Genomic DNA, 54,867 nt, shown 5'->3' with positions numbered 1-54,867 from the left:
GGTGCTTCAGCGGGCGGCCCTTCGGCTGGCGGCTGCTGCGCAAGGGCCGGGCCATGCCAGACCGCGACGGACAGCAGGGCCAGTGCCGTCAGGCGGGTGCGGGTGCGCGGCCGGGCAAAAGCAGGATGTTCGATGGGCGTTGCTGTGGTGGGCATATGTCGGTCTCCGTGCGATGAGACCGTCCTCGTGATGCCCCTAGCTTCCACCAACCTTTCAGGCGACGGCTTTATATTGTGTGGCGATCTTTCGCGCTTTCCACCGCCATATAGCCAAGCCCCCGCAGGGTGCGGATCGAGACGCGCGCGCCCAGTTCCGCCAGCTTTGCGCGCACCCGGTGCACATGCACCTGAATCGAATTGTCGGTGAAATCCTGCTCCAGCGAATGCAGGCTTTCCCCCAGTTGCGCCTTGGTGATCACCCGGTCCGGCGCGCGCAGGAAGCGCTCCAGCACGATGCTTTCCCCCCGCGACAACCCCGCGCGGCCATCGCCCACCACAATCTCCCGCGCGGCCGCATCATAGATCACATCGCCGAACTGGATCACATTTTCCGCCAGCGGCAGCGGCCGCCGACGCAGCGCCCTGAGGCGCGCCACCAGTTCCTCCATGGCAAAGGGCTTCACCAGATAATCGTCCGCCCCGGCATCAAGGCCGCGCACACGCTCAGCGATGCTGCCCAGAGCGGTGAGCAGAAGCACCGGGGTTGTGATCCCGGCGGCGCGGGCGCGGGCCAGCAGTTCCAGCCCGCTTTGCGTTTCAAACCCGTTGCGCCGCGCCAGCATGATATCGAGGATGGCGACATCGTAATTCGCCACCCGCCAGGCGTGCCGACCATCCTCCGGCGTTTCGAACAGGTCCACCGCGAAGCCCGCGCGGGTCAGAGCCTTATGCGTGGCTTCGCCCAGCCGCGCATTGTCTTCCACGAACAGGATTCTCACGCGTGCGGCCCCGGTTTGTCTGCGGCGGCGAACTCCAGCACGAAGCGCGCGCCCGTGGCCGAAGGCTGAAGGCGCGCATCCCCGCCGTGCAGCTGCATCACGCGGCGGACGATCGAAAGGCCCAGCCCCGCGCCAAAGCCATGCGCATCGGCCTTGCTGAAGCGCTGGAACAGGCGGCCGTGAAATCCGGGCGGCACGCCGGGGCCGTTATCGGACACACTCAGCCGACCTTCCGCATCGATGGACACAATGATCTCGCTGCCCGCCGGGGTATGGCGAACGGCATTCTCCAGCAGGTTGCGCAGCGCCACTTCCACCAGCCCCGGCGCGCCCCGGCACGCCCATTGCGCATGGGCGGTTTCAAAGGCGATGTTGCGCCCACCCGCCACGATGGGGCCGGCCATATCGCTGGCCACGCTTCGCGCCAGTTCGACGAGATCGAAGGGAATCATCTCCAGATCTTCGCCATTGTCCGCCTCGGCCAGCGCCAGAAGCTGTGCGATCAGCCTGCCCAGCCGTTCAAACTCCTCAATGGCACCCTTGCGATCTTCCGGAGCCAGCACGCTTTCCACCTGTGCCCGCAGCGTGGCCAGAGGCGTGCGCAATTCGTGCGCCGCATTCGCGGAAAATTCCCGCTGCGCGCGCCAGCCCGCTTCCAGACGATCCAGCGTCGCATTGAAGGCGATCACCAGCGGCGCGATTTCCCGCGGTGTCGAGCGCAAGGGCAGGCGTTGGGTGATGGTGGCCGGCCCGATGTCGGCGGCCAGCGCCGATATGTGCCTCAGCGGCCGCAAGCCAAGGCGCAGCGCCAACAGAATACCCGCCGTCATCATGGCGACGATCAGCAGGATCAACGGCATGGTTTCACGAGCTTCGCTGATCCAGTGAACCGGATTGCCCCGCTGTTCGGCGGTCGGCTGCACATTGGGCAGGATCACCGGGGCGAACTCAGGCAAACTCTGGAGAATTTGCACGATCACAAAAATGACGGCGACTGTCAGCACGATTGATGGAAACAGGATCGAAGTCAGGGAAAAGCCGCCCTGCTGGCTGTTCCTGTCGCGCGTCCTGCGGCGGGCAAAGATGAACATCCCGAAACGCCTCCTCGCAAGTCTGCTGATGCGGGACATGGGTGAGATCAGGCCGCCCCGCAACACCCCATGCGCGCAAAGCCTTTCACCAAGCTTTCGGTCGCCCCGGCAGCGCGCGCACGACAGCCTGCTCGCACATGCGAGCTCCGGCGAACAGGAAAGATGCAACCGCCGCCAAAGCGGCGTCTCCTCAGAACGCCAGCCGCGCCCGGAAGCTCAGCACCGAGAGCGTATCGACGCCGGGGTTGAGGCTTGGGCTGATGATGAACTGATACACCGGCGTCACCGCAAAGTTCGGGGTGATGGCAAGGCGATAAAACACCTCGCTCGTCAGGTTGGTTTCCGCGAAGCCGCCGGTGCCCAGCCCGCCGCGCAGGAACCACGAAGCCCGCGCCGCGCAACGGCGAAGCGTGGTGCCCCCTGCCCCTTCCTCGATGGTAAAGCCGGAGTTGCCGACCAGAACCGCCGGGAGGTATCCGGCGCTGGCCCATGTCAGACGCTGGCTGCCGCAGGCCCCCTCTCGTATTCGGAACCGGTATGCATGCGCGCATACTTGCCTTTGCCCGGTGGGTTGGGCCCGCCCGATCCGGACGGGCCCACCCGGCATGTCACTTCGTGGTGTAACCGCCGTTCACAAGGATCGTCTGCCCTGTCATCCACCAGCCGTCCGTCACGAGAAAACGGATCCACGGCACGATATCCTCGATATGGGTGAGGCCCGTGGGGGTGAATTTGGAAAGCGAGGCCGCCGTCTTGTGATAGGCGACTGCCTCCGGGCCTTCGGCCGGATAGAAGAAGGGCGTGTCCATCGGCCCCGGTCCGATTGCCGTCACCGAAATGCCGCGCTCACCGAACTCCTTGGAGGCCGCGCGGGTGAAATGCTCCACCGGCGCCTTGGTGCCGGCATAGCTGGCGTAGAAAGGCGTGAACGCCCCCAGCAGCGAGGTGACGATGGTGCAGACGCGGCCATTGTCGTTTAGCGTTTTCCCGGCTTCCTTCAGGAAGAAGAAAGCCGCCTTGGCGTTCACGTCGCTCATCTCGTCATATTCGGCTTCGCTGATCTCGGCGATGGGCTTTTTCAGCACCTTGCCCACCGTGTTGACGGCGATATCGATGCCACCCATGGCTTTCCTGGCGTCGTCGAACAGCTTTTCCATCGCGGCGGCCGTGGTCAGATCGGCCTGAAAGGCAAAGCCCTCAGCCCCGGTGGCCTTGATGGCGGCAACGGTCGCCTCCGCATCCGCTGCGGCAGATGCGCTATTGTAGTGGATCGCCACGGCGCGCGCGCCCCGTGCCGCGAAATCCCGCGCGATCAGCCCGCCCAGATTCTTCGCACCGCCGGCGATCAGAACCGCCTTCCCGTCCATGCTGTGGTTCGTCATGTCAGATCTCCCTTATTGTACGGCAGAATGGAGGATCGCGGGCCAGTTTCAGCCCGGCCGCATTCAACGAGGGCAGCCGCCTCAGAACCTTGTGCTGCGGCGGAAATCCCCAACGCCAGAACGCATGGCAGAACAGCTATCTTTCGCTGCGCCAAAGTCTTCGACAGGATTACCCATCCGCGCCGTTGCTCAATTCTCCGGGCCGGTCATTTCTTGCTGGCCCGGCTCGGGCGGGGAATCATTGCCGCGAAACTCCGTCTGGCCCGGTTCCGGAGCCGAATCCGATCCCAGCAGGCAGCCAGTGCCGTGGCAACCGTCATAACCGCTCCCGCGGGACGGGCGGGCATAATTGCTCGTCTCATGCTTGTAGTCGCTGTGGTTGCTGGTCACCATGCCTTCGATCAGCGCGCCGATGATCGCGCCGCCGATCGCCGCGCCCACGTCATGACCATGGTCATTGTACATGCGGGCGTTGGAATCATAGCCGTCGCCTCGGCCGTAATGGTAACCGGCAACATCCGCGAACACGCCGGAGCAACCCTGCGCCACCCACAGATAGCCGCTGCGCGGGTTATAGCCCCATGTGCGATTCAGGATGCAGGCGCTGCTGGAAATCTGGTTGATCAGTTGCGGTTTCGTCAGGCTTCCCGCGCTGCATTCGGTATATTGGTAGTCGATCGAATGGCATTCCACCGTGGAGGCAGCCTTTGCAGGCGCCGTCATCCAGAATGCGCCGATTGCAAACGCCGCCAGTTTCAAGCCTGTTTTACCCACGAAATGCCTCCGGTTTATGCTTGGCCCCATGGCCGGGTGGTAAACCCGAAACCGGGGGATGGACACGTCGGGCAGAGTGTGCGCGGATGTTCGTGAGCGTTTCCGGAAATTGCGCAGAATAAAGGAAAGCTGCACGGGCCATGCGGCGTCTGCCTGCGCTATGCACGCTGGGGAAATTGTTGGAAACGAGGAGAAATCATATGTTCCGCACTGGCAAGCTGATCCTGCCGCTGCTTCTGGCTTGCACGGCTACGCCGCTGTTCGCGGCGGATTGCACCACGAAGAAGACACAGGCCGAAATGACGGACTGTTTCGGCAGCAATTTCGCAGCCGCCGACAAGGCGCTGAACAGCTATTACCAGCGGCTGATGAAGACGTTGCAACCGGAAGACGCCAAGCTGCTGCAAGAGGCCCAGCGCTCGTGGATCAGCTTCCGCGACAAACATTGCGCCTTCGTGTCGAACCCCGCCTCCGGCGGTTCCATCTACGCCAGCGTCTTCGCCTCCTGCGCCACGAGCGCCACGGTCGCCCGCGTCGTCCAACTGCGCGGCAGGCTGAACTGCCAGGAAGGCGACATGGGCTGCGGAAGCTGAAAAGTTCGTCACGGGTGCGCCGCCGGAGCTGATCCGGCGGCGCCAATGACCTTCCGTCAGAAGGCCAGTTCCGCGTAGACGAACGGTCCGTGATATCGATAGTTCACATCGGCATGCAGGTCGCTTTTGCGCACCCGCACATCGTAATCGACATAGCGATAGCCAAGGCCCGCGCCGATGTTGTGGTGGAGCCGTGCCGAAACCGTCGCCTGCGCATCCACCAGCGTGCCCTTATAGCCCCCCATCTTCATCGAGAGCAGATCCACCCGGCCGTTCAGGCCCCATGTCTTGTCGATATTGTAGTTGCCGAACAGCGAGACATTGGGGAGCGGGATGGTCTTGCTCTGCGCCTCCTCCAGCTGCGCACCGTTCACATCCGCGACGAAGCTGTAGCGGGCCTTTGTGAGGTGCACGCCCGCCGAAAGCCCCAGCTCGCCCTTTTCCGAATGCAGCGGCGACCAGCCGGCAGCGATCCGCCAGACATCGGTGCGGAACGAGGCATCGACTTCGGCGTTCACCGGGAAGACAGTGTCGTCGATGCGGATTTCCTCGTCGAGCATTACACCGCCGGAGCGGCCAAGGCTGAAATAGTCTGCTTCGATACGGAATGCCTTGCCCAGCCGAACGCCGCCTTCGATCTTCGGCTTCCAGGCATGTTTGCGGAACCCGAAATCCTCCTCGAAGTCGATCGATGTGCCGGGAATGCCGAGGTTGGCGTCATCCACCTTCAAAGACGTGTCGACATTGGCGCGGAACAGCCCGGCTTTCAGCCAGGCCTTGTCTTCCGGGCGTTCCGCATGGGCGGGGGCGGCGATGGCCGCCGCCATCAGGATGGCCGGAAGGAAGCGGGATTTTGCAATGCGATCGGGGCCGTTTGGCAGCGATTCCGGCACAATCATTCTCCAGTTCAAAAACCTCTGCCCAGCAGTAGCTTCCCCGTTCCGGCCGTGGAGGAGATTCATGTCTCAGAATTCTGCCAAATTTCAGGATATGATCCCCAACTTGTTAATCCGTCTCCGCGCCATCGTCGGCGATCAGGCCCAGTTGCCTGCGCACCTGCCCCGGCGTCTGATTCAGCATCGCTTTCATCACCGTCGTCATGTGGCTCTGGTTGGCGAAGCCGCATTGCAGCGCGATCTGCTTCAGCGGCAGCCGGGACGTGGCGGCGAGTTCGCGCGCCATCTGCGCGCGCTGCAACATGATATAGCGGTGCGGCGACACCCCGGCCGTCTGCCGGAAAGCGCGCAGGAAATGGCTGTAAGACAGCCCCGCCCGCTGGGAAAGGGTGGCGAGCGCCATGTCGGACGCCAGATTCTCCCGGATAAACTCCGTCATCTCCCGCCATGTGCGGGGGGAAAGTCCGCCCCGGAACGTGTCCATCGCCGCCCGGTTCGCGAGAGAGGAGTGGGTGCGGATGAAATGCAGCATCAGCGCAGTGTTCAGCGATTCGATATAAAGCCTTCCGGCCCCCTGCGGCGCGGCGAGGCAATCGCGCATCAGGCCCGCGATGCGAACAGCCGTCTTGTCCACCAGCCCGGGCGGGATGGGGCGCATCTCCACCCCGTCCAGATCGAACTCCCGCACGGTCAGCTCCGACAGGCGCTGCGGATCGAGCGAGAGCAGGATATTCTCCTTGGGAACGCCCCATCGCCCCTGAAAATGCGCGCCCGCCGGGATGATCTCCACCGTTCCGGCCGGGGCGTCGAAGATCACCGGCCGGTTGCCCGTGAGCCGCACTTCGCGTTGCGGTTGCGGCGTCAGCAGCACCAGCAGGAAATGCGAGCCGACTTCCAGATCGATCTCGTCCGGCCCCCGGCGGGTCAGGGCGACGTCGGCGATCTCGCTGTAGATTTTCGGGCCCCAATCGTCGGGGACAAGATCGATCGCCGGGGGCCTCGCGGTGGCCGGCGTTTCATCGTGCGGGGGCGGTTTCCTCATTCCGGCGCTTCGTTGCTGCTTGCCGGGCCGGGGCGAAAGTTCAGCCGACGCCGAACGTCTCCGGGCGTTTCGTTCAGCAGGGTCTTCATCACCGTCGTCATGTGGCTCTGGTTGGCGAAGCCGCATTGCAGCGCGATCTGCTTCAGCGGAAGCCGGGACGTGGCGGCGAGTTCGCGCGCCAGCTGTGCCCGCTGCAACATGATATAGCGGTGCGGCGACACCCCGGCCGTCTGCCGGAACGCGCGCAGGAAGTGGCTGTAAGACAGCCCCGCCCGCTGGGAGAGACTGGAGAGCGCCATGTCGGACGCCAGATTTTCCCGGATGAACTCGTCCGTCTCCCGCCAGACACGGGGGGGGAGCCCGCCCTTCCACTGGCTCGAAGCCGCCTGCTCGGCCAATGACGAATGGGTCTGCACGGTGTGGCACAGCAGGGCGGTCGCCAGCGATTCCATGTAGAGCCGCCCCGGTGGCCGTGCCTGCATCATCTCGTCGCGCATCAGCCCGGCAATGCGCGCGGCGGTTCGATCGACGGCCCCCGGCACCACCGGGCGCAATTCGATCCGGCTCGCATCGAATTCCCGTTCCGCGAACCGGGTCAGCTGGTCCGGCGCGACAGACAACAGCACGCATTCCACCGGATGCTCCCAGCGGCAGTAATAGCCTGCCCCGGCGGGAATGAGGTCCACGCTTCCCGAAGGCGCATCGAACGTCGTGCTGCGGGCAGAGGCCAGCCGCAGTTCCCGCCCGCGTTGCGGAGACAGGAAGGTGATCAGGAAATGCGCGTCCACCACGGCTTCCGCATCGTCCGGGCCGGGCCTGATCACACCCAGATCGGCAACCCCGGTGGAGATGCCGGTGGTCAGTCTTGGCCCCCAGCTTTGCGGAATCCGATCAAACGAGCGGATGTCCGGCTTGTCTGCGGCGACCAAGGCGCGGTGTCCCTGCGATTTCGGCATGGCGGTTTTCTGTCGAATCCCCTCTAGGCGCGAGCAAGCGGCGCTGGTCCGGGCTGCGCGTCCGTTGCCGCCTTCGCTGCCCTGTCCGGCGCAAGCGAACAGGCGCAAGCCGTTCCGCCCACAGTTTCCTGCGCGGAGGCTCTTTTGTCCAGCCATGCGGCCAGAGGCGGCAATGCCCGCGAGGTGGCCGGGGAGCCGCAGCCAGTCCATCCCCTGTTTGTGCGCAGTTCCAGAAAACGATCATGATTTGGCGCAATTCTGCCGGAACACTACCCATCTGCACCCGAAACGCCGCATATCATCGCCAATTCAGGGTCGGAACCGGGGCGGTTGAGTGCAGCCGTCCCGGTCCTGTTCAGCGCAGCGGAGCAAAGACTTGGGCAGCAAAATTTTTGCAGCCGCAGTGGCGGCATTGGCCATCATCGCGCCGGCCCATGCAGGGAGCGACCTTGGCTTCGATTTGAAGACCGTCCTTTCGAAGCGCGCGGCCGCTGAACTGGGCCGCCGCAAGGAAGGCGTGATCGTCAGCGCCAGCTATTATGGCGATCCGCTGCCGTCTGCGCAGCGCCATGCCAACGAAGTCGGGCAGATCGATCTGGGGCGCGAGACGATGACGCTGCGCGGGCTGGGCGGCCCGATCCATGTGAGCGGGGCGAATGTAGAGACGAAGCGGCTCGGCTGGCTGAAGGGGCCGCCGATGGTGAATGTGAATGTCTTCACCGCTCGACGCAGCAGCCAGAACAACCTGATCAACTGCGATTTCATCGACGGGGAGGTCGCACGCGTGGCAGCGCAGCCGATCACGCTTCATTGCGCGTTGATCGGTGAAGCGCGGGATACCATAGCTTATCCCCGCTGACACACCCGTTGCAGATTTCGGGGCTGCTGCCCCTTCGTGCGAACAGGAGGCAAAGATGAATCGCTGCATTTCCGGACTATTGCTGCTGGCCTGCCTTGCGGTCCCTGCCGCCGCGCAGTCCCCCGAAGAACGCCACCCCTGGGGCCGCTGGAAGAACCCGTTCAACTCCGTGCATATGGAGGTGAGCCCGTGCGGCGAACTGGTGTGCGGCAAGGTCGTCTATGCGAATGACAAGGCCAAGGCCGATGCCGCCAAGGGCGGCAACCCCGATTTCATCGGCGTGAACCTGCTGGAGGATTTCCAGCCCACCGGCCCCGGCAGCTGGGCCGGGAAGGTGTTCGTGCCCGATCTGAACCATCATTTCCGTGGCGAACTCACGCTGGAACCGGATGACAGCCTGCTGGTGAAGGGCTGCCTTGCCACCCATGTCGGCTGCAAACATCAGGTCTGGACACGGGTGCAGACGGATTGAGGGTGCCCGCCGTCTGCGATCAGTGGAAATCCTTGTCGTACACAAACTTCGGCATGTTCCAGCCGAACCGCAGCGCCAGCAGGCGAAGCGCAAGCCCTGCGCCCATCGCCCCGAACATCACCGCATCGTGCGGAAGCCCCAGATGCAGTCCGCCCATATAAAGGATGCCGGTCACCACCGAGACGCTGGCATACAATTCGCTGCGGAACAGCAGCGGGACATCGTTGCACAGGATATCGCGCAGCACCCCGCCGATACAGCCGGTGATCATCCCCGCCACGATCACCACAACGACGGGAAGCTCCATCTCCAGCGCCACGTTGCAGCCAAGGATGGTGAAGACGACAAGGCCAATCGCATCGAGGAACAGGAACAGGCTGCGAAGCTGTTCCATGAAACGGGCCACCGCGATCGCCGACAGCGCCGCCACCACCACCACGAGCAGATATTCCGGGTGCACGATCCAGACCAGCGGATGATGCCCCAGCAGCACGTCGCGAACGGAACCGCCGCCCAGCGCAGTAACGGCGGCCAGCAGGCAGACGCCCACCCAGTCCATGCTGCGGCGGCCCGCGGCCAGCGTTGCCGTCATGGCCTCCGCCGTGATTGCGATCACATACAGGATATGCAGGATAAGGTCGCTCATGGCAGCAGGGGTCTCCGCTTGAGGGTTGCGTGCGAACAGGGGGCACGGGGATGAGGATGTTCATGTTCAGATGGATGGCGCTTGCGGCGATCCTGTTGTCGACCCTGCTGCCGACCGCCGTGATGGCGCAGGCAACGGCTACCGCTCAGCCCGCGCCACGCGTGGTGACGGTGGGGGTTTATCGCAGCCCGCCGTTCGTGATGGAAGCGGACGGCCGCCCAACCGGGATGGCGATCGAGTTGTGGGAACTCGCCGCAGCCGCCCTGGGTTTGCAGAGCCGCTATGTGTGGCTGGAAACCAACACTGCACTCGTCGATGCGCTGGCGGCCGCCAAAATCGACGTCGGCGTCACCAACCTCGCCATCACGCGGGAGCGGGCAGAGAGGATCGACTTCACCCATCCATGGTTCGATTCCGGCCTCAGAGTGATGGTGCATAACAACAGGCGCGCAGGATTCAGCAACCTGATCGACGGACTCAGGGATTCGGGGCATCTGCGTGCCTATGCGGTGATCGCCGGCCTCATCCTGTGCGCGACCGTTTTGCTCACCCTGTTCGACAGGCGTTACGATGCGCATTTCCCGCGAAGCTGGCGCGAAGGGATCGCGGAAAGCTTCTACGCGGTGATGTCGGTCGCCACCTCCGGCACGACGCCATCGCGCAGGAATCTGTTCGGCTGGGTCGGGCGGCTGTGGCAGGGCCTGTGGCTGGCCTGCGGCGTGGCCGTGCTCGCCTATGTCACCTCCTCTGTCACAAGCGTGATGACGACGATGTCTCTCACCCGGCAGATCCACAGCGTCGGGGATCTGTCCGGCCACCGGGTGGGCGTGCGCGCCGGTTCGATCGCGGAGACCTATGCCCGGAACGCCGGGTTCGATGCGCACCCCTTTCCCAATATCGAACAGGCGTCGGTTGCGCTTGCGGAGGGGCAGATCGACGCGATCATCGGCGATGCGCCGGTGCTGGAATATCATGCGCACACCCATCGCGGGCAGCGGTTGAGCGTCGTCGGCCCCATTTTCCAGCCGGACAAATATGCCTTTGCCCTGCAACGCGGCAGCAGCCTGACCCGGCCGCTGACGATCGAACTGATCGGCGCGCATGAAAGCGGCCGTCTTGAGGAGCTTCGCCGGCACTATTTCGGAAACAGCCGATAACGGCATCCGCCCGACCGCTTAACGGCTGATGGCACTGTCGGCAAAACAATGGGCAAGCGCCGTCGGCGCGCCGATGCCGTGTGCCCAGGCGATCAGCTGCGCGCGGTCGTCCGGCGTGGCCCAACCGCCCCATACGCCCTTGTATTGCTGGTGCTTTCCATCCAGGCGGAAGAACATCACGCCGTCATCCGAAACAGGGGTGGAGACATTCACGGCGCTCCACGCACCAGAGCGCATGAAGCGGCGGACCTTCACCTCCTGAGGCCTGACCTTCGCCACCAGTGCATCCGCAACCAATTGCGCATATTCCGATGTCCGCTGCGGTGTCAGCCGCGTGTCCAGCGGGCGACAACTGGCAATGCCTCCGGCAGACAGGGGTTGCGCCAGAAAAGTCGCCAGCACGGCGGCGGCAATGGAAACGGGGGCGGCCATGCGGCTTCAGGGCAGCTTTGCGATAATGAAGCCGACCTCATACTCATGGCCGGGATATTGGGCGAGCACCGCCGCGCGATACTGATCCGCGTCGATCTGCTTCCTATAAAGCTGGTGCGTCAGATCCGTGAACGCCTTGGTCTGCGCCGGCGTATCAAGCGGGATGCGCTTGTAATTCGGGTCTGCGGCGGCGGCCTTGCCCAGCGCGATCAGCCATTCATTATAGGCCAAATTCGCGTCCGACGCCTGCAGCGGAGCGAGGGGGGCCGCCAGCGTGCCCGCCAACACCATCAGGCCCAATGATCCGGCTACGGCCATCCTGCGCATCACATCGTCTCCTTGCCACATTGCCACTCCGCCGAGCCCGCGGCCCCATTTGGAAGCAGTTGTGCAGACTAGCCGGTTCCATCCTGCTGGTGGTGGGCTGAACGGCGTTCAATTCGATCAAATTTCACGAAACAAGCATTGTTTCCGCGCAGCGCGACGGCCCCAGGGTTTCATGACGCACTTGAAGTGGGGGTGGCAAAATGCTACCTCTCAATACAGAGGTGACCCATGGCCCAATCCATCAAGCTTGCCGATGACATCATGACGATCGTGCGGCGTGAATCCGAACTACAAAGCCGCTCGGTTGCAGGACAGGTCGCGCATTGGGTGCGGATCGGTCGCGCCATCGAAAAATCCGGCAATTTCGATCACGCCCGGATCACGGCGGCCCTTTCGGCGGAAATCGAGACCACCCAACTCTCCACCGAGGAAAAGGACGTCTGGCTCGACCGCTTCGTGGAGAAGATGGGGCAACCCGGTCCTGATGAGGAAGCCTGGTTTGCCCGGCGACGGCAGCTTGGCCTCGGCGTCGGCCTCGATAGCGGCGGCAACCTCGTGCGCGAAAAGGCGGCCGGCAAGGCGTGAAGCCGACCATGATTGTCCTTGCCGGGCCGAACGGTGCCGGCAAGTCCACCTTATATGCGACCCGTGTCGCCCCCAGCTTCGCAGGGCCGTTTATCAACGCCGATATCATTCAACGCGACGAACTGCGCGATCCTTCGCCGGCGGCATCCTATGAGGCCGCCCGCATAGCCTCCTCGCGGCGTGCCGAGCGTCTGACGCAAGGGCGGGACTTCGTCACCGAGACGGTCTTCTCGCATCCGTCCAAGCTTGACCTGATCACCGAGGCTCGCACCAAAGGGTTCACCGTCATCGTCATGCACATCGGGGTCGATACGCCCGAACTCTCCGTGGCTCGTGTCGGCGCAAGGGTCGAGGAAGGTGGGCATATCGTGCCGGAGGACAAGATCCGCGCCCGCTATGATCGCGGCGCACCGTTCATCCGCGAGGCTGTTCTGCGGGCTGACCGCGGCATGGTGTTCGACAACAGCAGCCTCAACCAGCCGCCAAACCACTGCCTGACATTCGCAAACGGGCGATTGACCTTTGCCCTGCCCCGCCTGCCAGCGTGGATCAGGGCAATCTATGCAGCAGACCTCATCGTCTAAGCCAAACCGCAGAAAGGTATCAGCAGTCTCTTTGGGGATCGTGCGTTGACCGGCAATCTGAGTATGAAGGGCGTGTCGAGGCGACATCTGATTGTTTCCGTTCGTTTGATTTCTATGCCGCCATGCGAGAAGTGGCCTCTTAGGCAACGGAAACCGTGTAAGGCGACGCAGTTCAGCCCACTGACCTGTCCGCGAGTGCTTTTGAGCCGGACCGACACGCGCGCGACAGTCGCGCCTGAACATCATCACCTCGAGCGACATCGATCGAGAATAGTTCCAGGCGATCCTCGCTGGAGTTGATGGCATAATTGCCGATCATCCCCTCTTCGCATCCGACGCCATGGTGATGCGGATAGACCAAAGTCAGCTTGCTGCATTGATAAAGGCGCCCATAGGTCATCATCTGATAGACGTCAGTCTGCGACACGCCTCGCTTGGGGTCGTCAATCTTCGCCGCGACACGCTTCCATTTTGTGTCAATCACCTGAACGACAGTATCGCCACGCTTGATCAGGATGTCCGGCCTCGTCTGAAACACCTGCCGTCGATCCACCGTCTCGAGACAATAGAGCCGACCACCCTGGCTGATGACACGGAGGTCCGTGCCGGCCAAGGCTCGCTTGAGCGAGCGCGCGATATACTCCTCGAACAACATGTTCATTTCGAACAGCAGAGAGAAGCCTTCGCTGCCACCAGCGGAGGTAGTCTGGAAGCGTTCACCCAGCAGCAGGCGCGCAAGATTTAGCAATTCGCGCCAGCGTCCGTTGGTGCGGTCCAGCACCACATCGCCCCATCGCAAAGCCAGGACCGGCACATCGGCGATGTCGGCGTAGGCAAAGGCCAACTCCCGCAGCCGAGTCCGCCCTCACCGCAACGCTGCAAACCGTGCTGCAGACGATCTGCTGAGCCTGATTGTGAGTGCCTCCGCAGCACTTACATTTCACTTACGCCGGTGTCTCGCGCCTGAGCTATACCTCTAAGTACTTGAAAAGTGGCGCACCCGACACGATTCGAACGTGTGGCCTTTGCCTTCGGAGGGAATATGGCTAGCTCCGCCAATAAGCGCAAGGAGCCGCCGATGTCCGCCTATCTCCCTGTAAACGCTAAACAATTTGCACTTCTTCTCCGCCAAAGCTACTCTTCTCCCCGCCACTGTTTTCGCCCGCGTGCTTACGTGGTGCTTACGCGAGAGGAAACGCTAGGGTCGGAGGAAGCCCATGCCTAAGCTCACGAAACGGGTCGTCGACGCCGCGGACAGTCGCGCGAAAGATTACGTCATTTGGGACGACGAACTGCCCGGCTTTGGCCTCCGAGTATTCGCATCCGGCAAGCGCAGCTATGTCATCCAGTACAGGCTCGGCAAGCGGTCGCGTCGCTTCACAATCGGATTGCACGGCGTCTGGACACCAGAGCGCGCTCGCCAAGAGGCGAAGGTCCAGTTGGGCAGGATCGCTCAAGGCGACGACCCGGCCGAAGAGAAGCAGCTCGACAGCAAGGCGATTACCGTTAAGGAACTGTGTGACCTTTACGTCGCCGATCTTAAAGCCGGCCTCATTCTTGGAAAGGGCGGGCGCCCCAAGAAAGCCAGCACCATTCTCTCCGACACGGGGCGCATCGAGCGCCACATCATTCCTCTGCTTGGTACGCACAGGGTCAAGGATCTGGTGAAAGCGGACATCACGAAGGCCCTGAAGGACATCATGGCCGGCAAGACCCGCTGCAGCGTCAAGACGAGAAAGCTTCGCGGTCGCGCTATCGTGCGAGGTGGAGCGGGCACAGCAACGCGCACCATCGGACTTTTTGGTGGAATACTGACCTATGCAGTCGAGGCTGGCATCATCGATACCAATCCAGCGCACGGTGTGAGGCGGCCGAAGGACAACGTGCGCGCACGACGGCTGAGCGAGGCCGAATATCGGTTGCTCGGCGAAATTCTCACGCAGGCTGCTGAGAATGAGAAGTATGAGCTATCGGTCGACATCATCCGCCAGCTTGCGCTGACAGGATGCCGCCGCACGGAGATGGTCACGCTTGCTTGGTCTGAAGCCGACACGAGCGCGAGCTGCCTCCGCCTCGTTGACAGCAAGGAAGGAAGCTCAATCCGTCCGATCGGCCTACCGGTCGTTGAATACCTGGAAGCTAGCCGGAGAACTCGCTCAGGAACCTACGTGTTTCCTGGACACGGCGACGACAACGCGTTCGGAAGCCTTCCTAACCACTGGGACCAGATCTTCAAAGCAACGCCGCTAGCCGACATCACACCACACGTCTTGCGGCACAGCTTTGCCAGCATTGCAAACGATCTCGGCTTTACCGAGGTCACTATCGCTGCTCTGGTCGGCCATTCGAAGGGCTCCGTCACCAGCAACTACATACACACGCTCGACACGGCGCTGATCATGGCCGCTGATACCATCTCCGGCTACATCCAAGGCCTCCTAGACGGCATTGAATTCAAACAAACTGCCTATGCCGTGGATCGGGATTCTCGGCGCGCAGCACTCGCTCGCTTCTTGCAGCAGGCTGCGGCAACGGACGCTGCCGGCGCGGCGAATGACGAGCAACGCGCCGCGGCGTAATGCTTAGCAAGTGGCGGTCGCACTCTAGACGAGGAATGCCGCCACTTGCATGTCAGAAAAACTTGCCTTATTTTCTGACATATGAAGACGCTAAACGCCTCAGTCCCCGACCGGCTCATGAAACGCGTCCGCGCCAGCGGACGTGGCAGCGTCTTCACGCCTAGCGACTTCCTCACAGTTGCCGCCCGCTCTTCTGTCGATCAGGCACTCTCCCGATTAGTGAAGGGCGGACAGCTCCGGCGGCTTGCGCGTGGGCTTTACGACTTTCCCAAGCTGCACCCGAAACTTGGGGCGTTGTCACCCGCGCCGGACGATGTCGCCCACGCTCTTGCGCGGGAGACCGGCTCGCAGGTGCAGATCTCCGGAGCGCGCGCAGCGAACGCGCTCGGCCTTTCGACCCAGGTCCCGGCACAAAGCACTTATCTGACCGACGGCCCGTCGCGGCGCGTCGTGCTGGGAAAGCGCGTCGTCGACCTTCGTCACGCCTCGCCCAAGCATCTGATCGCACCGGGCAGCCCCGCCGGGACGGTGGTTCAGGCGCTTCGTCATGTCGGCCCCGTTCGGGCGGCTGACGTCGCGCAGGTCGCGGCGCGCCGGCTTTCGGCCAACGACAAGAAGACGTTGGCCTCAACCGCCGTTCAAGCGCCCGCCTGGATGCGACCCACGCTCGTCTCGATTGCCCACGCAGCGGTGGCCGATATCGATGGATGATGTCGCCCGCCTTCCCACCGACGATCGTGCAGCTCTTTTCGGGGAGACCGGCGCCGGGCGGGGCGTCGCCAATACGATCATCGAAAAGGACTTCTGGGTATGTTGGAGCCTGAAGCGCCTGTTCGGTCTACCGAAGGGCACCACGGCAACCCTCGTTTTTAAGGGCGGCACGTCGCTCTCCAAAGCGTTCAACGCTATTCGCCGATTCTCCGAGGACATCGACTTGTCGTTCGACCGTTCCGAACTCGGATACACCGGCGAGCGCGACCCCGATAAGGAGGGGATCAGCAAGAAGCAGGCGGCTCGGCTGATCGACGACCTAGTCAGCGATGTCGAGCAGCACATCGCCGAGCGACTTCTGCCAGCGCTTCGCGCCGCGATCGTCGAACAACTCGGTGAGCCGACCGAAAGCGAGTGGTCGCTAGAGATAGACGCCGGTGACGCGCAGACCGTCAACTTCCACTATCCGACCGCGCTGCCTACCGCCGAATACGAAGGCATGGCCTACATCACGCCGCGCGTGAAATTCGAGCTCGGCGCGCGCGGCGATCCCTGGCCGACAGAGGAGAAAGTCATCCGCCCCTACGCGGCCGACGACTATCCAGACTTCTTCACCGATCCCGACACCAGCGTGACCGTGCTGTCAGCGAGGCGGACCTTCTGGGAGAAGGCGACCGCGCTCCATGCGGAGGCGCATCGCCCCGCCGGGTCACCCACGCCGCTGTATTTCTCGCGGCACTTTTATGACCTCGCCATGCTTCTCGAGACGGACGACGGCCAAGCCGCCGCTGCCGATCTCGGTTTGCTGGTGCAGGTAGCGCGCCACAAAGCCACGTTCTTTCGTTCGGGTTGGGCCAATTACGAAACGGCACGGCCAGGCACGCTCCAGCTCATGCCGGACGGCGCTCGGGCCAAAGATCTGCGAGCCGATTATCGGGCGATGATGCCGATGATGTTTGACCAGACACCGCTTTCATTCGACGACGTACTCGCGAGAATTGCCGCGCTTGAAAAAACGATCAACAGCTAACTCAAAGCTGTCCGCTGGGGAGAAAGGACATCAGTTCGATTAGATCAATAGACCTGCGCCTCATTGACGACCTCGTCGACTTCGTCCGGGGTCCCGGCTTCGTGCTGGATTTCTCCGATCCCAGCTTCTCGGACTTCTTTGCCTCAGAGCTCAAGGTCAACATAGACGATCCGAAATACTCGGCCAATGGAGGGTCAAAGGGCAAGCGCCTGCGCTATTTCTTGCAGACCTGCGACGATTCGACAGCCGTCCGCGCCTTGACCGCGCTCTGGGAGCATCGCTCCGAATATCTTGCCCGGTCGGGCGGAGCTGACCCCGTCGCGAATGCGGAGGCGCGGTATCAGGGACTGATAAACCGCCTTTCTGGCGGCGCCTCACCCCAACGTCCTGCGGCGAGCCCTTCGCCTCCCCCTGTCGATCGGCAAGCGGTCGCGAAGATTAAGTCCGACCTCCTTCGCGTCACCACGCTCGCACCTCATGCGCGCGGCTATGCCTTCGAAGGATTCCTGAAAGGCCTGTTCGACGCCTTTGGCCTCGCGGCCCAAGAGCCTTTTCGGCTGCGGGGAGAGCAGATCGACGGGAGCTTCCAACTCGGAAGCGAGACCTACCTTGTCGAGGCAAAGTGGCACGGCCAGCCGATGGGCGTCGCCGAGCTGCACACCTTCCATGGCAAGATCGAGCAAAAGGCCGCCTGGACCCGCGGCCTGTTCGTCAGCAACAGCGGCTTCACTGAAGAGGGCCTTTCGGCCTTCGGGCGCGGCAAGCGCGTCATCTGCATGGACGGGCTCGATCTCTACGAGATGCTCGACCGTGAACTCCCACTCACCCAAGTTCTCGAACGCAAGGTGCGCCGTGCCGCTGAAACCGGCTCGCCGTTCATGCGCGTCCGCGACCTCTTTCCTCAATGACCGGGAGGGACGAGGATGGCGCAGTTCAATGACTGGTGCGTCTCTGTCGATGGGCCGGTAGGGACACACCATCGCCGGGTGATGACCGGACAGGCGGCGAGCCTCGCCACCGGCATTCAAGCGACTGCCGCCATCGTACCCGCGCACTACGCCTCGGAAGAACAATTGGCGCGCGCGCTCGCCAGGCTCGGCAAGCCCGCGGCTGCGGCGCTGATCGAAGGCAAACTGCCGACGACCAAGCAAATCCGGTCTGGCGACCTTGGCGAGATCTACGCGACCGAATGGATCGACGCGCATAGCGGCGGCTACCGAGCTCCGATCAAGCGCCTGCGTTGGAAGGACCATCGCAACATGGCGATGCGCGGCGACGACGTGATCGGAATCCTGCAGGACGCCCAGTCGCAGCGCCTGCATTTCCTAAAGACCGAAGCGAAGAGCCGTGCCACGCTCACCGGCCAGGTCCTGACCGACGCGCGTGCTGGCCTAGACAAGGACGGCGGACTGCCTTCGGCGCACGCCCTGTCCTTTATCTCGGCCCGCTTGCTTGAACTCGATAATCTGCCGCTGGCGGATGCGATCGACGACGCGCTACTCAAGCACGGTATTCCGCCGCAGAGCGTCAAGCATTTGCTATTCACATTTTCCGGCAACGCGCCCGAGGCGCTGCTGACCGCTTCCCTTCAAGCCTATCCCGGCGCCATCAACCAATGGGGCATTGGGCTATACATCGACGGGCACGCCGCCTTCATCGGCGCGGTTTATGATCGAGTGATCGCCGATGCCAACAACCCCTGAAGCGATCGCGGCCGACATCGCCGAAGCGGCGACCGCCGGCTTCCGGGGGCGGCTGATCGCACGCGGCCAGGCCCGCGCGATCATCTGGCGCGATGGCACTCTTCCGGCCGACGCACCGGCCTTCGCGCCCCAACTGAGCTACGATCTTCATTCTTACGCTTATGCCTTGCTGGGCCTTGGCTTGCGCCTTCGCGACTTTGGCGGCGACGCTGCCCAGGCGCGCACCGCCTTCGAGCAGGCGGCCACGGCGCTTGAAGCCGTGATGGCCAAGGGCGACCGCCAGGAGGTCGATCGCGACTTCCATTTCGTCATGGCCGCTGGGGCCTATCACCTCGCCCATCTGTCGGCACGCGCATATTCGCTGCTCGCCATCGTCGAGACCGACGAGAACTTTTCGCCGGTCGAGCGGGCCCTCGCGCAGTTGATGCGCCGCAATTTCGGCGCCCTGCGCTCCAGCGTCCTCGACTATCGCGCCTCCGGCCAAGGCAGCGACGCACGCATCGCCGCAGACATCCAAGCTCAGCTCGATCAGGCCGAAGCCGTTGCCGCCCCGCCCGAGGACGGCAACGACTTCCTTTTCGACGGTCTCGATATCGCGCTCACCGATGCCTTCATGGCCGCCATGTCGCTCTTCCTGCTCGCTCTCGAACGGGGCGAGCGGCCGCTGATCGACCAAGCGCTCGAACGGCTTCGCACCAGCCTCGCGATCTGCAGCGAGATGAACATGCTGCCGCAATGGTGGGCGCATCGCGTCGCGATCCACCTCCTCTCGGATCTCTGGTCAAGCACCTTTCACGAGAGGGTTCCGCTTCAGCCGGCCGGTGGTGCCGCAGCCGACTGGCAGCCGCTGCGCGAGCTGTTCATCGCATTACTGCAGCGTCGCCCGAAAGCGGAAATCGACCTCTGGCCGTCGCAGACGGAGGCGGCCGCTCGGGCGGCCGACCAGTCCGACGACCTGGTCGTGTCGCTGCCGACAAGCGCCGGCAAGACCCGCATCGCCGAACTCTGCATTCTAAGGTGCCTAGCGGGCGGCAAGCGGGTGGTCTTCGTCACCCCGCTGCGCGCGCTGTCGGCACAGACCGAGACCACGTTGCAGCGGACCTTCGGCCCGCTCGGCAAGACCATCTCGGCCCTATATGGCAGCATCGGCGTCAGCGGCTTCGACGAGGACGCCATCCGCGAGCGCAACATCGTGGTCGCGACGCCGGAGAAGCTCGACTTCGCCCTGCGCAACGACCCCTCGCTCCTTGACGATGTCGGTCTGCTGGTCTTCGACGAAGGGCATATGATCGGCCCCAACGAGCGTGAGGTCCGTTACGAGGTACAGATCCAGCGGCTTCTTCGTCGCCCGGACGCGCAGGAGCGACGGATCGTCTGCCTTTCGGCGATCCTGCCAGATGGCGACCAGCTCGACGACTTTGCCGCCTGGTTGCGGCGCGATCACCCGGGCGGGCTGATCAAGAACGATTGGCGGCCGACCCGGCTGCGGTTCGGTGAAGTGGTTTGGACGTCTCCAACGGCGCGGCTCAACCTGCGGGTTGGCGACGAGCGGCCCTGGGTCCAGCGGTTTCTCACCGGTGCGGCCCCACCCAACTGGATTCCGCCGAAGCGCCGGCGCACCCGTCTCTTTCCCGACGACCAGCGCGAACTCTGCCTTGCGACGGCCTGGCGGCTAGTCGATGATGGTCAGACGGTCCTGATCTTCTGCCCCGAGCGGCGCAGCGTCGAGCCGTTTGCGGACGTCATCGTCGATTTGCATGAGCGCGGCGCCCTGCGCTCTTTGCTCGAGGCCGACCCGAACCTTCTGAACACGGCGATTGCGCTTGGTGAGGAATGGCTGGGCGCCGATAGCGCAATCCTGAAATGCCTTCGCCTCGGTGTCGCCCTTCACCATGGCGCACTCCCCACCGCCTATCGAAAGGAGGTCGAGCGCCTGCTACGCGAGAATGTTCTCAAGGTCACGATCTCATCTCCGACCTTGGCGCAGGGCCTCAACCTCTCCGCCACCGCCGTCGTCATGTATTCCCTTCACCGGGCTGGCGAGCGCATTGAGATCAGCGAGTTCAAGAACGTCATCGGCCGCGCGGGCCGCGCTTATGTCGATGTCGAGGGCATCGTTCTCTTCCCCATGTTCGACGAGATCGCCAAGAAGCGGCGCAACTGGGAAGCCCTCATCACCGACCTCGGCGCGCGCGAGATGGAAAGCGGCCTCGTGCGGCTTGTCGCGATGCTGTTGACGCGAATGCGCTCGCGCATCGGCGGCGACCTCAATCAGCTGGTCGAGTACGTCGTCAACAACGCGGCCGCCTGGACTTTCCCGGAAGTCGCAAACGAGAAGCCCGAAGAACGCGAACGCGCGCTCGCCGATTGGGAACGACATGTCGCAACGCTCGATACGGCGATCTTGAGCCTCATCGGGGAAAACGACATTCCCGATGAGGGCATCGAGACGGCCCTCGACGACATCCTCCAATCCTCACTGTGGCACCGCCGTCTGCAGCGCCAGGACCTGCAGGTTCGACAGGTGCTGAAGGCCGGCCTCGTGTCCCGCAGCCGACTCATTTGGAGTCAGTCGACGGCCGCCGGACGACGCGGCTACTTCCTCGCGGGGGTTGGGCTGACGACAGGCCATGCGCTCGATGTCATCGCCGCCGACGCCAATCTTCTCCTGATCCAAGCTAATGGCGCGATCCTCGAAGGAGACACCGAGGGGGCGATCACTGCGATCGCCGGCCTCGCCGAACGGGTTTTCGCCTTCTATCCCTTCACCCCCGATCCCCTGCCGGCGAACTGGCGCGACATCCTGCGCGCATGGCTGCTTGGCCAACCGCTCGCGGCGCTGGGCGCAGCGCAGGCCTCTGAGACCCTGCAATTTGTAGAGGGCGGCCTCGTCTATCGCCTGCCTTGGGCGATGGAGGCGATCCGCGTTCGGGCGGCCGCCAACGGCGACACGGTCGGCGTTTTCGATCTTCTACTGGAGGATCACGAACTTGGCGCAGCAGTTCCTGCGGTGGAGACCGGCACGCTCAATCGGTCAGCCTCGATCCTGATCCAAGCCGGCTTCAACTCGCGGCTTGCCGCGATCAAGGCAGTCACCGACACCGCAGCGACCTTCACGACGGGACAGGAGCTGCGGGAATGGCTCAATTCGGACGCCGTCGCCGCCTGGAGCGCTCTGCCCGACTGGCCTACCGCAGAGACGAAGGCGATCTGGACGGAGTTCACAAACAGCTTCATGCCCGCTGACAACCGCACCTGGGCTGATCGGCGTTATTGGGCGTCGGTTAACTGGCTTGGAGCGCCGCCGCCTCCGGGCACACCGGTCCAAGTTCATTACTGGGGCGGGCAACCCCGCGTACTTTCTGCCGACGCCGCGCCGCTTGGCACCCTCCAGGCTGCGCTTAATCCAGACCGGATCGGTTTGCTCCGGGCTGTGGTAGCCACGGATGTCAGCAAGATCGACATCGCCTATCTAGGACCGGCGGATATCTCGCCGCCGTAGCGGTCCACGTCTTTTTCACCGGACCGGCTACGCGCGTCCTCTTTCAAGATTGGCTAAAACTCTTCCTGTCCAGAAAACCGGCTTGACTCTCACACGCGCAAGATAGAACAAATAGAGAACATGATGACGAACCCTTATCCGGAGGTCAACTGGAAGCGTGCGGCCCGAACCCGCCATAGAGTCTTTGCGCGCGCAGATCGAGAAGATCGAAGGCCGGAGTCGGCGCGCCAAATCGGTTCTCCCGTTTGGGATTGCCGACGTCGACTCACGACTCCCCGGTGGCGGGTTGGCGCTTGGCGCGCTGCATGAGATTGCAGGCGGTGGGAATGGCGCGGTCGATGGTGCTGCAGCAGCCTTGTTCAGCGCGGGCGTCGCGGCTCGAACCAAGGGCAAGATCCTCTGGTGTATCACCCGTCCGGACCTGTTCGCGCCGGCGATCGCCCAGGCAGGTCTTGCGTCCGATCGCGTAATCTATCTCGAAGCCGGCGATGACAAGACCGTGCTGGCCTGCATGGAGGAAGGGTTGCGCCATGGTGGTCTAGGGGCGGTTCTCGGTGAGGTGGCCCGGCTTTCCATGACAGCCTCGCGCCGCCTGCAGTTGGCAGCCGAGGGCAGCGGATCGATCGGTATCGCGCTGCGGCGTTGGCGACGACAGACCGAAGCCACTGATTTCGGCCAACCCACCGCCGCGATGACACGCTGGCGCGTGTCTATGGTGCCATCGACACCTCTGCCTGTTCCGGGCGTAGGGCGTGCCCGCTGGCTGGTCGAACTGATCCGCGCACGCGCGGGCGAGAGTGCAGATTTCGAGTTGGAGGCGTGCGATGACACGGGTCGTCTCGCTCTTCCTGCCGAGCTGGTCCACCGACCGGCTTCGGCGGAAGGCTGGCGACGCGGCGCCTCCGGCTGAGGCGCCGCTCGTCCTGATTGGCCGGGAAGGAAACAGGCGGGTGGTGCTGGCGGCGAATGCTGCTGCCGTGGCCGCCGGCCTTCGCCCCGGCATACCTGTGACCAAGGCTCAGGTCCTGGTGCCAGACCTCATCGTGCAAGATGCCGAGCCGGCAGCCGATGTGGAGGCACTTGATCGGCTCGCCACCTGGCTCCTGCGCTACGCGCCTGTCGTGGCCCCTGATCCTCCAGACGGGATCATCATCGACTCGACCGGAGCCGATCACCTTCACGGCGGCGAAGCTGTCATGCTGGAGGGCCTGATCGGTAGGCTGGCCATGTCCGGTATCGCCGCTCGCGGTGCGATCGCCGACAGCTGGGGCGCGGCCCACGCCTTGGCCCGGTTTGCAGCCCGCGCGACGATAATCGCTCCTGAACGTCATGATGCATCGCTGTTGGAACCGCTTCCGCTGGCCGCGCTGCGCATCGACGCTTCGATAGTCGCGGCGCTGCGGACGCTTGGCTTTGAAACCATCGGAGATATCCTCGCGCAGCCGCGCGCGCCGCTCACCCTGCGCTTCGGTCCAGCGATCGGCCGCCGTATCGATCAGGCGCTTGGCGATCTGTCAGAGCCGATCGATCCGATTCGACCCGCCGACCTGATCGAAGTGCGCAGGTCGTTCGCGGAACCGATTGGCGCGGCGGAGACCATCGCCCGCTACATCGCCAAGCTCGTCGATCAGCTCTGCGACCGCCTCGAGGCAGCGGGTCTCGGCGCACGACGCCTCGACCTTATCTGCCACCGTGTCGACAGTCGCTCACAGGCGGTCCGGGTTGGAATGGCAACGCCGGTCCGGGATGCAAAGCGCCTGACGCGCCTCCTATGCGACAAGATTGAGACGATCGAGCCCGGCTTCGGAATCGAGGTGATGACGCTTGCGGCCAGCGTCGCTGAGCCGATCGAGCGTCGGCAGACCGTCAGTTCGTTGATCGAGGAGAGTGTGCCGGACGTCTCGGACCTGATCGATACGCTTATGAACCGGGTGGGTGAGCAGGCGCTCTATCGGCTGGCGCCGGTTGCGAGCGACGTTCCGGAACGCTCCGTTGGCCGCATTCCGGCGATGGCCGCCGATACGGGCGCAGCATGGCCCGGCCATTGGCCGCGGCCCTCGCGTCTGCTGGCCCATCCGGAGCAGGTCGAGACTGTAGCGCTCTTGCCTGATCATCCGCCCGTTTCATTCACCTGGCGCGGCGTGCGTCGCCGACTCCGCCGGGGTGATGGACCGGAGCGCGTGTTCGGAGAGTGGTGGAAACGCGACGCCGAATTGGTCGCCGTCCGAGACTATTTTCGGGTCGAGGACGACGCCGGCGAACGCTACTGGCTTTATCGTGCCGGTGACGGCGAAGACACGGCGACGGGGTCGCACCGCTGGTTCATCCACGGGGTCTTCGGATGAGCTCACCTCGCTACGTCGAACTGCAGGTCACCTCACACTTCAGCTTCCTGCGCGGCGCGTCCTCCTGCGAGGAACTGTTTGCGCAAGCGGCCTTGGCTGGGATCGAGGCCGTCGCCATCGTCGATCGGAATTCGCTCGCCGGCGTCGTCCGTGCTCATGAAGCGGCCAAGACGACCGGCGTTCGCCTGATTGTCGGTTGCCGGCTCGACCTCGCTGACGGGACATCCGTGCTGGTCTATCCGACGGATCGACCCGCTTATTCGCGCCTCTGCCGTCTTCTGTCCCTCGGCAAAAAGCGAGGGGGCAAGGCCCGGTGCGTCCTCGAATGGCCTGATCTCGTCGCGTATGGCGAAGGCCTGATCGTCACGCTCGTACCCGACTTGGCGGATGACGAGTGCGCGTTCCGGCTGCGGCGATTGCGGGACGCTTTCGGCGACAGAGTCTATCTCGCGCTCACCTTGCGCCGCCGGCCAAACGATCAGCTCCGACTGCATGAGCTTTCGAACATGGCCACACAGATGCGCGTGCCCACCGTGGTGACGAACGACGTCCTCTTCCACGAGCCGGCCCGGCGGATCCTGCAGGACGTGGTCACGTGCATCCGTCACAACGTCACGATCGATACGCTTGGCGATCGGCGAGAGCGACATGCCGATCGCTACATCAAGCCGCCGGACGAAATGCATCGTCTGTTCAACCGCTATCCCGAGGCCCTTGCCCGGACGCTGCAGATCGCGGACCGCTGCCGCTTCAGCCTCGACGAACTTGCATACCAGTATCCGGAAGAGCGAGACGATCCCGCGCTTACGCCCCAGCAGACATTGTCAAAGCTCACCTGGGAGGGGGCCGCTGAACGGTATCCCGAGGGCGTACCCGAAAGCGTGACCGCCGCCCTCCAGCATGAGTTGCGGTTGATCGAGAAACTGGAATACGCGCCTTATTTCCTCACCGTGAACTCCATCGTTCGCTTCGCGCGGTCAAAGGACATTCTGTGTCAGGGTCGCGGATCGGCCGCCAACTCCGCCGTCTGTTACGTTCTTGGCATCACCTCGATCGATCCGGGCCGCAACGACCTGCTGTTCGAGAGATTCATCTCCGAGGAACGGCGCGAGCCGCCCGACATCGACGTCGATTTCGAGCATGAGAGGCGCGAGATCGTCATGCAGTGGGTGTTCGAGACCTATGGCCGAGAGCATGCAGCGTTGTGCTCGACCGTCATCCGGTATCGCACCAAGGGCGCGCTGAGGGACGTCGGCAAGGCGCTCGGCCTGCCCGAAGACCTGATCGGCACTCTGTCGTCGCAGGTCTGGGCTTGGTCGGAAGAAGGCGTCGAGAAGCGTCACGTCGAGGAGTTGAACCTCAACCTCGCCGATCGGCGCCTTCGGATGACGCTCGACCTTGCCCGGCAGCTGATGGGCGCTCCCCGCCATCTCAGCCAGCACCCTGGCGGCTTCGTGCTCACCCATGACCGCCTCGACGATCTCGTGCCGATCGAGCCCGCGTCGATGGTCGATCGCCAGGTCATCGAATGGGACAAGGACGATATCGACGCTCTCAAGTTCATGAAGGTCGACGTCCTGGCGCTCGGCATGTTGACCTGCATGAAGAAGGGCCTCGATCTGCTCGCCGAGCACAAGGGCGTAAACCTCGATCTGGCGACCATCCCGGCGGAGGATCCTCGCACCTATGCGATGATCCGGAAGGCCGATACGCTCGGCACCTTCCAGATCGAAAGCCGCGCGCAGATGTCCATGCTGCCGCGCTTGAAACCGCGTACCTATTATGACCTCGTCGTTCAGGTCGCCATCGTCCGGCCTGGGCCGATCCAAGGCGACATGGTTCACCCCTATCTTCGGCGCCGGGAGGGGCTAGAGCCTGTCCACTATCCGAAGCCGGAGCTCGAAAAGGTCCTGGGAAAGACCCTCGGCGTTCCCCTGTTCCAGGAGCAGGCGATGCGCGTCGCAATCGAATGCGCCGGGTTCACGCCCGGGGAAGCCGACATGCTGCGCAAGTCGATGGCGACCTTCAAGTTCACCGGGGGTGTATCGCATTTCCGGGACAAGCTGATCGCCGGCATGGTGGCCAATGGCTACGACGCTGCCTTCGCCGAGCAGACCTTCAAGCAACTCGAAGGCTTCGGCTCTTACGGCTTTCCGGAAAGCCACGCAGCCTCTTTTGCGCTTATCGCCTACGCGTCGGCCTGGCTGAAGTGCTGGCACCCCGACGTTTTCTGCGCAGCGCTCCTGAACAGCCAGCCCATGGGGTTCTACGCGCCGGCCCAGATCGTGCGTGATGCGCGAGATCATGGCATCGAGGTGCGACCGGTGTGCGCCAATGCGTCCCGTTGGGACTGCACGCTCGAGCCGATCGATGATGACGGCCGATTTGCTGTTCGGCTCGGTCTGCGCATGGTCAAGGGTCTGGCGAACGCCCATGGCGCAGCGATCGTCGCTGCCCGGGCGGGACATCCCTTCATGTCGGTGGACGATCTCTGGCGCCGAGCTGGCGTGCCCGTGGGCGCGTTGACGCACATCGCTGAGGCAGACGGTTTCCGGCCGCCCTTTGGTCTTGCTCGTCGGGAAGCGCTCTGGGCGATCAAAGCCCTTCGGGATGAGCCATTGCCGCTCTTTGCTGCGGCCTCGGCCCGCGAAACGGAAATCGTGCCCGAGATTGCCGAACCGGCCATCGTCCTCCGACCCATGACGGCCGGTGGCGATGTCGTCGAAGACTACCGCCACGTCAGCCTCTCTCTACGGGATCACCCCGTATCCTTCCTAAGGCACGACCTGCGGCGACGCCGAATGGTCACCTGCCTCGAAGCTATGGAGGCGCGTGACGGCCGGTGGCTCGAAGCGGCCGGCATCGTGCTGGTCCGACAGCGGCCAGGGTCTGCTAAGGGCGTCATGTTCATAACGCTAGAAGACGAAAGCGGCATTGCGAACCTCGTGATCTGGCCAAAGGTCTTCGAGCAGAACCGTCGCACGATCCTGTCCGCGGGTATGATCGCGGTGCGCGGTCGCGTTCAGCGCGAGGGTGAAGTGGTCCATCTCGTCGCCCAGCGGCTCACGGACCTCTCCGCCGATCTGGCGAGCGTCGGCGATCGAGAGACCGCCTTCCCGTTACCGCATGGTCGCGGCGACGAGTTTCACCATGGCTCGCCGACGCCCGATCCACGTGGCTTGCCGCCCCGGACCGTTCGGCCGCGCGACATTTTCATCCCAGACCTCCATCTGGACACGATCAAGGTGAGGACGAGAGACTTTCGTTGAGCGCAGACTTGGCACTGAGTCGTCAATCTCTGGCCTTCGCGGCCACCGTCCGAGCTCGCCACTCCCATACGGCTTCGTCGTTCCGATGCACCCAGTCAGCCAACTTCTCCACCTCGTCGATGGCCGCCATCAGCTTTTCCCGACTGACTTCGATCGTGAGGCGTCGCCATCCCCCCAGGTCCTCCTCGTCGACAGGCTCTGCGGGATTCGTGAAGAACGGGTTCGGATGCTTCTCGACCGTTCGTTCATTGTGCGTGGTTTGGAACGAGACGAAATCCTGGCCATGGGCGAAGTCGTTACGGGCCAGGATCACCTGTTCGATGACGTCGAACCTGACGGGGCACATGCTGAACGTCTCGCCCATCACATGCTCGATGATCTGGCGATAGGCCTCGACCTTCCCTAGTTTGAACAAGGCTACACGTTCTTTCGGGTCAACAAAGGCGATGCCGATCTCGCGCTCAAGCTCGGCGAAGTAGAGGCTCAACGTATCGACGAGCAGCGATACCGCGACCATCCCGACCAGTTCGCGAGTTTGGTCCGCCTGCATCCATTCGGCGAGGAACGGTGGCTCCGGGTCGTCGGTTTCCGGATTGAAGTAAGGTGGCTCCCATGGCCGGACCTCTTCCTCGATATCCCGCTTCAACTGCTCGAAGGGCACGCGGCCTTTGTCATAGAACAGCCGGATGATGTCGGTGCGTTGCCGCATCCAGTAGGACAGATCCATCAGTCCTCCTGGACGATGTCGAGAAAGGCGCGAGCCCAAACCGATTGCAAATCGGCTTGGGCGCAATGCACGCGCTCAAAGCCCTTGCGCTTCGCATCCAGCAACGTGAGGACGCGTTGCTCCATCTTGTAGGCGGCTTCGCGGTTCTTCATCCGCTGTCGGAATTTCACAGTCCATTGCTCCAGTCCGCCGAGTTCAATGGGAATGTGCTGATTTACGGCGGCGCAGCGTTCGTCGATGTCGTCGGCCCACCCGATCTTCCAAACGTTGCGGCTGCCAAACTGCAATGCATAAGCCCAGGCCTCGCCGTCCGTGCCTGAGCGATCGACGTTATAGCTGGCATCGGTGGGGCGCGGACCGGTGGTGTTCCTAAGCGCGTCATTCAGGCGCCGCATCCGTGCGAGAACCGGCAGCGGGGGCAAATCGATCTCAACGGCGTTCAGTGCGAGGACAGCGGCGACATCGGCTGGATCGTCGATCTCCTCCACGCCTGCGGTTGCAACCATCGTCAGTTGTCGAGACAACAGCTGGGTCAAGACTGGCGCGGGTTCGAACTGCCAGACGCGAGTGGTCGCGACGGCATGCGGAAACTTGAAGTTGCCGGCAGCGTCGAAGTCCCTCGGATCGAGCGCCTCGCGCTCGACGAGATCGAGCGTGCGCAAGGGCTCGAATCCTATCTCAGCCATCCCCAGGATGCGGCCCTGATGCTCCGGTGCGGTCCGCTCCGTCTGTGTTCCCACGAACACCAGCCGGTCGCCGCGCTTTGCCAGGGTCAGCAGCCGCCCGAGATTGCCTTTGACGCCGAAGGTCGCAAGAGGCAGCCGCGCGAAGCCAAAACCCCATACTCTCGTGGCGAAGAGCTTCATTCGCTATTCCGCCACTGCCGCCGAGCGGATTTTACGCAGCGTCCCGGTGGTCGGCACCCTTACAGCAAACCAGTCAGTCGTCATGGCGTCTGCTTGTTCCTGCTGCCACGTCCGCCCCCGGCGCGTGACGACATGATCTCCGGGTGCGTTGAGCCGGTCATTGATGACGATGCAGTTCAGCGCCGGCAGGTCATTGGCCACACAAATGTCGCCGACCACTCCAAGTTGCCGGTTGAGCGTGATACCGGCCCGGCGATCCATCCCCATGGCCTCGGCAAGATCGCCGTAGGTGATGACGGTCGGGCGACGCGGATTGCGCGCGGACGACATGACTGTAGACACCAGGATCAGCCAGACCTGCTGAGCCCTTACGTGAACGGAATCTCCGGTCTTGAAGTAGCGAAGGGGTGGGGCAACATCATCGGGCATCGTGCGCTCCTGCATTGATCGTGCAAATTTGCACGCTGGAGGCGGCATTGCAAGAGTCGTGTCGTTTCGATCGACCAAGACGGCGAGAGCTCGCCGCAACCCTCTTTTCAGGAGTTACGCTTCCGCGGGAATAAGTGTTTCTGGCGCGCCTCTTACGCCACCGAAGTACGGCGCTTCGAAACGCGCCCATTCGGACGAGACAATGGTCGATCGGCATAGAGAGGAGACGTTCCGGCGCCGGACGCTGCATGCCGGTAGAGCAACGTGCCCGTCGCATCGCGATCGGCGGGGTATGCGAATGCGTAGCCCTGACCAAGCCCACAGCCCATCGCCCAAAGCTGACTCGCCTGAACCTCGGTCTCGATGCCGACTGCGACCACTGCGACGCCGAGACGGCGGGCGATCTCGATTAACCCTTCCACGATGATGGTGCTCGGATCGTCAGGCCACAGCCGGGCGACGAATGCCCGGTCGATCTTGATGATATCGACCGGCACATTCACCAGATGCGTCAGCGAGGCGTAGCCCGTGCCGAAGTCGTCGAGGGCGACGCGCACCCCGGCCGCACGCAACACCTCGATCTCCCGCGCTACGACGCGATCATTCCGCCCGAGATAGACGTCCTCGCTTATCTCCAACACGATCTTGTTCAGCCCGATGCCGGCTTTTGAGAAGGTCTCGGAGACCTTCTTGGCGAGGCTGCCTGTGTAGAAATCCGCTGTCGACACGTTCAGGCTGACCTGCTCGACGAGCAGTCCCGCGTTTTGCCAATGACCTATGTCGGCAGCGACAATCGCCATCATGCGGGCCGTCAACTCGGAGGCGACATGAGCGTCAGTCGTTGCTTCCTGGAAAGAGCCGGCAGGAAGAAGATCGCCGCTTCGCGATCGCAGTCGGCACAGGGCTTCGAGCCCCACGATGAGGCCGGTGTCCAGCCTCAGGATCGGCTGGTAGTGCGCCTCGATACGATTTTCGGCCAAGGCTTCCGAGACATCACGGATCGCGGCGCGCCGGCTCGTAATCCGCGAGCCGATGCCAGGCCAGTAGCGAACGAAGCCGCCACGGCCTGTCTCCTTCGCATGGTAGAGCGCAAAATCGGCCGCTTCTCCGACGCTCGTCGCCGTGCGTTCGGTCTTGCTCAATGTCGCGCCGCCGATGGTCGCGCGAGGTACGACGGTGTGTCCGTCGCAGTCCGCCGCCACCTCAAGCTCGTCGAATACGCGTTCGGCCGCAGCATTCAGGTCGGCGACATTTGCCGGCTGTTGGAGGATGACCGCGAATTCGTCGCCTCCTATCCGATAGGTGACGTCCGGCGCCATCGCGCGAGCGATACGCGCCGACGCGGCACGGATCAGAGCGTCACCCGCCAGATGCCCGAACGTGTCGTTGACGATCTTGAGGTTGTCGAGGTCGATGATGAACAGTGCCCACGACCCGACATCGTCGCAGCGAAGCTGGGCCATCGCGCCGTTATAGGCTGCCCTGTTGGCCAGACCGGTCAGTGCATCGACATTCGCTCGACGATCCCGATCGAGCGTACTCTCGTGTCTGCGGAAGGCTGTCTCGCAGAGCTCCACGCAGGCTTCAGCCACCTCTCGCTCGACATCCGCGACCTGACGCGCGCCGTGAAAATAGAGGTTCATCACCGCTAGAGTATCGCCCGCTGCCCCAAGCACAGGCAGTGACCAACACGCCGATACGCCAAGTCCATGAATGATCGCCGCACTAGGGGAGGCGCGAGGGTCGGACGCGAGTTCCTCCAGGAGCACTGGCTTGCGCGAAGACGCGGCTCGCCCGGGTGCATCGGTGTCGGGCCCGATCGCAACCCCGTCATGCGCCTGGCTATAGGCTTCCGGGAAGCTCGGTGCCGCTAACGGTCGCATGACGCCGGTTCGATCGATGGCGAACACCGAACAGAGCACACCGGGCCATGTCTTTTCGACCCGCAAGCAAAGTTGCCGCATCGTGTCGAAGAGCGGCTCACCGTTCGCGATCATCCGTAGAATTTCGTTCTGAAAGCGCAGCAACGACGGGTCACCCAGGAACACACTTCGCCAACGCTGATGGTAATCGCAGTTTGCTTAACGGCTGACCTCTGAACACGATAAACATTTCATTATCCTACGAGGGGGGAAGGCCTTCCCCTGCGGCCGAGCCCAAGGTCTCTGCCGACCCCTTCTGCGGGGAGACCCCGCAACGCCCCCTGAGAGTGAGAGTGCGGACCGGATTGCCGTGACGGGTTTAGGGCTGGGAGAGAGGCTTCCGGCGCCCGTCGCGGAGATCTGAGATGTCCAGACGAACTGCTTCGCCACGCCCAGGCCAAGACCGTGCCAGCCTTTACGACGAGATCACTGACAAGATCGTCGCCGAGTTGGAGGCCGGTCGCGTGCCTTGGGTCCAACCGTGGGGAACGACGGCCGCGAAGGCCCCGCTTGCCATGCCGAAAAACGCTTCCACCGGCCGGCACTATTCGGGCATCAACATCCTGATCCTTTGGGGCGCAGTGGTCGAACACGGCTTTCCGGGTCAAAGCTGGCTCACCTTCCGTCAAGCACTCTCGCTCGGCGGCAATGTCCGCAAGGGCGCGCGCGGTACGACCGTCGTATATGCGGACCGCTTCACGCCAGAAGGCGAGAAGCGCCGCGCCCGCGAGAGCGGTGAGGACGCGCAGGCGATCCCGTTCCTCAAGCGCTTCACCGTCTTCAACGCAGCCCAGTGCGAGGGCCTGCCGGAGGACGTCACGGTCAATGCGCCCCCGCCGCCGCAGGAGATGATCGAACCACAGGTCGAAGCGCTGATCCGCGCCTCAGGCATAGACTTTCGCATCGCCGGTGATCGGGCGTTCTACGTGCCTGCGCTCGACTATGTGCAGGTCCCTCCGCCACAAGCCTATTTCGAGCCGATCAACTGGCACCGCACGGCCCTGCATGAACTCGGACACGCGACTGGTCACTCGAGCCGAGTGGGCCGCGACCTGACCGGCGGCTTCGGCACCAAGAAATACGCGTTCGAGGAATTGGTCGCCGAAATGAACGCGGCCTTCTGCTGCGCTTCACTCGGCATCGTGCCCACCGTCCGCCACGCCGACTATATCGGCTCGTGGCTGCAGGTCCTGCGCGAGGACAACCGCGCCATCGTTCGGGCCGCAAGTCAGGCGAGCAAGGCGGCCGATTGGCTGCTGGCGCATGCGCCTGAGGCCGCTGCCCGCGACGTTACCGCCGATGAGCTTGAAAGGAGGGCGGCATGAGCATGATCTCGTACCCGCTCCGGGTCTTCTTCGATTGCTCGACCGCTCACCTCTCGGAAGCGTCGAGCACCTATTTGAATGTTCACGCCGATCAGGGCGATGAGCTTGTCGCGGCGACACCCTACGGCTGGTTCATCTGGGTCGGAGAAGGCGACCGCGATAATCTCCCCACCGATCTGGTGGGGATCACCGAATACGCGCGGCGCCTCGGCGCGGAATACATCCTGTTCGACCGGGATGCGCCTGAGGATGAGGCGCTTGCCAGATTCCTTGGTCGCGCCGATGCCCTTCCGGGGTCTCGCCGGGCGCGCCCAGGAGGAGAGTGAGAGGGAGGACGGGTTTTTCGTGACGGGTTGGAGGTCGAGAGAGAGTCTCTTGGCCGCCCGTCGCGGAGTACATCCCGATGGCTGTTGCAGCTCAAAAGATCGTCCTGTCGCCCTCGCGCGACATCCCCTTCAACAAGCTGGTCCTGAGTCAGTCGAACGTCCGGCGCATCAAGGCTGGTGTCTCGATCGAGGACCTGGCGGCCTCGATCGCCCGGCGCGGCCTGATCCAGAGCATCAGCGTTTTCCCGGTCGTCGATGCCGAAGGCAACGAGACCGGCATGTTCGAGGTCCCAGCCGGCGGACGCCGGTTCCGTGCGCTGGAGCTGCTGGTGAAGCAGAAGCGCCTCGCCAAGGTGTCGCCGGTGCCGTGCGTGGTGCGCGAGCGCGACAGCGCGATCCTCGCGGAAGAAGTCTCGCTCGCCGAGAATATCGAGCGCGCGCCGCTCCATCCCCTCGACCAGTTTCGCGCCTTTCAGGACATGCGCGACAAGGGCATGACCGAGGAGGAGATCGCCGCGGCCTTCTTCGTGCAGGCCCAAGTCGTCAAGCAGCGGCTGCGGCTTGCTTCGGCGTCGCCAGCGCTGCTCGAGGTTTATGCCGAAGACGGCATGACGCTGGAGCAGCTCATGGCCTTCACCGTGTCGGGCGACCACGCCCGTCAGCAGCAGGTCTGGGACGCGATCAAGGACGCCTGGTCGAAGGAGCCTTACCAGATCAGGCGCATGCTGACCGAGACAACCGTTCGCGCCGCGGACAAGCGCGCGGTTTTCGTAGGAATCGAGACCTATGAACAGGCGGGAGGCATCGTCATGCGCGATCTCTTCCAGTCCGATGATGGCGGCTGGCTGCAGGACGCGAGCCTGCTCGACCGCCTGGTCGCCGAAAAGCTCAAGGCCACCGCCGAGTCGATCGCCGCCGAAGGCTGGAAGTGGATCGAGGTCGCGGTCAGCTTTCCCTACGACACGACGCGCGGCCTGCGGGAATTGCAGGGCGAGCCGCTCGACCTTTCGGCCGAGGAACAGGCGACCATCGAGGCGCTCAATGCCGAGTATCAGAAGCTCGAAGCCGAGTATGAAGGCGCCGACGAACTGCCGGACGAGGTAGACCAGCGCCTCAGCGAGATCGAGACGGCGCTCGCAGCCTTCGAGACCCGGCCGATGCGCTACGAGGCGGACGACATCCCGCGCGCGGGCGTCTTCATCAGCGTCGCCCATGACGGCAGCCTCGCCATCGACCGTGGCTACGTGCGGGCGGAGGATGAAGCACCGATCGATCCAGAGGTCGAGAACGGCGTGGACGCCGACGGCGATTTGGCCGAGCCGTCGGTGCAGAGGGCGGTCATCACCATCGGCGGCCAGCCTGCCGAGCCCGAGGACGACGAGGATGACGGCATCATCAAGCCGCTGCCGGAGCGCCTGGTGATCGAGCTGACGGCCTATCGCACGCTCGCGCTGCGCAACGCCGTCGCGGAGAACCCGCACGTCGCTATGACGGCGCTCCTCCACAAGCTCGTCTCGGACACCTTCATGACCCGCATGTATACGGGCGCCATGGAAGCCGGGGTGAAGCACGTCTTCTTCCCGGCCCAGGACGATGCGCTGAAGGACAGCTCGTCCGCCCGTGCGGTGCAGGACCGCCACGCCGCCTGGGCTGGCGATATCCCGAAGGACGATGCAGCCTTGTGGGACTGGCTCGCCGACCTGGATGAGCCCAGCCGCATGGCTCTCCTCGCGCATTGCGTCAGCTATGGCGTGAACGCGCTCTATGAGCGGCCGAACCCGCATAGTGGCAGCGGTGTATGCCAGCATACCCTCGACATGAGGCTTTCGCAGGCCGACCGCCTGACGAAGGCGACAGGCCTCGATCTGGTCGAGGCCGGCTGGCGACCGACCTTCGGCAACTACCTCAACCGGGTGACCAAGCCCCGCATCTTGCAGGCTGTCCGCGAGGGCGCCGGCGAGCAAGCCGCACAACTCATCGACCATCTGAAGAAGGGCGACATGGCGAAGGAGGCCGAGCGCCTGCTGGCGGACACCGGCTGGCTGCCGGAGCCGCTGCGCGTGGTCGCCGAGGGTGAGGTGTCGACGGCGGAAACCCAGACCGGAGGCGAGGATGATGGGGCGGCGTTGCCCGACTTTCTCGCGAGCGATGACGAGGAGGCCGCCGGCGAAGACGATGAACGCCACCTCGTCGCGGCCGAATGATCGCTCTGGCGGGGCGGCTTTGGCCGCTCCGTCTATTCCCCCAATCGAGGAGCTACGCCATGTCGCAATCCAGCCCGGCGCCCCGGCGCGTCGTCTTCCAGTATCTCGTTCCCGTGCATGTCGAGGTCGAGGACGGGCTAGTTGCCTGCGTCACCGTCATCGATGAGACGCCAGTCCGCGATCCCACCATCGTCGAAGGCGATCCCGCCTATCTCGGCGAGGCAGTGCAGGCCGCCGACGACGGTCAAGACTGGCCGTCCTGGCGGTTCGGCTACTAGCCGGACAGTCTTTCGATCCCTCCCAAGCCCGGCCCAGCGCCGGGCTTTTTTCGTTTCAGGAGTCCGCCATGACCGATTTTCTCACCCGCTTTTCCTGCCTGCTCGACGTCGGCACTGCCGCCAACGCGACGCGCGCCTTCGACATCTACACCACGCTGATGGCCGAAAACTCCCGCGAGGATCCCCCGGCCGAGCCGTTCCTGCTCACCCTTTCGCCCGAATTCGGATCGGCTCGCCTGTGGCTGCGCGATCCTGGCAGCGCTGACCAGCAACTGGTGATCACCTTCGTTACCCGCTGCGCCGCGGCCTTCGGCCTGACCGGACATTGGGGCTTCCAGTGGGCGAATATTGCCTCGGACCCCGTAATCGACGGCTTTTCTGGCGGCGCCCATCTGCTCGATCTTTCGACCGGCCGGACGCTCGAATGGATCAGCACCGGACGCTGGCTCGCCGATCGACTTCCTCAGGGAGCCGCGCGATGAGCATTCCCGACCATGCCCGTGCCAATTTCGAGACGCTGGTGTACGCCGCGACCAGCGGCGACCTGGCGCTAATTGAATGCACCGAGATCGCAACGGGCGAGGTTCGCTACGTCATCTGCGCCGTTGGACGTGACGACGGCGACTACGTTTTTACGCCCTTCGGCCATCTGGCCGACGGCAACCCCTGCGAGCTCTACCGTCCACCCGATGCCTCGCCCTGACGCGGGCGCTCGGGCGGATCCGCGACAATAGTGCGATCCTTCGCCGGGAACGGCGCATCGCCCGCCGGCACGCGCAACTGCCGAAGACGTGCTTCCCGCAAGCCGGAGCGATGGTCGCTGACCGCGTCAGAGTGAGAGGTCGGCCGGGACGGGGTTGAGCCCGTCCGGTCGAGAGAGAGCGCCGGGCCGGCTCGTCCGTTCTTGCTCTCTCGAGGTTCCCTCCATGCTTTACGCTCCCGTCTCCGGAGCCGCCCCGGCGGCCTCGCTTCCGCTCGCGCCCAACGCGCCGCCGGCCGCCGCCATTCTCGCCGCCGCCGGCCATCTCCTTCCTCATCTCGAACAGGGCCGCGCGATCGATGCCGCGATACTGCGCTCGGCCATGGAACAGGCCTTCGGCGCGTCCGACGCTAGCGGCGCCTGGGACTGGAAGACGGCCTATGACGCCTGCGAAGCGGCAACCATCCTCTTCATGCGCAAATACGGAAAGCCGCTTTTCCGCAAAGCCGCGTCTCCGGCAGCACGGCTCGCAGCGCTGAGCAAGATCGCCGGGCTGCTGCCGACGCACACGCGCCGGTCCGAAGAGGCTCAGGCCCGTCAGCAGTTCTCGACGCCGACGCCGCTTGGTCTCGCGGCCTTGACCGCCGCAGCGCTCACGTCCGCTGACCGGGTACTGGAGCCCTCGGCCGGCACGGGCCTGCTTGCGATCCTTGCCGAGATCGAAGGCTCCGATCTCATCCTCAATGAGCTGGCCGAGACCCGCGCCGATCTTCTTGCCGCTCTCTTTCCAGCTCATTCGGTCACGCGTTTCGACGCCGCGCAGATCGATGATCATCTCGACCGCGCCGCCATTCCCAGTGTCATCATCATGAACCCGCCGTTCTCGGTCATGGCGGCCGTCTCAGGACGCGTCGCCGACGCCGCCTATCGCCATATCGCTTCCGCTCTGGCGCGGCTCGCGCCGGGCGGCCGGTTGGTCGCGATCACCGGCGCAAATTTCTCGCCCGAGCTGCCGGCCTGGCGGGACCACTTCGCCCGGCTGCAGGAGCGCGGCCGCGTCGTGTTCAGTGCGGCGATCGCGGGCTCGGTCTATGCCAAGCACGGCACGACCATCGAAACGCGACTCACCGTCATCGACAAGGCGCCGGCCGAGGATGCGGCACGCTTCCCGGACTCCGTCGGCGTCGCGCCCGATGTGGCGACGCTGCTCGCCTGGATCGAGCGGGACGTGCCGCCGCGCATGGATGTCGCACTGCCCAAGGTCACGCCCGATGCCGCGCCGCGCACCGTCCGCGGTTATCTCGCCCGGGCCGCAGCCGCTACGCCCGCCTGGCGCACGGCTGAGATTCGAGGCGTGCCGCTGGACTACGAGACGGCCGAGTGGACGCCGCCCGAGGGTGACCGCCTGTCGGACGCGATCTACGAGGCCTATACGCTCCAGTCGATCCGCATCCCGGGCGCGCAGCCCCATCCCACCAAATTGGTGCAGTCGGCCGCCATGGCGTCGGTCGCGCCGCCGAAGCCGAGCTATCGCCCGACGCTTCCAGCCGCGATCGTCACCGAGGGCGTTCTGTCCGACGCCCAGCTCGAGACGGTGATCTACGCCGGCGAAGCTCATGGCGAACACCTCGCAGGCGCCTGGACCGTGGACGAGACCGGCGATCTCGTCACCGCCGCGCCGGACGACGCGCCAAACGCCGTCCGCTTCCGGCGGGGCTTTATGCTCGGCGACGGGACCGGCGCCGGCAAGGGCCGTCAATCCGCTGGCATCATCCTCGACAACTGGCTGCAGGGTCGCCGCAAGGCAGTATGGATCTCGAAGTCCGACAAGCTGCTGGAAGACGCGCAACGCGACTGGTCGGCGCTCGGTATGGAGCGTTTGCTGGTCACGCCGCTATCGCGTTTCCCTCAGGGCACGCGGATCCGTCTCAACGAAGGCGTCCTTTTCACCACCTATTCCACGCTACGGTCCGACGACCGTGGCGAGAAGCTTTCGCGGGTCAAACAGATCGTCGAATGGTTGGGCTCCGACTTCGATGGAGTCATTATTTTCGACGAGTCGCACGCAATGCAGAACGCCGGCGGCGGCAAGGGAGAACGGGGCGATGTTGCGCCCTCACAGCAGGGCCGTGCCGGGCTCCGGCTCCAGCACGCGCTGCCAAATGCGCGCGTTGTCTACGTCTCTGCCACGGGCGCGACAACCGTCAACAATCTCGCCTATGCCCAGCGGCTCGGCCTGTGGGGCGGTGACGATTTTCCCTTCGCCAACCGCGCCGAGTTCGTGGAGGCCGTCGACAATGGCGGTGTCGCGGCCATGGAGGTGCTTGCCCGCGACCTGCGCGCCCTCGGCCTCTACACGGCCCGGTCGCTCTCCTATGACGGTGTTGAATACGAACTGGTCGAGCAGCAGCTTACGCCCGCGCAAACCCGCATTTACGATGCGTACGCCGGCGCCTTCGCCATCATCCATAACCATCTCGACGCCGCGATGCAGGCCGCCAACATCACCGGCGATAGCGGCACCCTGAACCGTCAGGCGAAATCGGCCGCGCGTTCTGCATTCGAAAGCGCCAAGCAGCGGTTCTTCGGTCATCTGCTGACCAGCATGAAGACCCCGACGCTGATCCGCTCGATCGAGCAGGACCTGGCCGACGGGCACAGCGCCGTCATTCAGATCGTCTCAACCGGCGAGGCACTGATGGAGCGCCGACTGGCCGAGATCCCGACCGAGGAATGGAACGACGTGCGTGTCGACATCACGCCGCGGGAATATGTCCTCGACTATCTCGCCCATTCCTTCCCGGTGCAGCTCTACGAGCCGTTCTCCGACAGCGAGGGCAATCTGTCGTCGCGGCCAGTCTTCCGGGACGGTCAGCCCGTCGAGAGCAGGGAGGCCGTTGCCCGCCGTGACGAGCTGATCGAACGGCTCGCATCGCTAGAACCCGTTCCAGGCGCCCTCGACCAGATCGTCCAGCGCTTTGGCTCCGATGTCGTCGCCGAGGTCACCGGCCGTTCACGGCGCGTTGTGCGCAAGGGCGATCGCCTTGCCGTCGAAAATCGGGCGGGCTCGGCCAATCTCGCCGAGGCCGCCGCCTTCATGGACGACCAGAAGCGCATCCTGGTCTTCTCGGATGCGGGCGGTACGGGGCGCAGCTATCACGCCGATCTTGGCGCGAAGAACCAGCGCCTGCGTATCCACTATCTGCTGGAGCCGGGCTGGAAGGCCGATGCGGCGATCCAGGGTCTCGGTCGGACCAACAGGACCAATCAAGCTCAACCGCCGCTCTTCCGCCCGATCGCCACTGACGTGAAGGCTGAGAAGCGCTTCCTCTCCACGATCGCGCGTAGGCTCGATACACTCGGCGCCATCACGCGTGGGCAGCGCCAGACCGGCGGACAGGGTCTCTTCCGGCCAGAGGACAATCTCGAAAGCCCCTATGCGCGCGATGCGCTGCGCCAGCTCTATCTGCTGCTCGTGCGTGGCAAGGTCGAAAACTGCTCGCTCGACCGCTTTGAGTCCGCCACCGGACTCAAACTCACGGATGACAACGGCATCAAGGACGAGCTGCCGCCGATCACGACCTTCCTCAACCGTCTGCTCGCGCTGACCATCGACCTGCAGGGCGTGCTTTTTACGGCGTTTGAGCAGCTCCTGACGGCAAAGGTCGACGGGGCGGTTCGCAGTGGAGTCTATGACGCCGGACTCGAAACGCTGCAGGCCGAGAGCTTCATCGTCACCGGCAGCGAGGTGATCCATACGCACCCGGGCACCGGCGCGGAAACGCGCCTTCTCACCATCACCCGCCGGGAGCGCAATCGACCGACGAGCCTCGCCGAGGCGCTCGATCATCTCTCCGATCCGCGCGCACGGCTCCTGGTCAATGGTCGCTCCGGCCGCGCCGCCGTGCAGATTTCCGCACCATCGATGATGCTCGACGATGGCGAGATCGAGCGCCGCGTCTGCCTGGTCCGGCCGATGGAGCAGCACTATGCGCCGCTGCGCATGATGGGTGAGAGCCATTGGGAGGCAGCCGATCGCGCCGCCTTCGCCGCCGCGTGGTGGGCTGAGTTGAATGACGTGCCGGAGTTTTCCGACAGCACGATCCACATTGTCGCCGGCCTGTTGTTGCCGATCTGGAAGCGGCTGCCAAACGAGTCGACGCGGGTCTACCGGCTCCAGACCGATGGCGGCGAGCGCATCATCGGCCGCCGCGTCTCGCCCGCCTGGGCGGCAAACGCCGTCACCACGGGCGCAACATCGCTGACCCCTGAGCAGGCCTTCACCGCTCTGATGGACGGCACGACGATCCTCGATCTCGCTGACGGCCTTCAGCTTCGGCGCGCCCGCGTCATGAATGCCCAGCGCCTGGAGCTGACCGGCTTCACCGAGGCGATGCGGGACCGGCTGCGCACCTACGGCCTGTTCAGCGAGATCATCTCGTGGAAGCTCCGCTTTTTCGTGCCGGCCGACGCCGCCGGACCGGGCGTCCTCGCCAAGGTGCTCGATACATATCCCGTGGCGCGCATCTCCGAGCGGGAGGCCGCGTGATGGCACGTCAGGACGCTTCCGATCTTGCGCACAGTCTCGGCCGGCAGGCCGAGGCGGTGTGCCGGCATTATCTTTCCAGCGGTCGCCGCGAGGGCAACTACTGGCTCGTGGGCGATGCGCGCAACACACCCGGCCGCTCGATGTACGTCCGGCTCAAGGACACGCCGAAAGGTCCCGCCGGCAAATGGACCGATGCGGCGACGGGCGAGCATGGCGATCTCCTCGACGTCATCCGAGAAAGCTGCGGCCTCATCGACTTCAAGGATGTCGCCGACGAGGCGCGGACCTTTCTCTCAGTGCCGCCGGCACCGGAGGCCCGTCAGCACGAACGGCAGAACCCAGCGCCGCATGGCTCCCCCGAAGCGGCCCGCCGACTGGTCCGCATGTCGCAGCCGATCCACGGCACGCTCGTACAAACGTATTTACGGGAACGCGGCATTACGGATTTGCGCGGAACCGGAAGCCTGCATTTCCACCCGCGCTGCTATTATCGCCCCGAAGAGCATTCGCCGACCGAGACCTGGCCGGCGATGATCGCGGCCGTCACCGACCTCGACGGCAAGATCACCGGGGCGCATCGCACCTGGCTCGATCCGCGCCGCCGCGACAAGGCGCCAATCGACACGCCGAGGCGAGCCATGGGCGATCTTCTCGGCAACGCGGTCCGCTTCGGCATAGGCAGCGATGTGATAGCGGCGGGCGAAGGCATCGAGACCGTCCTGTCGCTTCGTCAGGTCCTTCCCGACATGCCTATGCTGGCGGCGCTCTCCGCGGCCCATCTCGCTGCCATCCTGTTCCCCGACACACTGCGGCGGCTCTACATCGTCCGCGACAACGATCCGGCCGGTGACGCTGCGCGCGACACCCTCATCGAACGGGCCGACGCGGCCGGGATCGAGGCGATTGTCATCTCGCCGCAGCTGGGCGACTTCAACCAGGATCTGCGCAGCCTCGGCCTGGACGCATTGAGCGTGGAAGCCCGGTTGCAGGTCGCGCCGCAGGACGTCGCGCGCTTCATGGCGTTGGCGGCATAGCCGGCAGGAAAACGGGCGTGAGGTTCGCCGCCGTGCTCGGCGGATGCATCATCCATCGGAGGGGGACCGCGCCTCGGCCTTCGAGAGGGCGATCGGCCCACAAGCCGGCCAACCGGGCAATGGCGGCGGCCGACTATTTTCCGGCGCGGCCCAGAGGCCGCTTTCCATCGCGAAGCAAAATTGCCGGCCTTAGCCATCGAGCCCTACGCTTTCGCTCCGGGTGCCCGGCCGTCCGGCCCGCGGGCTTCGTCGCCATGAAGGCCGCGACGGTCGCGGTCCAACCGATGGAGCATCCCATGCGCGATCACGACGACTACGAACCGCATCACGAATCCTCACCCACCGACCATGTCCTTAACGAACTGCAACTTCACGGCTACCGACCCTTCACCGACGAGCCCGACCAGCGGCTTCTGCCGGACGGCAACCAGGTCGCGGGCGCCGTCGCCGACATCTTCGACGCTCTAATCGGCACCCTGGCAGACACGCGCCTCGAACCTGACCTCGACGATCTCCTCTGGTCGACCGTGAACGTTTTCCACCGCGCGACCGACCGGATCGGCCGCGAACTGGATGACAATGAGCAGTCCCAGAAGCGGGCGCAGCGCGAACAGGACGGCAGCGAGGTGAAATCGGTCGAACTGGAGCGCCTGATCGCAGAGGGGATCACGCTGATAGAGCGCCAGAACGCCTTCGAGCTAATGCGCGACCAGGCCGCCGAACACTACGAACGCCACGTCGGCAAGCCTTGGCTCCCGCGCAGCGGATCGAAGGTCAACCATCGCAATCTGACTTCGGCGATGATCGACAGCCGCGACTTCTTGATGGCGAAGAAGCGCGCCGATCAAGAGGTGCTCCTGCCGCCTGGCCCCAAGATCGTCGTCACCGGCGGCCTCGACTTCAATGATCACCAGCTTATCTGGGCAAAGCTCGATCAGGTTCACGCCAAGCACGCCGGCATGGTTCTCGTCCATGGAAAGTCGCCAAAGGGTGCCGAGAGGATCGCCTCGCTCTGGGCATCGAACCGCAACGTTCCGCAGATCGGCTTTGCACCCGATTGGACCAAGCACGGACGGTCGGCACCGTTCAAGCGGAATGACCAGATGCTCGAGATCGTGCCGAAGGGCGTGCTGCACTTCCCGGGCACGGGCATAAATGACAACCTCGCCGACAAGGCCAAGAAACTCGGCATTCCGGTTTGGAAGCACGGCGGCGCGTAAGCGCCGCCACGCATGCGCCGCTGCCTAGCGCTTCATCTTCGTGACTTTGTAGACGCACCCGGAGCGATCATACGTGGTCCAATCACCAACCTGCTGACCGTCGTCGAAGTAGCCGGACCGCAGCTTCGAACCGTCCCGGCGAAACCACTCCCAGTATCCGGTAGGTTGTCCCTCCATCGTCTGGCCGACGACCCACAAGCTTCCGTCCTTGTGTCGCTTCTCGAAAGCGAGCGTCTCCGTCATTGGCAGCCCCACGTTCAGTCTGGCTCGCCTGTCACTGCGATACGGGCGGATCGCACGTAGAAGGCAAGCTCGGTGTCGTTTTCGATCAACGCGTCGAGAAGCGCTTTCATATCCGCTTGGTCCGAAGACGACTGGAAGGGGCCCGGCTGCCGCTCGATCGCCAGCACAGCGATCGTCAAAGCCTTCTTCAAGAGGTGCAGGCTCCTTCCTGTGAACTCCGCCATCGTCCAGCCCTTCGCGACTCTACACTTGCCGCCAAGAGCATAGCGCAAATAGCCATCTGAGGACACGACGCGAGGCTGAGTCGAAAGCAGTGTCGAGACTGTAAAACGGGTCTCCCGACGCGAAGACCACCTCCGCCTATCAGCGCTGATCCTTGGTCCAGCCGCGGACTTGTCGCCATCAACCCATGAAGGGTCGGCTATGCGAGCATGCCGCCGCTGCGGCTGCGCCTGCGCGGTGATTGCAGTCCACGGCCGAACACTTCGGGCGCCTGTCGGCGGGGGATGGTCCCCCGCTCCAGCAGGAGCCCAGCAGATGTCCCTCAATCAAGCTCACGCCTTCGCCTTCAGCCTCGCCACCACCCTGATGGTCTCGATTGTCATCTTCCAGGCAGGCGACGGCAGCATGGGTGTCATGCCCGCGGGCGAATATGACGGCGAACTCGCCGCGATCGTCCATGAGGTTGATCCCTTCGCCCGCTGATCGCGGGCAAGGCTTCACGGCCGCAAGCGGAAGTCCGGCAGGATTTCCGCTCCCGTCCCGGCTTGTCATTCGCTATACTTCAGGCGCGCTGTGGTGGTGGTGGAGGCGCGATCGTCAGCCATGAACGATTGGAAACCACTGCCATGATCGTCCTTGCCATACTCGCATCCCTCTTCGCCGTCGGCCTGCTCTGCTGGCTGGTGTTCACCTTGGCCGTTTTCGCTCTGCCCGCCTTCGTCGGCGTGACGACGGGCGCCTGGGCCAACGAAGGCGGCGCCGGCATTGCCGGCGCTGTCGTCGTGGGCGTGCTCGCAGCGGCGATGACGCTCGCCATCGGGCACCTCCTGATCGCCTTCGTACGTCCGATCTGGCTGAAACTCGTCGTGGCGGTCGCCTTCGTCGCCCCGGCGGCGATTGCGGGTTTTCATGCCACCCATGGCATCGTGAAGCACCTGATGCCGTCGGAAGCGTGGCAGATGGCGTTTTCGATCTTCGGGGCCGTCGCGGTCGGGATCACCGCCTTCCTCCGGGTCGCTGGACTAGTGGCGACTCCCAGCCCATCCAGCCCGGGCCTTACTCGGGCATAATCTTTGTCGACGTCGTTCCGGCGGATCGGAACAGCACAAGACAACGCATATCCTCGTAGCCTCCGAGGTTGCAGATGAAGCGGTGGGTGCTGATTGTTCATCGCCCCGAAAAGCAACCCGCGGGGGAGCGCTTTGGGCGACACCGGCAGCGCATCCGTTCGTGCACTGAAGGCAGAGACGCTCCCGGTGGCAGTGGACGGAGATGCTGGAGCGATGCCTGTCGATGGGGAACGAAGCTGCTGCGCACGCCCTGCGCCGACTTGCCGATGCGGGAGGGTCGCCATCTTCTCCGTTATCTGCCCGTGCCTAGACCGCTCCAAACGGCCTCTTCAATGGCCTGATCTGGCCGAAGTACGGCTTCGCCTCGATCGCCTATGACACAACAGCCGCGTCGAACTTTCTTCCCCTGCCGGCTGCGCCGTCATTCCTCGCGAGACAAGAAAGCCCTCCTAAGCTGTCAGGCCCCTTCGGGGTGCGCCGTCGACCGCCTCCGGCCTGCCGATCGCCATCGAGGCCGCAATGGTGCGGGCTCGGGAACGGAAAACGGAGAATTACAATGGCGACCATCGGCACCTTCAAGAAGACCGGCTCGAACGAGTTCACCGGCGAAATCGTCACCCTCAGCGTCCAGGCCAAGGGCGTGCGCATCGTCCCCGATACCCGCGCCACCGGCGAGAACGCTCCCAGCCACCGCGTCCTGGTGGGCCGCGCCGAGATCGGCGCCGCCTGGTCGAAGCGCTCCAACGAGGGCCGCGACTATCTCGGCCTCAAGCTCGACGATCCGAGCTTCAACGCCCCGATCTACGCCAACCTCTTCGACGACGAGGACGGCGATACCTTCTCGCTGATCTGGTCCCGCCCGAGCGGGCGGCGCGGCGACTGAGGTCTCCGCGCAAGGCCCCGGCCGGAAGGTCGGGGCCTTTCAGCTTTCTGGCGAACGAATCAGCTGACGTTTTCCCGGTCGGCTTTGCGGTGGTCAAACTGGCATAGGGCGACTATTATAGTCGTAGTTCTGGCGTGCGCGTAGGTCCGAGTGGGAGGTGATCATGCATGATCACCGCCCGACAATCACGGGCCGCGCGCGCGTTGCTGGGTTGGACACAGGAGACGCTCGCTGACAAGGCTCGCGTATCTCTGACCGCCCTCAAGCGCCTCGAGTCCGCCAGTGGCCTCGAGGTGTACGAGAGCACGCGGGATGAGGTCAGGCGCGCTTTCGAACAGAATGGCGTCGTGTTCCTGAGCTCCGACCGTGGTGTGGGAGTGATGGTGGTTGATCGCAAAGGGCAAGCCTGACGGCACGCGAGGAGCGAACTCGCAAACGCCCCACTCATCGGGTTGCGCTAGAAGCTCGCTCGTAACATCGTTAACAAAATGCTCCAGTATGGATGGATATCCGCGCCGGGGAACGCCGTGACTACAAGCTTATTTCTTGATGAACCGCCAAGCAGCGCGACGCCGACCGCCTATGACGCGGCCAATGTGAAGCTTTACCTGCGTTTGCTGGATGCCGAAGCGCAAGGCGCTTCCTGGGCAGACGTCGTCGAGACGATTTTCGGGATTTCGGTCAACGCCGAGCCCGAGCGTGCCGAGCGCGTTCACCGCTCGCATCTCGCGCGCGCAAAGTGGATGACGAAGAACGGCTATAGCGGTTTGCTGGCCGGCCGCGTGAACTGAACGTGATGCAGGTTTCGCATCACGTTGCTCCGCCTTCGTTATTCCCAGCCCTCACACAACTTGGAATCGTGTCCGCAGCTCAATTCGCGCGCTAAAACTGCGGAGGCTGTGGAGGATGTCTGAAGAAGATTCTTGGCGGTCAGAGGCCGCTTACGACTATGTCGATGCTCTGTCTCCCGGAGATCTTGCCTGGGAGTTTTTGCGGAGAAACACCGAGTACCGGCGATCATACGACGAATTCCTCCAGGCAGGCGACAACACCGAAGAACTGACCCGGGAGTTTACATCCCGATGGGGGTTGCGATTTCCCGGCAGACCCTTCTGCATCTGCAATCGTCTCTCCAGTCTATTGGGACGCCCACTTCGATCCATCGATCGTCGTCCTCGGCAAAATCCCGACGGCTCACACGCCTCCCTCACTTGACGATTTCATCAGGGCGCAGGCCATAAATGGCATCGATGGCGAGATGCTGCGCCTTCAGCTCCGGGGAGAAAAGTTCGACGCTTCTCTGCGCGACGGTGCCGGAAGTCTCGCGGCCATGGTCCTTCTCGATGAGCTTACGCCCGACCGCCTGAGCGCGCTGGCTCGCTTTTGGGCGGCTCTCGCTGGAAAAACCGTCCCGCCGGATCCGCGTATCACCCGATCCCGACAAAAGCGGGCGCGAGAAATGCTGCGCGTCCTCGACGGTCGGGCATCCGGAGCGACGTATCGTGCAATCGCCGACGCCGTCTTTCCCAAACATGATCACGACGCAGCCTCGTGGGTAGGCAGCGCAATCCGCGAGACGACCATTCGCCTGGCTAGAGACGGCACGAAGCTCGTTCAGGGCGGCTATCGTTCGATCTTGCGCCGGCCACGCCGAGACCGCTGACGCCCCAAAGGGTGTCGAACTTATCTCCTTTACTTCGACATCGTGCCGACCGCCGCAATCGCGCCACCGTGACCGCAATCCGCCGCCTGTCCGAGGCAGGCGCCGCGAAACCACGGAGGTTCGATCATGGACGAAACGGCCGCCCCCATGCCGCCACGCTACCTCAGGACAGAGGAAGCCGCGCGCTTTCTCGGGCTGTCGGAGCGCACGCTCGAAAAGCACCGAACATATGGCACCGGACCGACATACCGGAAGCTCGGTGGACGGGTGGTCTATTCGCTGACCGACCTGCAGGCGTGGGCCGATCGCGGCTTGGTGACCTCCACCTCGGATCCGCGTGGCGGCATCGTCGCTCCTGCGAAAGCTGCGGCCTCCCAAGGCCGCAACGCCGGCACGTCCGGCCTTCGCTGATCCGGTCTCCGTGATGTCGTCCCGCCATCAACGCAGCGACGAGCGAGCGCAACTCGACCTCTTCCGGGCGCTGCCCGGTGACTTGGCGCCTCGCGATGCGCAGGACCTGATGGCCTATCCGTTCTTCTCCCTCGCCAAGTCGAAGCGGCTTGCGCCGATCGACTTCAAGGCCGGATCGGTCAAGATCCGTGTCGAGGCAGTGCCCGAGCATGGCATGGCGACGATCTGGGACGCCGACATCCTCATCTGGGCCGCCTCACAGATCGTCGAGGCTCGCGACGTGGGGCTCCAGCCGTCGCGGCTGATGGCCACGACCCCGTATGAAATCCTGAACTTCATCGGCCGCGGCGTATCGCTGCGTGATTACGATCGGCTCAAGGCCGCACTCGACCGACTGCAGTCGACTACCGTCGCGACCTCGATCCGCCAGCCGACAGAGCGTCGGATGCACCGGTTCTCCTGGATCAACGAGTGGAAGGAACGAGCCGACCAACGCGGCAGGCCGCTCGGCCTCGAACTCATCGTTCCCGACTGGTTTTACAGCGCGGTGCTCGACGACGCGCTGGTGCTCAGCATCGACCGCAACTACTTCGGCCTGACCGGAGGGCTGGAGCGCTGGCTGTACCGCCTGGTGCGCAAGCACGGCGGCAAGCAGGAGTTCGGCTGGAGCTTCGACTTTCCGCACCTCCATGCAAAGTCTGGTAGCCTCTCGCCGCTCAAGCACTTTGCCTACGACCTCCGCGAGATCGTCCGCCGGCAGCCGCTCCCCGGGTATCAGCTCACCATCGAGCAGTGCGTCGGCGGTCCCGACATCCTGTCCTTCGCACCCACCGATCCCGACGCGCTTGGCATTCCGCGCCGCCGTCGCCGCTCGAAAACTCGCCCTGGGGATAAGCTGTGAATCGTCTCGTGCTATCGGGGACCGGCACTATCGTGCCATCGGGGACCGAAGTCTCGTGCTATCGGGGACCGGATTCGACGAATCCTCGCGCTGAATCAGCGACTTGCAAGCCCTGTAACTTATCTAACCTAGATTCCTACGGAATCTTTCTAACGCGACCGTGCTTTTCGGCCGCTGTGGACGAGTCCCCGATCGCCGGGAGACCGTCATGATCTCGCGCTGCTCAACCAGAAGGGCGGCGTCGGGAAGACGACGCTCGCCCTGCACCTCGCCGGCGAATGGGCTCGCCGTGGACAGCGCGTGACGCTGATCGACGCCGACCCCCAGGGTTCGGCGCTCGACTGGTCGCAGCAGCGCAGCCGAGAGGGGTTGGAGCGGCTGTTCGGTGTCGTCGGCCTGGCCCGTGACACGCTCCACCGCGAAGCGCCGGAGTTGGCCCGCGACGTTGACCATGTCGTCATCGACGGCCCGCCGCGCGTCGCTGGGCTGATGCGCTCGGCGCTGCTCGCGGCCGATCTCGTGCTCATTCCGGTGCAGCCGTCGCCGCTCGATGGCTGGGCCTCCGCCGAAATGCTCTCGCTGCTCGGCGAGGCACGCATCTACCGCCCGCAACTCGCCGCCCGCTTCGTGCTGAACCGCTGCGCGGCTCGCACCGTGTTGGCGCGCGAGACCGCCGAAACGCTCGCGGATCACGACCCGCCCTTGCTCTCGACCACGATCGGCCAGCGCATCGTCTTCGCCGATGTCGTGCAGACCGGCCGGCTCGCCGCCGAGCAGGACGAGGATTGCCCTGGCGCGCGCGAGATCGCCGCGCTCGCGGCGGAAGTCGCGAGGATCGGCGCATGAGCGCGCGGTCCCCGAAACGCAGCTTCGCGGCGCGTCCGGCCGATCCGGAGAGCTGGATCAAGGCGCCCGAGCGCCACACCCCGCGCGCACAAGCCGGCGTGGACTTCTCGGCGCGACTGACGATCGACGTGACTGCGGATATGCGCGGCCGCATCAAGATCGCCGCCTTCCAGCGCGGGCAGACCGTCGCCGACATGCTGCGCGCGCTGTTCGAGCGCGAATTCCCACCCCCGTCAGGAGAAGGATCATGACCGGCCATGTCGCCGCGCCAATGCGCTTCGGCCGCGCTGCCGCCGAGCCGCCGCCAGAAGCTTTCACCCAGGTCGAACTTACTTGGGTCGAGAAGCGAACGGAGCACTGGATACGGTTCGGTCGCGAGATACGCGAACAGATCCTCGACCGGCGCCGACGCATCCTCTTCTTCCCTCCCGGAAGCATCTTTGCGCTGGTCCGATGGGCCGCGAATGAGCATGGGACCGTGCTCTCGCGCCTCGACATCCTGCGCGCTGTTGAGCCTGCTGCGCCGTGCCAGACGATGCCGACCGTCACGCCCGGAGCGGACATCCTCCTGCGCGTCGACGGCTGGCCGAAGGTGGAGCGCATGCTCAAGCTCATCGACGCCATCGAGGCGCGTGGCATCGAGCCGATCGAGGTCTCGCCGGACCATTGGCGCCACGTCCACAACCGAATGACCGCCGGCGAAACGCCACGCGCTTATGGTCTTCGGCAGCATCGCGCCTTTCTCCTGCGCGAGGAGATCGGCGCATGACGCGGCTCTCCTACGCCATCGCCACGACGGCGGCGGTGTCGCTTCTAGGCCTCGCCTCGATCGCCTCATTCGCGCCGCGCCTCATCTGGAACGCTTCAGCCAGCACGCCGGTCGGCTTCTACACGATCGGCGATGTAGGCGCCCTCGACGTGACCGATCTGGTGGCGGTCGACGCGCCCGAGCCGCTCGCGACATTCCTGTCCGATGGCGACTACCTGCCACGCGGCGTACCGCTCTTGAAGCGCGTCGCCGCGCTCCCGGGTCAGCGGGTTTGCCGGACCGGGCTCGCTATCACGGTCGACGGCGTGCCGATCGGCGACGCCCTCGATCGCGATCGTCGCGGTCGCCCGCTCCCCGTTTGGCAGGGCTGCCGCTTGGTCGCGGCTGGCGAGTTGTTCCTGATGAACTGGCAGGTCCGCGACAGCCTCGACGGCCGCTACTTCGGCCCGCTTCCGGCCACCGCCGTGATCGGCCGGGCCACCCCTCTCTACACCGACGAGGACGGCGATGGCCGCTTCGTCTGGCGCGCGCCGACGCGGTGACGGCGCGCCCATGACCCTGTCCACCGCAATCTGAAGGAGACGACCAATGCCCGTGATCGGTCAATTCATGCGCGAGAATGATGGCTTCATCGGCCATCTGACGACACTTTCCATACACCAGGACATCATCATCGTCGCGGCCGAGCCGTCCGAAGCTGAGAACGCGCCCGACTACCGCGTCCATGTGCTCGACACCATGAGCAACGAGACCGGCGCGGAGATCGGCGCGGGTTGGAAGCGCACCGGCGAGAAGGCCGGCGAATACGTCTCGCTGCAGCTTGACGATCCGACCTTCGAACATCCGATCCGCGCCAACCTGTTCCAGTCGGCCGACGACAAGTCCGCCTGGGGCCTGCACTGGAACCGTCCGCCAAAGCGCGGCGAGCGGGACTGAACGATGCCCGCCACACGCATCAAACCTGTCGTCGGAGGGAGGATCGCCCTCCGACGTGCAGCTCTCCTTCTCCTTTCCGGCCTGGTCCTCGCCGGATCCGCCGCGAGCACTGCATGCGCCCAGCAGGCGCAGGTCGAGCAGCCATCACGCAGCGATCCCTATGGCGCGTACATCGCAGAGGCGTCTCAGCGGTTTGGCGTTCCAGAAACGTGGATACGTGCCGTCATGCGCGTCGAAAGCGCGGGCGATGTGCGCGCGATCTCGTCGGCCGGCGCAATGAGCCTGATGCAAATCATGCCCGTCACGTGGGAGGAGTTGCGCGTCCGGCATCGGCTCGGCGGCAATCCCTACGACCCCCGGGACAACATTCTGGCGGGTGCTGCATATCTGCGCGAGATGCACGACCGCTACGGATCGCCGGGGTTTTTGGCGGCGTACAACGCGGGTCCGGGCCGCTACGAAGAGTATCTCGCCGGCCGCCCATTGCCGGCCGAAACGCGCGCCTATGTCGCGACGCTCGCCCCCATCGTGGGGGGCGGTGAACTCACCGGCCCTGTCATGGTGGCGTCCGCCGATCCGCTGACCTGGACGAGAGCGCCGCTCTTCGTCGCACAGTCGGCCGGCAGAGAGTCTGTCGTGCCGTTGCAGTCTGAAGGCAAGTCGGACACCGCCACGGCGGCGGCACCGGTGCGCGATCAAGGCCCCGTGGCTTCGCCCACCGATGGCCTTTTCGTTGCGCGCAGCGTTTCCGGGGGACCGCGATGACCGCGTTCGCACCCGTTCGTACCGTGGCGTGCCTTGGCGGGAGATGGGCAGTCTGCGGAGGGGGAGCAGTCAGCACAACCGAACGATGGCGAGATAAAAGCCGGCGATGTGCGGCTTGGTGCGGTCGTGTGTTTTCAGGGACTTATGGCGCATTTGCGCGAGGTGCGCCTAACTGGCGCAGCCTGCGCTATCGCCATTTTTCCAAGTGGTTCCTTCGCTTTGCGCGATGTGCGGAGCTTTGGCGATGAGCGGCGAGGACGATTTCCGCATCCGGCCTGGCCGCATCCGCTCGACCCGCGCGCAACAGGCACGGCCCTTCATCGCTCAGGCACTTGCGGCCGCACAGCGGGCTGGCGGCCGCGTCTCGCGATCCGGCCAGATCACCAAGAGCAATCGCTCGCGGTTCGGTCGCGGGCAGCGCGCGACAGTGCAGGCCAACCGGCTCCTGACCAGCCGGTCGCGCAACGTGGTTATCAAGACGCGCGTCGTGCGGCACACCGCCAAGGCCGCGCCGCTTAGCGCCCACCTCAACTACCTCCGGCGCGAGGGTGTTACCCGGGACGGGGAGAAGGCCAAGCTGTTCGGTCCCGAGACCGGAGACGACGATCCCAAGGCCTTCGCTGAGCGAACCCAGGACGACCGCCATCATTTCCGCTTCATCGTCTCACCGGAGGACGCAACGGAGATGTCCGACCTCAAGACATACGCCCGCGACCTGATGGGGCAGATGGAAAAGGACCTCGGCACCAAGCTCGACTGGGTCGGCGTCGATCATTGGAACACCGACAATCCCCATGTCCACATCATCCTGCGGGGACGTACCGACGACGGCCAGGACCTCGTAATCTCCCGCGACTACATCAAGGAGGGCATGCGCGCCCGCGCGCAGGACCTCGTCACCCAGGAACTGGGGCCCCGCACCGAGCAGGAGATCCGTCGTAACCTCGGACGTCAGGTCGAGGCGGAACGCTGGACCGATCTCGATCGGCAGATCTCCCGCGACAGCTATCGCACCGGCATCGTCGACCTCGCGCCACGTCCCGATCAGAAGCCTGACGAGTTCCACGCGTTGAAGGTCGGCAGGCTGCGCAAGCTGGAGACGCTTGGTCTCGCCGATCAGGTCGGTCCCGGTCAGTGGGTTGTGTCGGAGACTGCGGAGAAGACTCTACGCGCCCTCGGTGAACGCGGCGACATCATCAAGCGCATCCATCGTGGCCTGACCGAGCGCGGCATCGAGCGTGGCGCCGCGAGCTATGTGCTCGCGGGCGAAAGCATCGATGACCCTGTCATCGGGCGTCTGGTCGATCGCGGTCTCGACGACGAACTGAAGGGCACGGCCTATGCCGTCGTCGACGGCACCGACGGGCGAACCCATCATATTAAGCTCCCCGATCTCGACGCGGCTGCCGACAGCGCGCCGGGTTCGATCGTCGAGCTGCGCAAGTTCGACGACGTGCAGGGCCGCCGCCGTGTCGCACTCGCTGTTCGATCCGATCTCGATATCGAACAGCAGGTCCATGCGACCGGCGCCACCTGGCTCGACCGGCAGGCTATCGCCCGCGAACCGGTGGCTCTCGGTGGTGGCGGCTTTGGCGCGGAGGTGCGGCAGGCAATGGACCGACGCGCCGAGCATCTTATCCACCAAGGGCTCGCCGAGCGTCAGACCCGCGGCGTCAGCTTCTCGCCGGGGCTGATCGAAACTTTGCGCCAGCGCGAGGTCGAAGCGCTCGGGGAGAAGCTCGCGGCCGAGACCGGCCGGCCATTCTCGAAGGCCGGAACGGGCGAGTATGTGGCGGGCACCTATCGCCAGCGCTTCGCGCTCGCCTCCGGCCGCTTCGCCATGATCGACGACGGGCTCGGCTTCCAGCTCGTGCCCTGGTCGCCGTCCCTCGAACGTCAACTCGGCCAGCACGTCTCCGGGGTCTCGCGCGGGGGCGGCGGCGTCGACTGGAGCTTCGGCCGCAATCGCGGCCTCGGCATGTAGCCCCACCAAGAAAGGAGTACCTGCCATGTCGGCGACGAAAATCCTCTGGGGGCAGATCCTCACCGTTTTCCTGATCGTGTTGATGACGACCTGGGGCGCCACGCAATGGACAGCCTACCGTCTCGGCTTCCAGCCCCAGCTCGGTCAGCCTTGGTTCGAACTGGCCGGATGGCCGATCTATTATCCCCCGGCCTTCTTCTGGTGGTGGTATTTCTACGACGCCTATGCGCCGCCGATCTTTGTCGAGGGCGCCTATATCGCCGCGTCGGGTGGCTTCATCTCCATCGCCGTCGCGATCGGCATGTCGGTATGGCGGGCGCGTGAAGCCAAGAACGTCGAGACCTATGGCTCGGCCCGCTGGGCGCGACCGGAAGAGGTGAAGGCGGCAGGACTGCTCGGCCCCGACGGAGTCGTACTCGGCAGGCATGAGCGCGAGTATCTTCGCCATGACGGTCCGGAGCATGTGCTGTGCTTCGCGCCGACCCGTTCCGGCAAGGGCGTTGGCCTGGTGGTGCCTTCGCTCTTGACCTGGCCGGGGTCAGCGATCGTCCACGACATCAAGGGCGAGAACTGGACGCTCACCGCCGGCTATCGCGCATGGCATGGCCGCGTGCTGCTCTTCGATCCGACGAACGCGAAGTCGGCGGCCTACAATCCGTTGCTTGAGGTGCGACGGGGCGAATGGGAAGTCCGCGACGTGCAGAACATCGCCGACATTCTCG

59 protein-coding genes and 1 pseudogene (2 of these 60 running past the window's edge) are annotated in these 54,867 nt (G+C 64.3%); 41 read left to right on the top strand and 19 right to left on the bottom strand.

Annotation, left to right across the window (positions count from 1 at the left end; genetic code table 11):
* The 6 genes from FJQ54_RS03550 to FJQ54_RS03525 all read right to left on the bottom strand — a co-directional run.
* On the bottom strand, positions 1–155 hold the beginning of the coding sequence (locus FJQ54_RS03550) for a MipA/OmpV family protein (protein WP_140926909.1). Its footprint begins 736 nt before the window's first position; the window shows 155 of its 891 coding nt (coding positions 1–155); its start codon is at positions 153–155; its stop codon lies off the left edge, out of view.
* A 71-nt stretch (positions 156–226) separates the two neighbouring features.
* Entirely contained in the window at positions 227–937 is a 711-nt protein-coding gene (locus FJQ54_RS03545; protein WP_140926907.1) for a response regulator transcription factor, read from the bottom strand.
* Positions 934–2,028 carry an ATP-binding protein gene (locus FJQ54_RS03540; RefSeq protein WP_181159955.1) on the bottom strand — a complete coding sequence of 365 codons (1,095 nt, stop codon included), beginning with the start codon at positions 2,026–2,028 and terminating at the stop codon, positions 934–936. Before FJQ54_RS03540 ends, FJQ54_RS03545 begins: the two co-directional genes overlap by 4 nt.
* A 190-nt stretch (positions 2,029–2,218) precedes the next feature.
* Positions 2,219–2,635: a carbohydrate porin gene (locus tag FJQ54_RS03535; RefSeq protein WP_140926903.1), complete on the bottom strand. Its 417-nt coding sequence runs from the start codon at positions 2,633–2,635 to the stop codon at positions 2,219–2,221.
* A gap of 1 nt (position 2,636) precedes the next feature.
* A complete protein-coding gene (locus FJQ54_RS03530) occupies positions 2,637–3,410 on the bottom strand; it encodes an SDR family oxidoreductase (RefSeq protein ID WP_140926901.1) in 774 nt (257 codons plus the stop codon).
* Between the two features lie 189 nt (positions 3,411–3,599).
* Complete coding sequence (locus tag FJQ54_RS03525; protein WP_207790347.1) at positions 3,600–4,133, bottom strand: DUF3011 domain-containing protein; 534 nt, start codon at positions 4,131–4,133, stop codon at positions 3,600–3,602.
* Between the two features lie 251 nt (positions 4,134–4,384).
* Here FJQ54_RS03525 and FJQ54_RS03520 point away from each other — a divergent pair, with 251 nt between their 5' ends.
* A complete protein-coding gene (locus FJQ54_RS03520; protein ID WP_181159954.1) occupies positions 4,385–4,777 on the top strand; it encodes a lysozyme inhibitor LprI family protein in 393 nt (130 codons plus the stop codon).
* A 56-nt stretch (positions 4,778–4,833) separates the two neighbouring features.
* Here FJQ54_RS03520 and FJQ54_RS03515 read toward each other — a convergent pair whose 3' ends face one another.
* The 3 genes from FJQ54_RS03515 to FJQ54_RS03505 all read right to left on the bottom strand — a co-directional run bounded on the left by FJQ54_RS03515 (position 4,834) and on the right by FJQ54_RS03505 (position 7,671).
* Positions 4,834–5,676 (bottom strand): hypothetical protein, encoded by an 843-nt coding sequence (locus tag FJQ54_RS03515; protein WP_140926896.1) that lies wholly within the window; start codon positions 5,674–5,676, stop codon positions 4,834–4,836.
* Between the two features lie 106 nt (positions 5,677–5,782).
* A complete protein-coding gene (locus tag FJQ54_RS03510) occupies positions 5,783–6,715 on the bottom strand; it encodes an AraC family transcriptional regulator (RefSeq protein WP_181159952.1) in 933 nt (310 codons plus the stop codon).
* Positions 6,712–7,671 (bottom strand): AraC family transcriptional regulator, encoded by a 960-nt coding sequence (locus tag FJQ54_RS03505; RefSeq protein ID WP_181159951.1) that lies wholly within the window; start codon positions 7,669–7,671, stop codon positions 6,712–6,714. The genes FJQ54_RS03510 and FJQ54_RS03505 overlap by 4 nt, the downstream gene beginning before the upstream one ends.
* Positions 7,672–8,047: 376 nt before the next feature.
* Here FJQ54_RS03505 and FJQ54_RS03500 point away from each other — a divergent pair, with 376 nt between their 5' ends.
* Both FJQ54_RS03500 and FJQ54_RS03495 read left to right on the top strand, forming a co-directional pair.
* Positions 8,048–8,530 carry a hypothetical protein gene (locus tag FJQ54_RS03500; protein ID WP_140926890.1) on the top strand — a complete coding sequence of 161 codons (483 nt, stop codon included), beginning with the start codon at positions 8,048–8,050 and terminating at the stop codon, positions 8,528–8,530.
* A gap of 55 nt (positions 8,531–8,585) precedes the next feature.
* Positions 8,586–9,002, top strand: coding sequence for a DUF2147 domain-containing protein (locus FJQ54_RS03495; protein ID WP_140926888.1), 417 nt, complete (start codon positions 8,586–8,588; stop codon positions 9,000–9,002).
* A 19-nt stretch (positions 9,003–9,021) separates the two neighbouring features.
* Here the strand turns inward: FJQ54_RS03495 and FJQ54_RS03490 are convergent, their stop codons facing one another.
* The gene (locus tag FJQ54_RS03490) at positions 9,022–9,648 is read right to left on the bottom strand and encodes a trimeric intracellular cation channel family protein (RefSeq protein WP_140926887.1); all 627 of its coding nucleotides are present in this window, start codon (positions 9,646–9,648) and stop codon (positions 9,022–9,024) included.
* Between the two features lie 56 nt (positions 9,649–9,704).
* Between FJQ54_RS03490 and FJQ54_RS03485 the strand changes: the two genes are divergently transcribed.
* The gene (locus tag FJQ54_RS03485) at positions 9,705–10,805 is read left to right on the top strand and encodes a transporter substrate-binding domain-containing protein (RefSeq protein ID WP_207790346.1); all 1,101 of its coding nucleotides are present in this window, start codon (positions 9,705–9,707) and stop codon (positions 10,803–10,805) included.
* An 18-nt stretch (positions 10,806–10,823) separates the two neighbouring features.
* On the opposite strand, the gene FJQ54_RS03480 is transcribed toward FJQ54_RS03485, so the two are convergent.
* A complete protein-coding gene (locus FJQ54_RS03480; RefSeq protein ID WP_140926886.1) occupies positions 10,824–11,237 on the bottom strand; it encodes a hypothetical protein in 414 nt (137 codons plus the stop codon).
* A 6-nt stretch (positions 11,238–11,243) separates the two neighbouring features.
* The gene (locus tag FJQ54_RS03475; RefSeq protein ID WP_140926885.1) at positions 11,244–11,564 is read right to left on the bottom strand and encodes a hypothetical protein; all 321 of its coding nucleotides are present in this window, start codon (positions 11,562–11,564) and stop codon (positions 11,244–11,246) included.
* A gap of 228 nt (positions 11,565–11,792) precedes the next feature.
* Between FJQ54_RS03475 and FJQ54_RS03470 the strand changes: the two genes are divergently transcribed.
* Together FJQ54_RS03470 and FJQ54_RS03465 are read left to right on the top strand one after the other, a co-directional pair.
* Positions 11,793–12,149, top strand: a complete 357-nt coding sequence (locus FJQ54_RS03470; RefSeq protein ID WP_140926884.1) for a ParD-like family protein — start codon at positions 11,793–11,795, stop codon at positions 12,147–12,149.
* Positions 12,146–12,733, top strand: a complete 588-nt coding sequence (locus tag FJQ54_RS03465; RefSeq protein WP_140926882.1) for a zeta toxin family protein — start codon at positions 12,146–12,148, stop codon at positions 12,731–12,733. The genes FJQ54_RS03470 and FJQ54_RS03465 overlap by 4 nt, the downstream gene beginning before the upstream one ends.
* Before the next feature lie 172 nt (positions 12,734–12,905).
* Here the strand turns inward: FJQ54_RS03465 and FJQ54_RS03460 are convergent, their stop codons facing one another.
* On the bottom strand, positions 12,906–13,586 hold the full coding sequence (locus tag FJQ54_RS03460; protein WP_268920556.1) for a 5-methylcytosine restriction system specificity protein McrC: 681 nt from the start codon (positions 13,584–13,586) through the stop codon (positions 12,906–12,908).
* A 364-nt stretch (positions 13,587–13,950) separates the two neighbouring features.
* On the opposite strand from FJQ54_RS03460, the gene FJQ54_RS03455 reads away from it, so the two are divergent.
* From FJQ54_RS03455 to FJQ54_RS03415, 9 genes are all read left to right on the top strand, one after another.
* The gene (locus tag FJQ54_RS03455; RefSeq protein ID WP_027297295.1) at positions 13,951–15,312 is read left to right on the top strand and encodes a tyrosine-type recombinase/integrase; all 1,362 of its coding nucleotides are present in this window, start codon (positions 13,951–13,953) and stop codon (positions 15,310–15,312) included.
* A gap of 81 nt (positions 15,313–15,393) precedes the next feature.
* Positions 15,394–16,023: a DUF6088 family protein gene (locus FJQ54_RS03450; protein WP_197410210.1), complete on the top strand. Its 630-nt coding sequence runs from the start codon at positions 15,394–15,396 to the stop codon at positions 16,021–16,023.
* A complete protein-coding gene (locus tag FJQ54_RS03445) occupies positions 16,016–17,053 on the top strand; it encodes a nucleotidyl transferase AbiEii/AbiGii toxin family protein (RefSeq protein WP_027297294.1) in 1,038 nt (345 codons plus the stop codon). The genes FJQ54_RS03450 and FJQ54_RS03445 overlap by 8 nt, the downstream gene beginning before the upstream one ends.
* Before the next feature lie 101 nt (positions 17,054–17,154).
* The gene (locus FJQ54_RS03440; protein WP_037251215.1) at positions 17,155–17,961 is read left to right on the top strand and encodes a restriction endonuclease; all 807 of its coding nucleotides are present in this window, start codon (positions 17,155–17,157) and stop codon (positions 17,959–17,961) included.
* 15 nt (positions 17,962–17,976) lie between these two features.
* A complete protein-coding gene (locus FJQ54_RS03435) occupies positions 17,977–18,756 on the top strand; it encodes a Hachiman antiphage defense system protein HamA (protein ID WP_027297292.1) in 780 nt (259 codons plus the stop codon).
* Positions 18,740–22,258: a DEAD/DEAH box helicase gene (locus FJQ54_RS03430; RefSeq protein ID WP_140926880.1), complete on the top strand. Its 3,519-nt coding sequence runs from the start codon at positions 18,740–18,742 to the stop codon at positions 22,256–22,258. Before FJQ54_RS03435 ends, FJQ54_RS03430 begins: the two co-directional genes overlap by 17 nt.
* 184 nt (positions 22,259–22,442) lie before the next feature.
* Positions 22,443–23,168 (top strand): ImuA family protein, encoded by a 726-nt coding sequence (locus FJQ54_RS03425; protein WP_207790345.1) that lies wholly within the window; start codon positions 22,443–22,445, stop codon positions 23,166–23,168.
* Complete coding sequence (locus tag FJQ54_RS03420) at positions 23,083–24,603, top strand: Y-family DNA polymerase (RefSeq protein WP_140926878.1); 1,521 nt, start codon at positions 23,083–23,085, stop codon at positions 24,601–24,603. Before FJQ54_RS03425 ends, FJQ54_RS03420 begins: the two co-directional genes overlap by 86 nt.
* On the top strand, positions 24,600–27,872 hold the full coding sequence (locus FJQ54_RS03415) for an error-prone DNA polymerase (RefSeq protein ID WP_027297289.1): 3,273 nt from the start codon (positions 24,600–24,602) through the stop codon (positions 27,870–27,872). Before FJQ54_RS03420 ends, FJQ54_RS03415 begins: the two co-directional genes overlap by 4 nt.
* A gap of 22 nt (positions 27,873–27,894) precedes the next feature.
* Here FJQ54_RS03415 and FJQ54_RS03410 read toward each other — a convergent pair whose 3' ends face one another.
* The 4 genes from FJQ54_RS03410 to FJQ54_RS03395 all read right to left on the bottom strand — a co-directional run bounded on the left by FJQ54_RS03410 (position 27,895) and on the right by FJQ54_RS03395 (position 31,942).
* Complete coding sequence (locus FJQ54_RS03410; protein ID WP_027297288.1) at positions 27,895–28,599, bottom strand: hypothetical protein; 705 nt, start codon at positions 28,597–28,599, stop codon at positions 27,895–27,897.
* Positions 28,599–29,465: a GIY-YIG nuclease family protein gene (locus FJQ54_RS03405; protein ID WP_027297287.1), complete on the bottom strand. Its 867-nt coding sequence runs from the start codon at positions 29,463–29,465 to the stop codon at positions 28,599–28,601. Before FJQ54_RS03405 ends, FJQ54_RS03410 begins: the two co-directional genes overlap by 1 nt.
* Before the next feature lie 3 nt (positions 29,466–29,468).
* Entirely contained in the window at positions 29,469–29,909 is a 441-nt protein-coding gene (locus FJQ54_RS03400) for a hypothetical protein (protein WP_083532078.1), read from the bottom strand.
* A gap of 137 nt (positions 29,910–30,046) precedes the next feature.
* A complete protein-coding gene (locus tag FJQ54_RS03395) occupies positions 30,047–31,942 on the bottom strand; it encodes a bifunctional diguanylate cyclase/phosphodiesterase (RefSeq protein WP_235890295.1) in 1,896 nt (631 codons plus the stop codon).
* 239 nt (positions 31,943–32,181) lie between these two features.
* Between FJQ54_RS03395 and FJQ54_RS03390 the strand changes: the two genes are divergently transcribed.
* The 9 genes from FJQ54_RS03390 to FJQ54_RS03350 all read left to right on the top strand — a co-directional run bounded on the left by FJQ54_RS03390 (position 32,182) and on the right by FJQ54_RS03350 (position 43,452).
* Positions 32,182–33,141: an ArdC family protein gene (locus FJQ54_RS03390; protein ID WP_072492859.1), complete on the top strand. Its 960-nt coding sequence runs from the start codon at positions 32,182–32,184 to the stop codon at positions 33,139–33,141.
* Positions 33,138–33,467 (top strand): DUF5983 family protein, encoded by a 330-nt coding sequence (locus FJQ54_RS03385; protein ID WP_027297049.1) that lies wholly within the window; start codon positions 33,138–33,140, stop codon positions 33,465–33,467. Before FJQ54_RS03390 ends, FJQ54_RS03385 begins: the two co-directional genes overlap by 4 nt.
* A 77-nt stretch (positions 33,468–33,544) precedes the next feature.
* A complete protein-coding gene (locus FJQ54_RS03380) occupies positions 33,545–35,671 on the top strand; it encodes a ParB/RepB/Spo0J family partition protein (RefSeq protein WP_027297050.1) in 2,127 nt (708 codons plus the stop codon).
* A 59-nt stretch (positions 35,672–35,730) separates the two neighbouring features.
* Positions 35,731–35,949 carry a hypothetical protein gene (locus FJQ54_RS03375; protein ID WP_027297051.1) on the top strand — a complete coding sequence of 73 codons (219 nt, stop codon included), beginning with the start codon at positions 35,731–35,733 and terminating at the stop codon, positions 35,947–35,949.
* A 68-nt stretch (positions 35,950–36,017) separates the two neighbouring features.
* Positions 36,018–36,431 carry a hypothetical protein gene (locus tag FJQ54_RS03370; RefSeq protein WP_027297052.1) on the top strand — a complete coding sequence of 138 codons (414 nt, stop codon included), beginning with the start codon at positions 36,018–36,020 and terminating at the stop codon, positions 36,429–36,431.
* Positions 36,428–36,652 carry a DUF6117 family protein gene (locus FJQ54_RS03365; protein WP_027297053.1) on the top strand — a complete coding sequence of 75 codons (225 nt, stop codon included), beginning with the start codon at positions 36,428–36,430 and terminating at the stop codon, positions 36,650–36,652. The genes FJQ54_RS03370 and FJQ54_RS03365 overlap by 4 nt, the downstream gene beginning before the upstream one ends.
* A 223-nt stretch (positions 36,653–36,875) precedes the next feature.
* A complete protein-coding gene (locus FJQ54_RS03360) occupies positions 36,876–41,198 on the top strand; it encodes a strawberry notch family protein (protein ID WP_027297054.1) in 4,323 nt (1,440 codons plus the stop codon).
* Positions 41,198–42,232: a DUF7146 domain-containing protein gene (locus tag FJQ54_RS03355; RefSeq protein WP_027297055.1), complete on the top strand. Its 1,035-nt coding sequence runs from the start codon at positions 41,198–41,200 to the stop codon at positions 42,230–42,232. The genes FJQ54_RS03360 and FJQ54_RS03355 overlap by 1 nt, the downstream gene beginning before the upstream one ends.
* Positions 42,233–42,528: 296 nt before the next feature.
* Complete coding sequence (locus FJQ54_RS03350; protein ID WP_027297056.1) at positions 42,529–43,452, top strand: DUF2493 domain-containing protein; 924 nt, start codon at positions 42,529–42,531, stop codon at positions 43,450–43,452.
* Between the two features lie 24 nt (positions 43,453–43,476).
* Here the strand turns inward: FJQ54_RS03350 and FJQ54_RS03345 are convergent, their stop codons facing one another.
* Together FJQ54_RS03345 and FJQ54_RS03340 are read right to left on the bottom strand one after the other, a co-directional pair.
* Positions 43,477–43,695: a toxin-antitoxin system YwqK family antitoxin gene (locus FJQ54_RS03345; RefSeq protein ID WP_027297057.1), complete on the bottom strand. Its 219-nt coding sequence runs from the start codon at positions 43,693–43,695 to the stop codon at positions 43,477–43,479.
* Positions 43,696–43,709: 14 nt separating this feature from the next.
* Positions 43,710–43,919, bottom strand: a complete 210-nt coding sequence (locus FJQ54_RS03340; RefSeq protein WP_027297058.1) for a hypothetical protein — start codon at positions 43,917–43,919, stop codon at positions 43,710–43,712.
* Between the two features lie 313 nt (positions 43,920–44,232).
* On the opposite strand from FJQ54_RS03340, the gene FJQ54_RS17385 reads away from it, so the two are divergent.
* From FJQ54_RS17385 to FJQ54_RS03265, 17 genes and pseudogenes are all read left to right on the top strand, one after another.
* Positions 44,233–44,400, top strand: a complete 168-nt coding sequence (locus FJQ54_RS17385) for a hypothetical protein (protein ID WP_167522629.1) — start codon at positions 44,233–44,235, stop codon at positions 44,398–44,400.
* A 143-nt stretch (positions 44,401–44,543) separates the two neighbouring features.
* Positions 44,544–44,987 carry a hypothetical protein gene (locus tag FJQ54_RS03335; protein ID WP_027297059.1) on the top strand — a complete coding sequence of 148 codons (444 nt, stop codon included), beginning with the start codon at positions 44,544–44,546 and terminating at the stop codon, positions 44,985–44,987.
* A gap of 556 nt (positions 44,988–45,543) precedes the next feature.
* Positions 45,544–45,870, top strand: a complete 327-nt coding sequence (locus FJQ54_RS03330; protein ID WP_027297060.1) for a DUF736 domain-containing protein — start codon at positions 45,544–45,546, stop codon at positions 45,868–45,870.
* Positions 45,871–46,037: 167 nt separating this feature from the next.
* Entirely contained in the window at positions 46,038–46,280 is a 243-nt protein-coding gene (locus FJQ54_RS03325) for a helix-turn-helix domain-containing protein (protein WP_027297061.1), read from the top strand.
* A gap of 78 nt (positions 46,281–46,358) precedes the next feature.
* Positions 46,359–46,661, top strand: a complete 303-nt coding sequence (locus FJQ54_RS03320) for a DNA -binding domain-containing protein (protein ID WP_058454244.1) — start codon at positions 46,359–46,361, stop codon at positions 46,659–46,661.
* Positions 46,662–46,776: 115 nt separating this feature from the next.
* Entirely contained in the window at positions 46,777–47,085 is a 309-nt protein-coding gene (locus tag FJQ54_RS18070) for a transcriptional regulator domain-containing protein (protein ID WP_072492857.1), read from the top strand.
* A 43-nt stretch (positions 47,086–47,128) separates the two neighbouring features.
* Positions 47,129–47,533, top strand: a complete 405-nt coding sequence (locus FJQ54_RS03315) for a DUF2285 domain-containing protein (RefSeq protein ID WP_081798496.1) — start codon at positions 47,129–47,131, stop codon at positions 47,531–47,533.
* A 126-nt stretch (positions 47,534–47,659) separates the two neighbouring features.
* Positions 47,660–47,944, top strand: coding sequence for a helix-turn-helix transcriptional regulator (locus tag FJQ54_RS03310; protein ID WP_024350838.1), 285 nt, complete (start codon positions 47,660–47,662; stop codon positions 47,942–47,944).
* 13 nt (positions 47,945–47,957) lie between these two features.
* Entirely contained in the window at positions 47,958–48,845 is an 888-nt protein-coding gene (locus FJQ54_RS03305; protein ID WP_027297064.1) for a replication initiator protein A, read from the top strand.
* A gap of 174 nt (positions 48,846–49,019) precedes the next feature.
* A complete protein-coding gene (gene parA, locus FJQ54_RS03300) occupies positions 49,020–49,691 on the top strand; it encodes a ParA family partition ATPase (RefSeq protein WP_140926877.1) in 672 nt (223 codons plus the stop codon).
* Positions 49,688–49,942 carry a hypothetical protein gene (locus tag FJQ54_RS03295; protein WP_027297066.1) on the top strand — a complete coding sequence of 85 codons (255 nt, stop codon included), beginning with the start codon at positions 49,688–49,690 and terminating at the stop codon, positions 49,940–49,942. The genes parA and FJQ54_RS03295 overlap by 4 nt, the downstream gene beginning before the upstream one ends.
* A complete protein-coding gene (locus tag FJQ54_RS03290; RefSeq protein ID WP_027297067.1) occupies positions 49,939–50,460 on the top strand; it encodes a DUF2840 domain-containing protein in 522 nt (173 codons plus the stop codon). The genes FJQ54_RS03295 and FJQ54_RS03290 overlap by 4 nt, the downstream gene beginning before the upstream one ends.
* Entirely contained in the window at positions 50,457–51,002 is a 546-nt protein-coding gene (locus FJQ54_RS03285) for a S26 family signal peptidase (RefSeq protein ID WP_062347402.1), read from the top strand. Before FJQ54_RS03290 ends, FJQ54_RS03285 begins: the two co-directional genes overlap by 4 nt.
* A 46-nt stretch (positions 51,003–51,048) precedes the next feature.
* Positions 51,049–51,396: a DUF736 domain-containing protein gene (locus FJQ54_RS03280; protein ID WP_027297069.1), complete on the top strand. Its 348-nt coding sequence runs from the start codon at positions 51,049–51,051 to the stop codon at positions 51,394–51,396.
* 3 nt (positions 51,397–51,399) lie between these two features.
* Positions 51,400–52,161, top strand: a complete 762-nt coding sequence (locus tag FJQ54_RS03275) for a lytic transglycosylase domain-containing protein (RefSeq protein WP_027297070.1) — start codon at positions 51,400–51,402, stop codon at positions 52,159–52,161.
* A gap of 244 nt (positions 52,162–52,405) precedes the next feature.
* Positions 52,406–54,145: a relaxase/mobilization nuclease domain-containing protein gene (locus tag FJQ54_RS03270; protein ID WP_027297071.1), complete on the top strand. Its 1,740-nt coding sequence runs from the start codon at positions 52,406–52,408 to the stop codon at positions 54,143–54,145.
* A gap of 25 nt (positions 54,146–54,170) precedes the next feature.
* Positions 54,171–54,867, top strand: a pseudogene (locus tag FJQ54_RS03265) (conjugal transfer protein TraG) (it continues 1,288 nt past the right edge of the window).

The organism is Sandaracinobacter neustonicus (assembly GCF_006385875.1).
Classification (GTDB): Bacteria; Pseudomonadota; Alphaproteobacteria; order Sphingomonadales; family Sphingomonadaceae; genus Sandaracinobacteroides; species Sandaracinobacteroides neustonicus.
The sequence above is the reverse complement of the archived record's forward strand: the minus strand, read 5'-3'. Positions and strand labels throughout refer to the sequence as shown.

Excerpts from the sequence above, each read along its gene's own strand:
- FJQ54_RS03325 (WP_027297061.1), top strand. The coding sequence starts at position 46,038 with ATGATCACCGCCCGACAATCACGGGCCGCGCGCGCGTTGCTGGGTTGG.
- FJQ54_RS18070 (WP_072492857.1), top strand. The coding sequence starts at position 46,777 with ATGTCTGAAGAAGATTCTTGGCGGTCAGAGGCCGCTTACGACTATGTC.
- FJQ54_RS03495 (WP_140926888.1), top strand. The coding sequence starts at position 8,586 with ATGAATCGCTGCATTTCCGGACTATTGCTGCTGGCCTGCCTTGCGGTC.
- FJQ54_RS03355 (WP_027297055.1), top strand. The coding sequence starts at position 41,198 with ATGGCACGTCAGGACGCTTCCGATCTTGCGCACAGTCTCGGCCGGCAG.
- FJQ54_RS03330 (WP_027297060.1), top strand. The coding sequence starts at position 45,544 with ATGGCGACCATCGGCACCTTCAAGAAGACCGGCTCGAACGAGTTCACC.
- FJQ54_RS03525 (WP_207790347.1), bottom strand. The coding sequence starts at position 4,133 with ATGACGGCGCCTGCAAAGGCTGCCTCCACGGTGGAATGCCATTCGATC.
- FJQ54_RS03420 (WP_140926878.1), top strand. The coding sequence starts at position 23,083 with ATGACACGGGTCGTCTCGCTCTTCCTGCCGAGCTGGTCCACCGACCGG.
- FJQ54_RS03520 (WP_181159954.1), top strand. The coding sequence starts at position 4,385 with ATGTTCCGCACTGGCAAGCTGATCCTGCCGCTGCTTCTGGCTTGCACG.
- FJQ54_RS03430 (WP_140926880.1), top strand. The coding sequence starts at position 18,740 with ATGCCAACAACCCCTGAAGCGATCGCGGCCGACATCGCCGAAGCGGCG.
- FJQ54_RS03470 (WP_140926884.1), top strand. The coding sequence starts at position 11,793 with ATGGCCCAATCCATCAAGCTTGCCGATGACATCATGACGATCGTGCGG.
- FJQ54_RS03405 (WP_027297287.1), bottom strand. The coding sequence starts at position 29,465 with ATGAAGCTCTTCGCCACGAGAGTATGGGGTTTTGGCTTCGCGCGGCTG.
- FJQ54_RS03315 (WP_081798496.1), top strand. The coding sequence starts at position 47,129 with ATGCTGCGCCTTCAGCTCCGGGGAGAAAAGTTCGACGCTTCTCTGCGC.
- FJQ54_RS03390 (WP_072492859.1), top strand. The coding sequence starts at position 32,182 with ATGTCCAGACGAACTGCTTCGCCACGCCCAGGCCAAGACCGTGCCAGC.
- FJQ54_RS03290 (WP_027297067.1), top strand. The coding sequence starts at position 49,939 with ATGACCGGCCATGTCGCCGCGCCAATGCGCTTCGGCCGCGCTGCCGCC.
- FJQ54_RS03285 (WP_062347402.1), top strand. The coding sequence starts at position 50,457 with ATGACGCGGCTCTCCTACGCCATCGCCACGACGGCGGCGGTGTCGCTT.
- FJQ54_RS03280 (WP_027297069.1), top strand. The coding sequence starts at position 51,049 with ATGCCCGTGATCGGTCAATTCATGCGCGAGAATGATGGCTTCATCGGC.
- FJQ54_RS03360 (WP_027297054.1), top strand. The coding sequence starts at position 36,876 with ATGCTTTACGCTCCCGTCTCCGGAGCCGCCCCGGCGGCCTCGCTTCCG.
- FJQ54_RS03475 (WP_140926885.1), bottom strand. The coding sequence starts at position 11,564 with ATGCGCAGGATGGCCGTAGCCGGATCATTGGGCCTGATGGTGTTGGCG.
- FJQ54_RS03480 (WP_140926886.1), bottom strand. The coding sequence starts at position 11,237 with ATGGCCGCCCCCGTTTCCATTGCCGCCGCCGTGCTGGCGACTTTTCTG.
- FJQ54_RS03375 (WP_027297051.1), top strand. The coding sequence starts at position 35,731 with ATGTCGCAATCCAGCCCGGCGCCCCGGCGCGTCGTCTTCCAGTATCTC.
- FJQ54_RS17385 (WP_167522629.1), top strand. The coding sequence starts at position 44,233 with ATGTCCCTCAATCAAGCTCACGCCTTCGCCTTCAGCCTCGCCACCACC.
- FJQ54_RS03410 (WP_027297288.1), bottom strand. The coding sequence starts at position 28,599 with ATGGATCTGTCCTACTGGATGCGGCAACGCACCGACATCATCCGGCTG.
- FJQ54_RS03370 (WP_027297052.1), top strand. The coding sequence starts at position 36,018 with ATGACCGATTTTCTCACCCGCTTTTCCTGCCTGCTCGACGTCGGCACT.
- FJQ54_RS03275 (WP_027297070.1), top strand. The coding sequence starts at position 51,400 with ATGCCCGCCACACGCATCAAACCTGTCGTCGGAGGGAGGATCGCCCTC.
- FJQ54_RS03490 (WP_140926887.1), bottom strand. The coding sequence starts at position 9,648 with ATGAGCGACCTTATCCTGCATATCCTGTATGTGATCGCAATCACGGCG.
- FJQ54_RS03320 (WP_058454244.1), top strand. The coding sequence starts at position 46,359 with ATGCTCCAGTATGGATGGATATCCGCGCCGGGGAACGCCGTGACTACA.
- FJQ54_RS03350 (WP_027297056.1), top strand. The coding sequence starts at position 42,529 with ATGCGCGATCACGACGACTACGAACCGCATCACGAATCCTCACCCACC.
- FJQ54_RS03505 (WP_181159951.1), bottom strand. The coding sequence starts at position 7,671 with ATGCCGAAATCGCAGGGACACCGCGCCTTGGTCGCCGCAGACAAGCCG.
- FJQ54_RS03340 (WP_027297058.1), bottom strand. The coding sequence starts at position 43,919 with ATGGCGGAGTTCACAGGAAGGAGCCTGCACCTCTTGAAGAAGGCTTTG.
- FJQ54_RS03535 (WP_140926903.1), bottom strand. The coding sequence starts at position 2,635 with ATGCCGGGTGGGCCCGTCCGGATCGGGCGGGCCCAACCCACCGGGCAA.
- FJQ54_RS03530 (WP_140926901.1), bottom strand. The coding sequence starts at position 3,410 with ATGACGAACCACAGCATGGACGGGAAGGCGGTTCTGATCGCCGGCGGT.
- FJQ54_RS03335 (WP_027297059.1), top strand. The coding sequence starts at position 44,544 with ATGATCGTCCTTGCCATACTCGCATCCCTCTTCGCCGTCGGCCTGCTC.
- FJQ54_RS03450 (WP_197410210.1), top strand. The coding sequence starts at position 15,394 with ATGAAGACGCTAAACGCCTCAGTCCCCGACCGGCTCATGAAACGCGTC.
- FJQ54_RS03455 (WP_027297295.1), top strand. The coding sequence starts at position 13,951 with ATGCCTAAGCTCACGAAACGGGTCGTCGACGCCGCGGACAGTCGCGCG.
- FJQ54_RS03415 (WP_027297289.1), top strand. The coding sequence starts at position 24,600 with ATGAGCTCACCTCGCTACGTCGAACTGCAGGTCACCTCACACTTCAGC.
- FJQ54_RS03380 (WP_027297050.1), top strand. The coding sequence starts at position 33,545 with ATGGCTGTTGCAGCTCAAAAGATCGTCCTGTCGCCCTCGCGCGACATC.
- FJQ54_RS03270 (WP_027297071.1), top strand. The coding sequence starts at position 52,406 with ATGAGCGGCGAGGACGATTTCCGCATCCGGCCTGGCCGCATCCGCTCG.
- FJQ54_RS03540 (WP_181159955.1), bottom strand. The coding sequence starts at position 2,028 with ATGTTCATCTTTGCCCGCCGCAGGACGCGCGACAGGAACAGCCAGCAG.
- FJQ54_RS03510 (WP_181159952.1), bottom strand. The coding sequence starts at position 6,715 with ATGAGGAAACCGCCCCCGCACGATGAAACGCCGGCCACCGCGAGGCCC.
- FJQ54_RS03310 (WP_024350838.1), top strand. The coding sequence starts at position 47,660 with ATGGACGAAACGGCCGCCCCCATGCCGCCACGCTACCTCAGGACAGAG.
- FJQ54_RS03485 (WP_207790346.1), top strand. The coding sequence starts at position 9,705 with ATGTTCATGTTCAGATGGATGGCGCTTGCGGCGATCCTGTTGTCGACC.
- FJQ54_RS03385 (WP_027297049.1), top strand. The coding sequence starts at position 33,138 with ATGAGCATGATCTCGTACCCGCTCCGGGTCTTCTTCGATTGCTCGACC.
- FJQ54_RS03435 (WP_027297292.1), top strand. The coding sequence starts at position 17,977 with ATGGCGCAGTTCAATGACTGGTGCGTCTCTGTCGATGGGCCGGTAGGG.
- FJQ54_RS03515 (WP_140926896.1), bottom strand. The coding sequence starts at position 5,676 with ATGATTGTGCCGGAATCGCTGCCAAACGGCCCCGATCGCATTGCAAAA.
- FJQ54_RS03305 (WP_027297064.1), top strand. The coding sequence starts at position 47,958 with ATGTCGTCCCGCCATCAACGCAGCGACGAGCGAGCGCAACTCGACCTC.
- FJQ54_RS03445 (WP_027297294.1), top strand. The coding sequence starts at position 16,016 with ATGGATGATGTCGCCCGCCTTCCCACCGACGATCGTGCAGCTCTTTTC.
- FJQ54_RS03365 (WP_027297053.1), top strand. The coding sequence starts at position 36,428 with ATGAGCATTCCCGACCATGCCCGTGCCAATTTCGAGACGCTGGTGTAC.
- FJQ54_RS03400 (WP_083532078.1), bottom strand. The coding sequence starts at position 29,909 with ATGCAGGAGCGCACGATGCCCGATGATGTTGCCCCACCCCTTCGCTAC.
- FJQ54_RS03295 (WP_027297066.1), top strand. The coding sequence starts at position 49,688 with ATGAGCGCGCGGTCCCCGAAACGCAGCTTCGCGGCGCGTCCGGCCGAT.
- FJQ54_RS03345 (WP_027297057.1), bottom strand. The coding sequence starts at position 43,695 with ATGACGGAGACGCTCGCTTTCGAGAAGCGACACAAGGACGGAAGCTTG.